The sequence below is a fragment of the Sphingomonas dokdonensis genome, from assembly GCF_002197685.1.
Lineage (GTDB): Bacteria > Pseudomonadota > Alphaproteobacteria > Sphingomonadales > Sphingomonadaceae > Sphingomonas > Sphingomonas dokdonensis.
The window spans coordinates 1-55,497 of the sequence record NZ_NBBI01000006.1 but is presented as its reverse complement, the minus strand read 5'-3'; the positions used below and the strand labels follow the sequence as shown (position 1 = coordinate 55,497).

The following is a 55,497-nucleotide window of genomic DNA, read 5'->3' as shown; positions in this document are numbered from 1 at the left end:
CTTGGCCGCGACCACATCGAGATGGCCGAGCAGCAGCATCGCGCCCTTGTTGGGGTCCGATCCGGGCAGAGTCGCCACCAGCCCGCCATCGTCGGGATGTTCGGGCGTCGAGAACAGCACCAGGTCCTTGTCGGTATAGCCCGCTGCCTTCATGCGCGTGGCAATCTGCTGCGCCGCGCGGGTGCAACTCCCCTGGTTCACGACCGTGTTGGTCTCCACCAGTTCCTTGTACAGGTCGAAAAACGCCTTCTCGTCCGGCCGGGTCTGTGCCGCTGCGGCCGGCGTCAGGCTGAACCCCGCCAACGCCAAAGAAAACGCACGCAAATATCCCGGCATCCGGCTCTCCCTTTTCCTTATCTCTCAATGCTTGCAGGGAAAGGGTCGTGGGCGCAACGGCGAAAGGGACTGGGCAGCGCGATGGCGCGCATTGCCTGTGGCAGGATCAGGGGACGGTCGTGCCTGCGTCGGGAGCGATAGCCGGCTCGCTCGCGGTCGGCGCCGTCGCAGGCGCCACGCGATTGGCCTGCGCCGCCCCGGTCACCGTGCCGACCAGCGCTGCGGTTTCCAGCACGTCCAGCGCCCGATTGGCCGCCACATAGCGCCGTGCGGCGCTGGTCCAGTTCACCGCCTGCGCGCCCCCCGGCAGCCTGCCGACTTCGTCCAGCGCCGCCTCAACCCGGCCGACGTCGACCAGCCGGCGCGCGCGTGCCATCCGCTCGGACGGGATCGCCGACGGTGCATTCGCGTCACGAAGTACGATCAGGTGGCGCAGCTCGTCGACCAGTCCGTCGAACCAATGTTCGGTGCCGGGATTGAGCAGCAACGGCGCATTCGCCTCGAGCGCCTCGCGCAGCCCCTCCAGCGTGATCGGATCGCGCCCGGTTTGGATCACGGTCGCCACCGCCTGGGGCTGCGTCGCACCGAAGCGCAGGTGCAACTGCTGTTCGAGATAGCCGAGCGGCTTGCCGCGCTCGATTGCGCGCCGCGCGGCGAATGCCACCAGGATCGCCTCGGCGCGCCCGGCGCGGTCCGCGGAGGCGGAAACATCGAGCTCCATGCCCGCCGCGCGCGCCTCCAGCGCGGCAAGCTGGGCAGCAAGCGCGCTCTCGCGGGTGGCAAGCGTTACCGGGTCGATCGCGCCGACCGCGCCGGCGCCGGTCGGCGCGCCAGCCGCTTGCCCGGCAGCGCCGACGGTGGAAGCAGGCGCCGAGCCGGCCGATTGCCACCAGCCGGGCCGATCGCGTGCCGAAAACCACATCAAGCCCAGGCCAACAAGCAACGCCAGCACCACCAATACGGTGATCGGGCCAACGCGCGACCGGCGCGGAGCGGGATCGAGCGGCACGGCTTCATCCATGAGGCGCCTTATCCCCGGCCGCTGGCTAAGGGTCAATCGCGAGCGTGCAGGTGGCCGCGATCAGCGCCGCGTCGCTCGGCTGGTCGGCGATGACGACCGTGTTCCACCCGGTACCGGCTGCGGCGGCGACGCCAACGCTGATGGCAGCGATATCGATCGTCTCCACCCGTGCCCGTTCGCGATCGAGCAACTGGCGAAACAAGGCGGCAGCGCGCGCCGAGTGCAGCAGGGCGACGGTGCCCGCGGCCGCCCGGAGCGATTCGGCGGAAGGCGACAGCGCCCGGCTGGCATACACCTCGACATCGATGACGCCGGCGAGTTCGGTCCGTTCCCGCCCCGCCAGCCGCAGCAGATGCCGCCACCCGTGCCGATGCGCGAGCGCGAGCGCCGCCGTCCCATCGCCGTGTCCCACCGCCGCAACGGTCAGGCCCGCCGCGCGCGCCGCCGCAGCGGTGCCCGCACCAACGGCCACGACCGGTAGGTGCGCCAGCGCCGCCAGCTCCGCCCCGGCATGGCGAACGGCATTGGCGCTGGTCAGCAGCAGGGCGTCATAATTGCCGGCCGGCGGCGTCCACGGCAGTGCAACGACTTCGAACAGCGGCAGCCGTATCACGGCAAGCCCCGCCGCCGCGGCCCGTGCCGCCGTTGCGCTGTTCCCAGGCTCGGGACGCAGGATCAGCGCGGCGCGCGTCACCCGCCGAACAGCTGGCGGATCACCGCCGGCGCGCGCTCCAGCAGGTCCGCCGCCAGCGCCGTCGCCAGCGCATCCTCTGCCGGGCCGATCGTGCTCCCGCCGACATGCGCCGTGCCGTCCTCGTCCAGCAGCTCCGCCGCAAGATGGATCTGGTCACCCTGCCAGGTTGCGATCGCGGCGACCGGCGAGTGGCAGGTGGCGCCCAGCGCGGCGAGCAGCGCACGCTCCATGCGGATGCAGCGGTGCGTGTCGGCGCAGTCGATCACGTCGACCAGCGCGCGCGCCGGCCCGTCCGCCAGCGTCTCGACCCCCACCGCGCCCTGTGCCGGTGCCGGCAAGGTCGTTTCTACGGGCAGCGGCACGCCGGTTTCATGCCGCTCCAGCCGCTCCAGCCCGGCCGCCGCCAGCAAGGTCGCGTCGATCTCCCCCGCCGCCAGCTTGCCCAGCCGCGAATCCACGTTGCCGCGCAGCAGCACGACCTTCAGGTCCGGGCGGCGGCGGAGCATCTGCGCGCGGCGGCGCGGCGAGCTGGTCCCCAGCACCGCGCCATGCGGCAGCGCCTCGATCGATTCCGCGCCAATCAGCCGGTCGCGCGCATCGGCCCGCGGCAGGATTGCGGCGATCGCGATCTCGGCCGGGCGGATCGTCTCCACATCCTTCATCGAGTGGACGCAGGCGTCCACCTCGCCCGCGAGCAGCGCCCGGTCGAGCTCCTTGGTCCACAGCGCCTTGCCGCCGATCTCGGCCAGCGCGCGATCCTGCACCCGGTCGCCGGTGGTGCGAACAACAACAATCTCGACATCGTCCCAGCCGTGCGCCGCGATCAGCGCATCGCGCACCATGCCCGCTTGCGTGAGAGCCAGCGGAGAGCCGCGCGTGCCAAGCCTGAAGGTAGTCGCCATCGTTCGATCGTACTCATGCCGTTGCCAGGGGGGAGGGGGCATGTATCGGTCCTGCGGCGCCCTTCGACAAGCGCCAGCGGACCGGATAAAGGCCGGCGATGCTTATCCTTGGCCTGGAATCATCCTGCGACGAAACCGCGGCGGCGATCGTCAGCGGCGAGCGTCAAGTTTTGGCGCATCGTCTCGCGGGACAGGAAAGCGAGCATCGCCCTTATGGCGGCGTGGTCCCCGAGATCGCCGCGCGCGCGCATGTCGAGGCGCTGGAGCCGCTGGTGGAGGCGGCGCTCGCCGACGCGGGGCTCCGCCTGGCAGACGTCGATGCGGTTGCGGCGACCGCCGGCCCCGGCCTGATCGGCGGTGTGATGGTCGGCCTCGTCACCGGCAAGGCGCTGGCCCACGCGGTGGGGAAGCCGCTGGTGGCGGTGAACCATCTGGAGGGTCACGCGCTCAGCCCACGCCTCTCCGATCCCGACCTTGCCTTTCCCTATCTGCTGCTGCTCGTCTCGGGCGGGCATTGCCAGTTGCTGCTGGTCGAGGGCGTCGGCCGCTATCGCCGGCTCGCAACGACGATCGACGATGCCGCAGGCGAGGCGTTCGACAAGACGGCAAAGCTCCTCGGCCTGGGCTTTCCCGGCGGCCCGGCGGTCGAGCGCGCCGCACTGGCCGGCAACCCGCGCGCCGTTCCGCTGCCGCGCCCGCTGCTGCGCTCGCCCGAGCCGCATTTCTCCTTTGCCGGGCTGAAGGCGGCGGTCGCGCGCGTCGTCGGCGACTATCCGCCAGAGGACATCGCCGCCTCGTTCCAGGCCGCGGTGGTGGACTGCCTGATCGATCGCACGCGCCGTGCGCTGGCGCGAGCGGAGGGCGCAACCGCGCTGGTGGTGGCGGGCGGCGTCGCCGCGAACAGCGCGGTGCGCGGCGCGCTCTCCACGCTGGCGGCCGATCACGGCCTGCGCTTCGTCGCCCCGCCGCTGTGGCTCTGCACCGACAATGCCGCGATGATCGCCTGGGCCGGCGCCGAGCGCTTCGCGGCCGGGCTGACCGATCCACTCGACACGCCGGCGCGCGCTCGCTGGCCGCTTGATCCCGGCGCGGAGGCGGTGCGCGGCGCGGGGGTAAAGGCATGAGGATCGGCGTCATCGGCGGCGGCGCCTGGGGCACGGCATTGGCGCAGGTCGCGGCGCGCGGCGGCGAGGTGTTGCTCTGGGCGCGCGAGCCGGAGGTCGTGGAGGGCATCAACGCCCGCCACGAGAACATGACCTTTCTGCCCGGCGTGCCGCTGTCGCCCAACATCCGCGCGACCGGTCTGCTCGCCGATCTCGCGGGCCGAGACGCGCTGTTGGTCGTGGCACCCGCGCAGCATGTCGGCGCGGTGCTCCGCGACACGCCGGTCGACCGTACGCCGCTTGTCCTGTGCGCCAAGGGGATCGAGGCCGGCACCCGCCGCTTGGTCGGTGAGGTGGCGCAGGCGGTGCACCCCGACGCCCCGATCGCGGTGCTCTCCGGCCCGACCTTTGCGCATGAAGTCGCCGCCGGTCTCCCTACCGCGGTAACGCTCGCCTGCGCCGACGAGGCGCTGCAGGCCAGCCTCGCCAGCCGCCTCGCCAGTCCAAGCTTCCGCCCTTACGCCTCCACCGACGTGATCGGCGCGGAGATCGGCGGGGCGGTGAAGAACGTGCTGGCGATCGCCTGCGGCGTCGTGGAGGGTGCGGCGCTCGGCCAGAACGCCCGCGCCGCCCTGATTGCGCGCGGCTTTGCCGAGATGACCCGCTTCGGGATGGCGCGCGGTGCACGACCCGAGACGCTCGCCGGATTGTCGGGGCTTGGCGATCTGGTGCTCACCTGTTCGTCCACCAGCAGCCGCAATTTCTCGCTTGGCTTGGGACTGGGTCAGGGCGCGAAGGCAGCCGACCTGCTGGCCGATCGCCGCACCGTGGCAGAGGGCGCCTTTACCGCACCGGTCCTCGCCGAGGCAGCGGCGCAGGCCGATATAGACATGCCGATCACCGACGCGGTCTGCCGCTTGCTGGAAGGCGTCCCGGCCCGCGCCGTTATCGACGACCTGCTCGCCCGCCCGCTCCGCGACGAGGCTTAGGGCGCGCAGGCAACCATCGGCGCGATCGTCAGCGCAGCACCTGCCGCGCCAGCGCGCCGCAATCGGCATCCTGCGCCACCGGCCCCTGCTTGCCGGTTATCGCCCGGCCCAGCGCCTTCAGCAAGTTGCCGACCGATTTCACCTCGCGAGGCACCACGATATCGGGCTCGCTGATCGTGCCCGACATCGTGGCCGACCCCGGCAGCCGCAGTACGGCATCGTGTTTCGGCGCGCCCGTCAGGCGGATCGCCAGCCGCTCGTCGGGAAAGGTGATCGTGCCTTGCCCATCCAGGCGGCTTTGCGAGGTATCCACCACAAACGGCCCCACCTGGCCGCGCCCCCCGCGCAGGTCGGCCCCGACAATCACGCAGCGCAGCACCGCGCGATCGTCGCTGCCGGAAAGCAGCGCACCGCCCGCGTCGAAGCCAAGCGCCTCGGCGATCTCCTTGGGCAGCGCACCGCGGCGCGCGGCAAGCCCGATACGCCCGTTGGCGTTGCCCACCGCCTGACGGATCGTGCCCCCGCGTCCGGCCAACTGCGCGCGCGCATCCACCTGCCCGGTCACCGATCCCCCACCGCCCGCCAGCGCCGGAATATCGCTATCGCTCAGCCGCAGATCCAGCCGCAGCAGCGGCACCGGACCATTGTCCGCCTGGTCCACGACGGCGCGACCGGTAATCCGCCCCTTGGGCAGGCCAATGGTGAGCGGCGATACCGTCAGCACGCGATGATCGAGCGCCACAGTGCCCGACAGGCTGGTGATCGACGACGGCCCATGCCGGCTGACGACGCGCGCAACCTTAAAGCTGATGCGTCCGTCCGTGTTGCCGATCTTGGCAAGGTTGATGCGCGTATCGGGCACGATGCGTGGGCCGATCGCCGCCTTCTTCGCCGCCGCCTTTCGCAGCCCCTCGTTCGACGACAGATCATCGAGATCGAGCTGACGCGACTCGAACGAGCCATCGAGCTTCGTACGCTCGCCTTCCTTGTTCAAGACCAGCTTCCCCGACAGGTCCGAGCGGCCGATGCGACCGGACAGGCGGTCGATCAGCCACTTGTCGGGCTCGCGGCGCACGCTGGCGGACAGGGTTACGGGTTGGGTGCGAAACAGCCCCGCCTCGATGATCGCATCGACGAGCTTCAGGTCGCTGGCCTCCGCCGTCACCTCCAGCGACATATGCCCGGTGTCGAGCGGGGCCGCCATGATGCCTTTGGCATGCATGGTGAGTGCGCGCCCGGTCAGGCGCACGTCGAACGGCCATTTGCCTTCGTTCACGCTGGAGATCGCCGGCGCCTGTGCGGCAACCTGCACCGGCGTGCCGCGGATCGTCCCGTCGCCGCGCAGCCGCAATCCGGCCTTCGGATCGGATGCGACCTGCAAGGTGAACCGGCGATCCTGCTTTTGGTCAACGTAGGTCAGCCGCGACTGGCGCACGACGAGATCCTGCAGCCCGCCGCCACCCTTGCCGCCACGCCCCGTAGTGCCGTGCCAGCTTTCCCGCCCATCCGCAGCGCGGAACAGATAAAGCTGGGCGCCGTCGATCGTGACATCGTGCAGCGCGAGGTGCCCGGTCAGCAATGACAGCGAGTTGAACCCGATCTCCATCCGCGCCACGCGGGCGAGATCCGGATCGCCCGCCCACGCCGGTCCGGGCAGGGTCACGTCACGCAGCCGCACAACCGTGGCAAAGCCGAAATGATCGACCCGCTCCATCGCCCCGATCGTAACCGGCCGGCCGAACCGCGCCGTCATGCGATTTTCGAGCGTTCCCTTCAGGACGCCCCAGGGAAAAGCGGCGAGCGTCAATGCCACCAGAGCCAGCAACGCGGTAATCAGCGCAGCGGCCATTCTGAGACGTGAACCGAAGAGCCAGCGGACCATCGGCGTGAGACGCGCGACAGCTATATTCGTTCCGGCATCGAAAGGAGACGGTGATCGGGCGTCCCGCCCTGATCCAAAATGCCGTCCCTAGCTGCGCCGAGGCGGCAACACGCGCGCCTCAGAAATCGATCGCGATGCCCTTCTTTTCCCAGTCGCCATACCGCACCGGATCGCGTCCCAGCGGGTCTTCGGCCGGGCGCTGAAGCGGGGCAGGCTCGGGCACCGGCTTGTTGGGCGACAGATATTTCGGCGGCTTCACATGGGGTGGACGGTTCGACATCAGCTCTTCCGATTGCAGCCTCGACGGTCCACATGGGGCCGATGTTGCCTCCCGCCAAGACCCCGAATAATCGCCCGCGCCGTCCGGCCGATCCGCCGGGTACCGCCGCCCGCCGCGCCGCGATGCGCCTTCTCGATGCGGTGCTGCGGCGTGGTGATCCGCTTGAGGCGGCGTTGCCCGCGGCGACGCGCGGGCTGGAAGGGCCCGATCGCGGCCTTGCCCATGCCATTGCGGCGGAGGCGCTGCGCCGCTTGCCGGATCTCGATGCGCTGATCGACTCGGCAACGCGCCAGCCTTTGCCTGCGAACGCCAAGGCGCGCACGGCGCTGCGCATCGCCCTGGTGCAGACGCTATCGCTCGGCACGCCGCCGCATGCGGCCATCGCCACTGTCCTGCCGCTCGTCGACGGCGGTCCACGCAAACTGGTTCATGGCGTGTTCGGTGCGTTGACCCGCGGCGGAGCGGCGTTGCCGGAGCTGCCGTCGCTGCCCGCGGAGGTCGCGGCGCGCTGGGGCGCGAACTGGGGCAACGCGGTGGTTGATGCCGCTGCCGCTGCGATCGCCGCACCACCCCCGCTCGATCTGACGCTGGCCGACCCTGATGCCCTCGCGCCGGAGGGAACCAGCCTGGCCCCTGATCACCGGCGGCTGGTCGATCCGGCGCCCGTGACCAATCTCGCCGGATATGCGGAGGGCACATGGTGGGTGCAGGATATCGCGGCCTCGTTGCCTGCGCGCCTCCTTGGTCGAGGCCCGGGCAAGGCGCTCGATCTGTGCGCCGCACCCGGCGGCAAGACGATGCAGCTCGCCGCCGCGGGCTGGGACGTCACCGCACTGGAGATTGCACCTTCACGCGCGGCGCGGCTGCACGAGAATTTGTCGCGCACGCATCTGCCCGCCAAGGTCGTGATCGCCGACGCGCTCGACTGGGAACCGGCCGAGCCGATGGACGCGCTGCTGCTCGACGCGCCATGCAGTGCCACCGGCATCTTCCGCCGCCACCCCGACGTCCTCTACCGCGCGCATCCCGCGATCATCGCCGAAATGGCGGCGCTGCAGGCGCGCTTGCTCGATCGCGCCGCCGGATGGGTCCGCCCCGGCGGACGGCTCGTGTTCGCGACCTGCTCGCTCGAACCGGAGGAGGGCGAGGCGCAGATCGAGCGCTTTCTCGCGACCCGGGCCGACTATGCGCTGGAACCGGCCACGGCAGGTGAATTGCCGGCTAAATTGATCCGGGATGCGGCCGGATTTCTCCGTCTGCTACCCGGCACATTGGCCGATGTCGGGGGCTGCGACGGCTTTTTCATCGCCCGCCTCAAGCGTGCTTCCGCCTGACGTGATCGGGCGTTAAGGCTCTCTGATCGTCCCCACCGTTCGGCATCGCGCGCAGACAAAGGTCGGCAAAGCAAGGCGAGCGGATTTCAAGCGAGTGAAACGTTGAAGCCCGTTCGTATTGCCCCATCAATCCTTTCTGCCGACTTCGCGAAGCTGGGTGAAGAAGTTCGCGCAATTGACGCGGCTGGTGCCGACTGGATTCATATCGATGTGATGGACGGACATTTTGTCCCTAACATCACGATAGGTCCCGCAATCGTTAAGGCACTGCGTCCGCACACGACGAAACCTTTCGATGTCCACCTGATGATTTCACCTGTGGACGCGTATCTCGACGCTTTTGCCGAGGCCGGCGCGGACACGATCACCGTTCACCCGGAGGCGGGGCCGCATATCCACCGCTCGCTCCAGCACATCAAGTCGCTCGGCAAGCGCGCCGGCGTGGTGCTGAACCCGGCGACACCGGCCAAGATGCTCGACTATATTCTCGAAATGGTCGATCTCGTGCTGGTGATGAGCGTCAATCCCGGCTTCGGTGGGCAAAGCTTTATCGACAGCCAATTGCGTAAGATTGCCGCCATTCGCAAGATGATCGATGCCAGCGGGCGTGATATTGATCTTGAGGTGGATGGCGGCATCGATGCGCGTACAGCGAAACTGGCGATCGAAGCCGGCGCCGATGCTTTGGTAGCGGGCACGGCAACTTTCCGCGGCGGGCCCGATGCTTATGCCGATAACATTCGCGCTTTAAGAGGCGCATGAGCGACGGCGCGGGCGATCTTCCCCCGGCCGACGGGATCGACGAGGGCAAGCGGCTGGTGCGCGTCGGCGGCGACAAGGGATTGTCGCTCGCCGAACGCCTGACCGACCGCTTCCATCGCCTGACCTGGCGCACACCGATCCACGGATTCCGGCTGAAGGGCCGCTATCCGCTGAAGCTCATCGCCGTTCCGGACGATCCGATTTTCGGCGATGTAGGGCGCGGGCAGGCGCTGCTGGCAGGGGAGATCCTGTTCCGCGGCGAGCGCCATCCGGTCGCCGGGCTCGACCTGCGCAGCTTTTCGCCCTCGCCGGCCTTTGCCGAATTTCTCCAAAGTTTTGCGTGGCTTCGCGATCTGTCGAGCGTGGCGACACGGGCGCAGGGGGCGCCGGTTGCCGAGGATCTGATGGAGCGGTGGCTCGCCGCGCATGCCGAGAAGGTGACGCCACTGGCATGGCGGCCGGATCTGTGGGGGCGGCGCATTCTGTTCTGGACGGCGCATGCGCCGCTGATCCTGTCCTCCACCGATTTGGTCTATCGTTCCAAGGTGTTGAACGCTTTGGCGCGCGGCGCACGGCATCTGGATAGCAGCGCTGACAAGGCGCCGCCGGGGCATCAAAGGGTAGCGGCGTGGTGCGGGGTGATCGCGGCGGGGCTGCTGATCCCGGGCGGCGATCCGCGTAAAACTTTCGGTGAAGCTGGCCTTTCCCGAGCATTGGACGGCGCACTTTGGCCTGATGGCGGCCTTGTCAGCCGGTCGCCCGGCCGCCTTTTGGAGATAATTGGCCTGATCACCACGCTGCGTGAAAGCTACGCCGCGCGGCGTCAGGATTTGCCCGATTTCGCCCAAGCCGCGCTGGCCAGAATGGTGCCAGCGCTGCTCGGCACCTGCCATGCGGATCGCGGGTTGGCGAGCTGGCAGGGCAGCGGGCCGGTGCCCGCCGACCAGGTGGCGCAGATCATCGAGGCGAGCGGCGTGCGCGCACGCCCACTGCGGCAGGCGCGCGACTGGGGCTATCAGCGGCTGACCGCGGGCACCACCGTGCTGCTGGTCGATGCCGCGCCGCCGCCGATCGCGCGGGTGGTGGAAGGGGGCTGTGCCTCGACACTGGCGTTCGAGCTGTCCGACGGGCCGGCGCGCCTCGTCGTGAATTGTGGCGGCGCGCGTGCGGCGCTGCCGACGCTGCCGCGCGCGCTGGTGGAAGGGCTGCGCACCACGGCGGCGCATTCCACGCTGACGCTGGCCGACACGAACTCCACGGCGGTGCATGCTGACGGCACGCTGGGCCGCGGGGTGGGCGAGGTGGAGCTGAGCCGGCAGGAATCGGAAAACGCCAGCCGGATTGAGGCGAGCCATGACGGCTATGTGCGCCGCCACGGCTTCGTCCATCGCCGCCAGCTGATCCTGACCGGCGACGGCAAGGAGCTGCGCGGCGAGGACGTGCTGCTGCCCAAGGGGCGTGGCAATCGCCGGCCGGGGCCGACCAGCTTCGCGATCCGCTTTCACCTCGGCCGGGGCGTCGAAGCGTCGCCGACCGCGGACGGGCTGGGCGCGGTGCTGCGGGTGCCGGGCGGGGCGATGTGGCAGTTCCGCACCCGCGGCGCCTCGCTGGCGATCGATGACAGTCTGTGGATCGATGGCGAGGGACGGCCGATCGCCACGCAGCAATTGGTGATCAGCGGCGCGACCGAGCCGGGCGGCACCAATGTCGGCTGGGTGCTGAAGCGCGCGCGCTGATTAAGGCTCCCCTCGGCGCGAGCGAGGGGCTAGGGGAGCGGCGTGCCCCGTGACATGCCCGGCCAGCCGATGGTGTGTCACCTGATCTTCACCCACCAGCCCTCGCGTCGCCGCATGCGACGGGCAGCAGGAACGTCATGACCGCCATCACCATCCGCCGCGCCCTTCTGTCCGTTTCCGACAAGACGGGGATCGTCGACCTTGCCACCACGCTGGCCGCGAAGGGCGTGGAGCTGGTTTCCACCGGCGGCACGGCCAAGGCGCTGCGCGAGGCAGGGCTGGAGGTGCGCGACGTGTCGGACCTGACCGGCTTTCCCGAGATGATGGACGGGCGGGTCAAGACGCTGCACCCGATGGTGCACGGCGGGCTGCTCGCGGTGCGCGACGATGCCGCGCATGCCGCCGCAATGGAGGAGCATGGGATCGGCGCGATCGATCTGGTGGTCGTCAACCTTTACCCCTTCGCGCAGACGGTGGCGAAGGGCGCGGACCGACCCGAGGTGATCGAGAATATCGACATCGGCGGCCCGAGCATGGTGCGCTCCGCCGCCAAGAACCATGCCTATGTCGCGATCGTCACCGATCCGGCCGATTACGAAATCGTCGCGCGCGGCGAGACGAACCTCGTTGAGCGCAAGCGGCTGGCCGCCAAGGCGTTTGCCGCGACCGCGACCTATGACGGCATGATCGCCAGCTGGTTCGGGCTTTCGGACCAGGACGAGCAGTTCCCGGCGACGCTCCCCTTCACGCTCGAGGCGCCCACCGTGCTGCGTTATGGCGAGAACCCGCATCAGCAGGCGGCCTTTTATCGCCATGCCGGTCCGTCGACGCCGGGGATCGGCCAGGCGCGGCAGGTGCAGGGCAAGGAACTGAGCTACAACAACCTGAACGATGCCGACGCGGCGCTGGAGCTGGTGAGCGAGTTTCGCGATGCCGAACCGACTTGCGTCATCGTGAAGCATGCCAACCCGTGCGGAGTCGCGACCGGCGCGACGCTGGCCGAGGCGTATGAGGCGGCGTTCGCGTGCGACACGGTGTCGGCGTTCGGCGGGATCATCGCGCTCAATCGCACCCTGGACGCGGCGACGGCCAAGGCGATCACCGGCATCTTCACCGAAGTGGTGGTGGCGCCCGACGCCGACGAGGAGGCGATCGCGCTGTTCGCGGCGAAGAAGAATTTGCGCCTGCTGCTGACCGGCAGCCTGCCCGATGCGGCGCGCGGCGGGCTGACCGCGAAGACGATCGCCGGCGGCTGGCTGGTGCAGTCGCGCGATAACGGCGTGCTGACCGACGACATGCTGAAGGTGGTGACCAAGCGCCAGCCGACGCCGCAGGAACTGGCCGACTGCCGCTTCGCCTGGACGGTGGCGAAGCACGTCAAGTCGAATGCGATCGTTTATGCCAAGGACGGCAGCACGGCGGGCGTCGGTGCGGGGCAGATGAACCGGCTGGAATCGGCGCGCATCGCGGCGTGGAAGGCGAAGGATGCGGCCGACAAGGCGGGCTGGGGTACGCCGCGCACGATCGGTTCGGCAGTGGCGTCGGATGCGTTCTTCCCGTTCGCCGACGGCCTGCTGGCGGCGGTCGAGGCGGGTGCGACGGCGGTGATCCAGCCGGGCGGCTCGATCCGCGATGCCGAAGTGATCGCGGCGGCCGATGAGGCGGGGCTGGCGATGGTGTTCACGGGGATGCGGCACTTCCGGCATTGAGGGGCGCAGCGAGCCGCCGACTGCTTGGGCGGGCGGCGGCTCGCTGCGAAAGCGGTGAAGTGATGCGCCATGCAACCTGCAGCACAGACCTTCGGATAAGAGAACACGGGGCGCAGCTCTATACCGGAGCGGCCACTGGCGATCTGAATGCCGTGCGGAAGGCACTTGCTCACCTTCCCGAAGATCATGCGGGAATACGGATCAGCGGTATCGCGGACCTGCGGCCTTTTCTTTCTGCAGCAGGGTCGGTTGGTTCGATCGCAGCCGATGTTCTCGGTCCTGAATGTCGGCCGGTTCGCGCGATATTATTCGACAAGACCGCCGAGACGAACTGGTCGCTAAACTGGCATCAAGATCGAACGATCTGCGTGCAGCAGCGGATTGATGTAACCGGGTACGGCCCTTGGACGGTGAAGCGTGGAATGCAACACGTCGAGCCGCCCTTTGATCTTCTGACCCGAATGCTCACGCTGCGGGTTCACCTGGACGATGTACCGCCAAACAATTCGCCACTGTTGATCGCCCCCGGATCGCATGACGAAGGGCGCATTCCGGTCACTCGTGTGCAAGAGGTTGTAGAGCGTCGCGGCGTACGAGCATGTCTCGCGAACGAAGGAGATGTGTGGTTATACAAAACCACGATCCTTCATGCGTCTGAGGCGGCGAGCGAACCACGGCACAGGCGGGTGTTGCAAGTGGACTTTGCAGCCGAAAATCTTCCCGGCGAGTTGCGTTGGCTTGGTGTCTGAAGCTTTGGTGTGACGATGAGCCTGCGGAAGAGCAGGCATCTAAGAAATACGTTTGCCAACCCAATACACCTCATTTTCGCGTGGACGGGAGGTGCAGGTTCCATCTGGCAAGTGGATCGAGACGCCGCGGACGGTGGCAGGAACGACATCTCCTATCCTGCAATCCAGTTGATCCACGCGAACAGCTTTCCTGACGGTCAACCCATTGTCCGCTCGCCCGTGGATAGTGACGCGGTCTGCGAGATAAAAGGACACGCTCGGGGTGATGGCGAAGATCTTAACTGAAGTTGATCGAGACGGCGATCTGGAGCAACCCGCAACTACGGCAAGGCAAGCTATTAAGGCGAATGCGGCCTGGACATTAACAAGGCGCATCCGGTCCATCTTCGATCCTGTGTGAGTCCACTAACCCCGCGCGAACCACCAGACGCCGTCCTTTACCTCGCGCGCGGCGCGGCCCTCGACCTCCAGCCGGCGCAGGTGGGCGAGCGATTCGCCCGTCGCCATGCCGATCACGTCGGGGCCGATCGGACGGCGGAAGAGGACCTTGAAGCAATCGACCGCGCGGACGGGACCACTCGCCATCAGGTCGACGATCGCGTCGAGCCGGTCGAGATGCTCGTCGCGCAGCGCGTCGAGGCGGGTGTGGAGGCCGTAGAAGGGATCGCCGTGGCCCGGGAGGACCAGGAGGTCGTCGGGCAATTGGCGGAATTTTTCGATCGAGCGGAGCCAGTCGCCGAGCGGATCGTCGTTGACCTGGCTGACGTGGACCGAGATGTTGGAGCTGATCCGCGGCAGCACCTGATCGCCCGCCACCAGCACGCGGCGGTCGTAGTCGACGAGGCAGGCGTGTTCGGGGCTGTGGCCGCTGCCGGTGACGACATGCCAGTCGCTGCCGCCGATGCGCATCACCTCGCCATCCTGGATGCGGGTGTACATCAGCGGCATGCGCGCGATCGCCTTGCCGAAATTGGACCAGCCCTTGCCCGCGCCGCGCGCGACCTGCTCCTCGTCCCAGCCGGCGCCGCGCCAGAAGGCGAGCTGTTCCTCGGGCACTTCGGGACGCGAATCGGCGGCGAGCATGCGCACCATCAGCCATTCGGTGCGCGTCATCACGATCGCGGCATCGTCGAACTTGCGCGACAGCCAGCCGGCGAGGCCGACGTGGTCGGGATGCATGTGGGTGCACAGGATGCGGCCGATGCGCTGGCCGTCGAGCGGGCCCTCAAGGATCGCGCGCCACGCCTCGGTCGAGCGCGGGCTGGCGGTGCCGGTGTCGATCGCGAGCAGATCCGGCCCGTCGTCGAGGATCAGGCCGTTGACGTGCTTGAGCGGACCCGACATCGGCACGCGCCACCAGCGGATGCCCGGCATGACGGTGAGAAGCTCGCCCGGTTGCGGCCCGCGATCGCCGAAGGGGAAGGTCAGACCGGCGGAGTTGGTGGGCGTCAGCCCCTCATCCCCGATCAGCGTGCGTAGATGTGCCGTCGCCATGGGCCGACGCTATCAGCATAACAATCGTTACGTCGAGCGATAATCGGTACGGTGGTGTTGCGGCGGCGCGTTGGAATCGCTTCGATGTGCGATTTTGCCCGCGCTTGATCGGCAAGGCTTGCGGTCGCGGGGGCGTGCATGCCGACCCCGCGATGCCGACCCCGTGATGCCGACAGGGCGCCGGCATGACGGGGTTATTTTATGGCGTGGCCCGCGCGGGCGTCAGCGGCGGAACGGATCCTCGAAGAACGGCTTGGGGGCGGTGCCTTCGTCGCCGGCCAATTCCGCGTCGCGCGATGCCTGCTCACGCTCGGCGCGCAGCTGCTCGATCAGCGCCGCACGATCGCCATCGAGGCGATTGTCGGTCGGCTGCGGCTCGGCGCCGGCGGACTTGGCTGCCTTGTTCACCGCGGCGTCCAGCTCGCGCTGGGTGGTGAGGCCGAGCGTCACCGGATCCTTGGGCGTGATGTTGCCGATGTTCCAGTGCGTCCGGTCACGGATCGCGGCGATCGTGGTGCGGGTGGTGCCGATCAGGCTGGAGATCGCGCCGTCCGAGATTTCCGGGTGGTTGCGGATGATCCAGGCGATGCCGTCGGGCTTGTCCTGCCGCTTCGACACCGGCGTGTAGCGCGGGCCCTTGGTGCGGCGGACCTGCTCGGGCCCCTTGGTCATCTTCAGGCGGTACTCGGGATCGGCCTGGCCCTTGTCGATCTCGTCCTGCGTCACCTCGTGCGCGCGCACCGGATCGCGGCCGGTCAGCTTGGTCGCGGCGGTATCATCCGCGATCGCCTGCACCTCGAGCACGTGAAGGCCGCAGAATTCGGCGATCTGCTCAAAGGTGAGCGCAGTGTTGTCGACCAGCCAGGAAGCGGTCGCGTGGGGCATGAGCGGCTGGGCCATGCGGGAATGCCTTTCGGTATAAACAAATAGGGCCGCCCCTTACCGGAGCGGCCGCTTAACCTGAGACGACTTAATGTGCCCGGGCGTCTAGGGCAAGCACTGTCCGCCGGACAGGCGAACGGCGGGGGCAAACCCGCCCTTGCGTTAGCGCGCCTGCTCGATCGGTGCGCCGGTGACCGGATCGGTCGCGGGCACCAATGTGAACAGCCCGACCGCACCCAGCAGGAAACCGCCGGTGAACTGCCACAGGAAGCTGGACTTGAGGAGGCGGGTCATAAAAAGCTCTGTATCTCGTTTCTGGTTGAAGCGGGTTTAACCGCCTCGGGCTGAACGACGGCTTGGCCGCCCGTTCATCGACTGTTCGGGATATAGGGTCGGGCGAGCGGGCTTGTATGGCCAAGGTGGAAAGCGATCGTTTCCACCTTGGAACCAATGATGCCGATCGGCGTTCGGCCGCCCGCCGCTGACTATTTCAGCGCAAGGCACGCCTGCTGGATGCGGGTGCATGCCTCCTGCAGGATCTCGTCGCTGGTGGCGTAGCTGATGCGCATCGCGGGCGAGAGGCCGAAGGCGACGCCCTGAACGGCCGCGACGCGGGCGTCCTCCAGCAGATAGCCGACGAAATCGCTGTCGGTGTCGATCCGCTTGCCGCCGGGCGTGGTCTTGCCGATCAGCCCGGAGATTTCTGGATAAACGTAGAACGCGCCCTCGGGCGTCGGGCAGGTGATGCCGGGCGTGTCGTTCAACATGCCGACGACAAGGTCGCGGCGCGTCTTGAAGGCGGCGTTGCGCTCGGCGAGGAAAGACTGGTCGCCGTTCAGCGCCGCGGTCGCCGCCGCCTGCGCGATCGAGCAGGGGTTGCTCGTCGATTGCGACTGGAGCTTGGCCATCGCCTTGATCAGCCATTGGGCGCCGCCGGCAAAGCCGATGCGCCAGCCGGTCATCGCATACGCCTTGGAACAGCCGTTCACCGTCAGCGTCCGCTCGTACAGCGCGGGGCAGACCTCCGCGATGGTGGCAAAGCGGAAGTCGTCGTAGACGATATGCTCGTACATATCGTCGGCGAAGATCCAGACGTGCGGGTGGCGTTCCAGCACCTTGCCTAGCGCCTTCAGCTCGGCCACCGTATAGGCCGCGCCGGTCGGGTTCGACGGCGAATTGAGGATCAGCCACTTGGTGCGCGGCGTGATCGCGGCCTCAAGCATCGCGGGCGTGAGCTTGTAGCCATGCTCCGGCCCGGCGGCGACGACGACCGGGGTGCCGCCGGCGAACTGTACCACGTCCGGGTAGCTCACCCAGTAAGGCGCGGGGACGATCACCTCGTCGCCGGCCTCCACCGTCGCGACCAGCGCGTTGAACAGCGTGTGCTTGCCGCCGACGTTCACGCTGATCTGCGCCGGGGTGTAGTCGAGGCTGTTGTCGCGCTTGAACTTGGCGACGATCGCGTCCTTCAGCTCGGGCGTGCCATCGACGTTGGTATATTTGGTCTGATTGCGGCGGATCGCCTCGATCGCGGCTTCCTTCACGAAATCGGGCGTGTCGAAATCGGGCTCGCCCGCGCCGAGGCCGATGACGTCAATACCGGCGCGCTTCAGCTCCTGCACCTTGGTGGTGATCGCCAGCGTGGGCGACGGGCTGATGCGATCGAGCGCGGCAGAGGTCTTCATGGAGCGGTTCCTTTCGGCGCCGCGGCCTATAGCGGCGCGGCTTCGTCTTTCGCAACCGCAACAACGGCGGGAAACAGGCCGCGCAGGGCATTTCCGAGCAGAAAACCGCCGGTGAGATCGGCCGGCGACAGATCGCGTTCGATCGCGCGCCCGCTGTCGATCAGCTCCGCGCGCAGCACGCCGGGGAGCAGCCCGCGGGCGAGCGGCGGGGTGAGCAGACGGCCGTCCCGTTCCACGAAGACGTTGGTGAAGCTGCCTTCGGTGAGGCAGCCGTCGGCATCGACGAACACGACCTCATCCGCGCCGCCTAACTTTCGCGCGTCATCGTAAAAGGCGCGATCGCTGGTCTTGTGCTGGAGGCGGAAGTCGGACGAAGCCACCGGCAGCGGCGCGAGCGCCACGCGGAACGGCTGGGTAGCCGCGACGGGCGCAGGCGCGCTCTCGATCGCGAGCCGGCCGTTGCGGCTGGCGAGCAGGCGAATGCGCGCTGGCTTGCGCAGGCGAAAGGTCGCCGCCTGCAATTCGTTGCGCGCGCCGTGCCGATCGAAGGAATAGCCAAAGGCGGCGGCGCTGGCCTTCATGCGCGCGAGATGCCGCTCGATCAGCAGGATGCCCGCCTCGGGATCGAAGCGCATCGTTTCGATCAGGTCGGGATCGCGCTGGCCGTGGGTGAGAAACGCACCCTTGGCGAGCGCTTCGTCCCATTCGCTGTCTGCACGGCTGTCCGCGACGATGCCGCCGCCAAGGCCCAGCGTTGCCGTGTCGCTACCCGCCGCAATGTGCAGCGTGCGGATCGCCACGTTGAACTGCGCGTCGCCGCCGGGCGCGAGATGGCCGATCGCGCCGGTGTAGATGCCGCGCGGCGCCTGCTCCACCGTGCCGATCACCTGCATGGCGCGGACCTTTGGCGCGCCGGTGATCGAGCCGCAGGGGAACAGCGCGGCGAGCACGTCGAGCGCCTCCGCGTCGGGGCGCAGCGTCGCCGTGACGGTGGAGGTCATCTGATGCACGGTGGGGTACGCCTCCACCGCGAACAGCTCGGGCACCTTGACGCTGCCGGGCGTGGCGACGCGCGACAGGTCGTTGCGCATCAGATCCACGATCATGAGGTTTTCGGCGCGCTGTTTCTCATCGGTGGCGAGCGCGCCGGCGCTGGCGGCATCGCGCGCCGGATCGGCATCGCGGCGGGCGGTGCCCTTCATCGGGCGGCAGCGCAGCGCGTCGCCCTGGAGGCTGAAGAACAATTCGGGTGAAAAGGACAGAAACGTGTCCGCACCCGTGGCGACGATCGCACCCCAGCCGGCGCCGGCGCGCTGCCGAACCGCGGCGTAGAGCGCCAGCGGATCGCCAAGGAACCGCGCCGTTGCACGAAAGGTCAGATTGGCCTGATAGATGTCTCCGGCCGCGATCAGATCGAGCACCTGGTGCAGCGTCGCGTCGTAATGCTCGCGTGATACGCCAGGCTCCGGCGCGCCGACCCAGGCGCCGGCGGGATCGGGAAGCAGCGCAGGAACGGCGGGCACGTGGTGGCACCTGTCGAACAGGCCGAACCAGAGCAGCGGCGTCGGGGAAGTGTTATGCGCGCGGGCCTGCGGCTCGAAGGCGGCACCCGCCTCATAGGCGAGGAAGCCGGCGGCATGACAGCCATCCGCCACGGCGGCGCGAAGGCGGGCCAGCGCGGGCGGCACCTCTGCCAGGCAGCTTGCCGAAATGATGGCGCTTGGATGCTGGTACAACCGGGCGGGCGCACCATCGGCGCGGGCATCGTCAAGCAGCACGAAAGGCCCGGCAAGCGGCATGCGAACGGCCATGCCTGCCGATCCGCGCCGGGGCAAGCCCGTGCGGCGCCTTGCCGAGCAGGCAGCACGCACGCTAGCGTACCGGGATGAGCCACGGTGATCGCGCCGCGGCGTTGCGCCCGACCGCTGACATCAAGGAAACGCATTGTGACCGACACCGCGACCGAACCCGCCCTGCGCGCGATGATCGTGCCGGTGACGCCGATCGAGCAGAATTGCACGCTGATCTGGTGCACCAAGACCAAAAAGGGCGCGGTGATCGATCCGGGCGGCGATCTGCCGCGGATCAAGGCGGCGATCGCGCAGGCCGGCATCACCGTGGAGAAGATCCTGCTGACCCACGGCCATATCGATCATGCGGGCGAGGCGAAGCCGCTGGCGGACGAGCTGGGCGTTAAGATCGAAGGCCCGCAGGAAGAGGATCGCTTCTGGCTGGCGCGGCTGGGCGACGACGGGCGCAACTGGGGCATTCGCGGCGTGCCGTTCGAGCCTGACCGGTGGCTGGAGGACGGCGACACGGTGACGGTCGGCGAGCTGACGCTGGACGTCTATCACACGCCCGGCCACACCGCGGGGCACGTGATCTTCCACCATGCGCCGTCGAAATTCGCGCAGGTCGGTGACGTGCTGTTCCAGGGCTCGGTCGGGCGCACCGACCTGCCGCAGGGCAATCACCAGACGCTGATCAACTCGATCGTCACCAAGCTATGGCCGCTCGGCAACGAGACGTCGTTCATTCCGGGGCATGGCAAGCCGTCGACCTTTGCGCACGAACGGCAGTGGAACATGTTCGTGAGCGACGACGCGCTGGCGGACTGACGCGGCATTATCCGCAGACAAGACCAGACAAGACAAGGTATGGCGCGACAGACGCCGGTCCGAACAGGGGAGCTGACCGATGAAACTCTACAGCGCGCCGATGCCGGCGCCCAATCCGCGCCGCGTGCGCATGGCGGCGGCCGAAAAGGGGATCGCGCTGGACGAGGTGATGCTCGACCTGCGGCAGCGCGAGCACAAGGCGGCAGAGCATCTGGTGCGCAATCCGCTAGGGCAGGTGCCGGTGCTCGAGCTCGATGACGGGACGATTATTTCCGAGACGGTGTCGATCTGCCGGTATCTCGATGCGATCGCGGGCGAGCCGGTGCTGTTCGGACGAGACGCGCGCGAACAGGCGCTGATCGACATGTGGGTGCGGCGGGTCGAGCTTCAGATCGGCGAGCCGGTGAAGATGTTCTGGCGCCATGCCCATCCCGCCACCGCCGCGCTGCTGATGCAGTTCAAGGATTACGGCGCCTCCAACCGCGCGTTGCTGGATCATGCCATGCGGTGGCTTGATCGCGAGATTGCCGAAGGACGCGGCTTTATCGCGGGTGACGCATTCACCATGGCGGACATTGCGGCGGTGACGATCGTCGACTTCGGGACGCTAATCGGGATGACGCCGCTCGAGGGACGCGAGCATGCGCAGGCGTGGCATGGCCGGGTGGCCGAACGGCCGAGCTACCGTGCGTAGGCGTCGGTTGCCGTCCGCGCCGTCGCCATGCGGTGTGAAGACATCGTGACCGAGGCCGAATTCATCGCTGCCTTGCGCCGCCTGCCGCTGCACCCCGGTGCTTTGGGGTTGGGCGACGATGCCGCGCGGCTGGGCGGCTTCGTGGTGACGACCGACACGTTGGTGGAGGGCGTGCATTTCCTGCCCGACGATCCCGCGGGCGATGTGGCGTGGAAGGCGGTGGCGGTGAACCTGTCCGACCTGGCGGCGAAGGGCGCGGTGCCGGAGGGTATCCTGCTCAACTATCCGCTGTCGGACGACGGGTGGGACCGGGCGTTCGTGGCGGGGCTGGAGGCGTGTCTGGCGGTGCTCGACTGCCCGCTGCTGGGCGGCGACACGGTGTCGCTGCCGGCGGGCGCGTCGCGGGTGGTGACCGTCACGGCGTTCGGGCGCGATGCCACCGCACCGGCACGGTCGGGCGCACAGGCGGGCGATCATCTGTGGGTGACCGGGTGCATCGGCGATGCGGGCGCGGGGCTCGCGTTGGCGCAGGCGGGGGAGGGGCCCGCTGCGCTGCTCGCCGCCTATCGCCGACCGCGGCCGCGCCTCGCCGAAGGGCGGGCGCTGGCGCCGGTCGCGCATGCGATGATGGATGTGTCCGACGGGCTGCTGATCGATGCGTGGCGCATGGCCGCGGCGAGCGGGCTGGCGGTGACGATCGCGCTGGACCGGGTGCCCTTGTCGGCGGCCTATCGCGCCTACGCCGGTGACGATCCGCTGCGCGCGGCGACCGCCGGCGACGATTACCAGTTGCTGTGCGCACTGCCGCCGGAGGAGCGGCCGACGGGGATGGCGACGTGTGTGGGGTCGTTCGCCGAGGGGCGCGGGCTATCGCTGACGCGGCATGGCGCGCCGGTCGCGGTTCCCGAGCGGCTGGGGTTCGAGCACCGGGCCTGAGGGTGTCCCGGTTGTGGCCTCGACAGGCTTCGTCATCCCGGACCTGATCCGGGATCCATGGTGCAGCGAGCGTTGAGACCGGAAGGCGAGCAACGGCGCCTGCGGATCGTTGGATCCCGGATCAAGTCCGGGATGACGTGATGGAGAGGGCCCCGCCTTGCACCATCAACCCAGCTTGCGCTTTCCCTTCATCCGGTTACGCTCGCCCTCCTTAGGAGAACGGCGGCCACCATCCATGAAGGGCGGGGCTGACCGGTGGATGTTTCAGGGAAGGAAAGCGCGATGACCACGGTCACTATCGCCATCCTCTGCGGCCTGCTGGCCGTGGTCTATGGCATCGTCACAAGCCAGCAAGTTCTTCGAGCGTCGCCCGGCAACGAGCGGATGCAGGACATCGCCGCCGCCATCCAGGAGGGCGCCAAGGCGTATCTCGGCCGGCAATATACCACCATCGCCATCGTCGGCGTGATCGTCGCGGTGATCCTGTTCGTGACGCTGGGCACGCTGTCCACCGCCGGTTTCCTGATCGGTGCGATCCTGTCGGGGGTCGCGGGGTATGTCGGCATGAACATCTCGGTGCGCGCCAACGTGCGCACGGCGGAGGCCGCGCGCGGCAGCTTGCAGGGCGGGCTGACCATGGCGTTCCGATCGGGCGCCGTCACGGGCATGCTGGTGGCGGGGCTGGGGCTGCTCGCGATCGCGGGGTTCTTCTGGTACCTGACCGGGCCGGCTGGCTATGCACCCAATGCGCGCGCGATCATCGAGGCGCTGACCGCGCTGGCGTTTGGCGCGTCGCTGATCTCCATCTTCGCGCGGCTCGGCGGCGGCATCTTTACCAAGGCGGCGGACGTGGGCGCGGATCTGGTCGGCAAGGTCGAGGCGGGCATTCCGGAGGACGACCCGCGCAATCCGGCGGTCATCGCGGACAATGTGGGCGACAACGTCGGCGATTGCGCCGGCATGGCGGCCGACCTGTTCGAGACGTACGTGGTGACGCTGGGCGTGACGATGATCTCGATCGCGCTGCTGATCACCGCGTCGCCGGCCGAACTGATGAACCTGATGAGCCTGCCGCTGATCGTCGGGGGCGTGTGCATCATTACCTCGATCATCGGCACCTATATGGTGCGGCTGGGATCGAGCGGGTCGATCATGGGCGCGCTGTACAAGGGGTTCTGGACCTCCGCGATCCTGGCCATTCCGGCGATCTATGTTGCGACGCAGATGACGTTGGGCGACCTCAACGTGCCGATCGGCGCGGCGGGGTTCCTCGATGCACCGACCGACTCCGTGACGAGCGGCGTCGGTGACCTGGCCGCAACGGCGGTCACCGGTGCGCCGGGGGCGGACGCCTTTACCGGCATGGACCTGTTCTGGTGCATGCTGATCGGCCTCGCGGTCACCGGGCTGATCGTGTGGATCACCGAATATTATACCGGCACCAATTATCGCCCGGTGCGATCGATCGCTGCCGCCAGCCAGACCGGGCACGGCACCAACGTGATCCAGGGCCTCGCGATCAGCCTGGAGGCGACGGCGCTGCCGACGCTGGTGATCGTCGTGGCGGTCGTGGCGGCGTACAAGCTGGCCGGGATCATCGGCATTGCCTTTGCCGCGACATCGATGCTGGCGCTCGCCGGCATGGTGGTGGCGCTGGACGCATACGGGCCGGTCACCGACAACGCCGGGGGCATTGCCGAGATGGCGGGGCTGGAAGACGAGGTGCGGCACAAGACCGATGCGCTGGACGCGGTCGGGAACACGACCAAGGCGGTGACCAAGGGCTATGCCATCGGGTCCGCGGGGCTTGCCGCGCTGGTGCTGTTCGGCGCGTACACCACCGACCTCCAGACCTATTTTCCCGACATCCAGGTCGATTTCAGCCTGAGCAATCCGTACGTCATCGTCGGATTGCTGCTCGGCGCGCTGCTGCCGTACCTGTTCGGCGCGTTCGGCATGACCGCGGTGGGCCGCGCGGCGGGCGCCGTGGTGGAGGAAGTGCGCGACCAGTTCCGCAACAATCCCGGCATCATGGAAGGGACGAGCCGGCCCAATTACGGGCGAACCGTCGACCTGGTCACCCGCGCGGCGATCAAGGAGATGATCGTGCCCTCGCTGTTGCCGGTGCTCTCGCCGATCGCGCTCTATTTCATCGTCACGGCGGTGGACGGGCAGGCATCTGGCTTCGCCGCGCTGGGCGCGATGCTGCTGGGCGTCATCGTCTCCGGCCTGTTCGTCGCGTTGTCGATGACGAGCGGCGGCGGCGCGTGGGACAATGCCAAGAAATATATCGAGGACGGCAATTACGGCGGCAAGGGATCGGAGGCGCACAAGGCGGCGGTAACGGGCGACACGGTGGGCGACCCGTACAAGGACACGGCCGGCCCGGCGGTGAACCCGATGATCAAGATAACCAACATCGTCGCGCTGCTGCTGCTTGCCGCGCTGGCGGGGGGCGGGGCAGGGTAAAGCCGCGCTTATATTGCGTCGGGCGGCTGCGCTGCCTATTCCCAAGCCGAACAGGAGCAGTGCAGCAGCCATGACGACCTTTGACGATCGCGAGCGTGCGTTTGAAACCAAATTCGCGCGGGACGAAGAAATGGCGTTCCGCGTTGTCGCTCGGCGCAACCGCCTGCTCGGCCAATGGGCCGCCGAGCTGATGAAGCTGACGCCCGAGGAGGCAGACGCCTACGCCAAGACGGTGGTCCACGCCGATCTGGAAGAAGCGGGCGACGCCGATGTGGTGCGCAAGCTGGTCGGCGATCTGACCGCGGCGGGCGTCGAGATGAACGAAGCGGAAGTCCGCAAGGCGCTGGATGCGCAGACGATCGAGGCGCGTCGCCAGTTGATGGAAGCGCAATAACATGCCGATGGCGGCGGACGAGATTGCGGACCTGATCCGCGCCGGCATTCCCGATGCGGAGGTCGAGATCACCGACCTTGCCGGTGACGGCGACCATTATGCGGCCAAGGTGACGGCGGCATCATTCGCCGGCATGCCGCGCGTAAAGCAGCACCAAGCGGTCTATGCCGCGCTGGGCGGGCGCATGGGCGGCGTGCTGCACGCCTTGCAGTTGACGACAGGCGTGCCGAAATAACCGTCAGCCTGTTTTCAGACGCGTGAAGGACCAAAAATGACCGACGATACCAACGCCCGCATCGACGCGGTGGTGAAGAACAATCCCGTGGTCCTGTTCATGAAGGGCACGCCGCTGTTCCCGCAGTGCGGCTTTTCCAGTCGCGCGGTGGCGATCCTGCAACATCTCGAAACCGAGTTCGAAAGCGTCGACGTGCTTCAGGACCAGGGCATCCGTCAGGGCATCAAGGCCTATTCCGACTGGCCGACCATTCCGCAGCTGTACGTCGGCGGCGAATTCGTCGGCGGGTCGGACATCATGATGGAAATGTACGAGAGCGGCGAACTCGCGACGCTGATCAAGGAAAACGCCGCGGCGGCGTGAAGTCGGGTGCGGGCGGGGCGTCGCGAGATCGAAGAAAGCGACGCACCCGCCCGACTGAAGCGCTAATCTGCGCGATAACCCTTCAGTAGCAGACCTTGTGCCAGTTTGGCTAAGTCGCGCATTTGCTGGGCCTAAAGGGTTAACGAGGCTGCGAGAGCGCGCCGATCTGTAAAGCCGCCCGACACTTATTAGCGAGGTGAGGTCAGGGGACGGGGGCAGCGGCAAGCGCGGCTAGGTCCGCGTGCGTGTCGATGTCGACCAGTGTTGCTGCCGGCGCTTCGACAAGCCGGCCTGCACGGATAAGGTCGCGGGCACCGTGATCGCCGCTGAGCGACAATAGTTCATCGAAACGAGCGCTGCCGAACAGCGCCGGGGGCTTTGGCGCACTGCCGGCGCTTGCCGAGGCGACGACGCTATGCGCGCCGTCAGCGGCTGCCAGCAGCCGCTGGACGTGATGTGCCGAAAGACGCGGCATATCGGCCAGCGCGATCAGCACCGCTGCCGCCCCGTGCCGCTGCGCCGAGCGGATGCCGAGACGGATCGACGAGGCCATGTCGCCGACCGGATCCTCGTTTCTGACCATCTCGAAACCGTGCGCGGCATAATCGATCCGGCACCGCCGCACGATCGCGACCCGTGCCTTGAACGTCAGGCCCGACAAGGTGTGTGCGGCATGGAGGCCCAGCGGCGCGCCATTCACCGACGCATCGAGTTTGCTTTCCGCACCGGCGAAGCGCGCCGACTTGCCGGCGGCGAGAAGGACGAGGATCGTGTCCTCAGCCGCGATCATGGAATGCCTTCACCATCGCCGCGGCGACGGAGAGGGCGATCTCGGCCGGGCCGATCGCGCCGATCGGCAGGCCGACGGGGCCGTCGATCCGGTCGAGGTCGGCCGGCGCGATGCCGGCCGCAGCGAGTCGTTCGAGACGGGCGGCGTGGCTCTTGCGGCTGCCGAGCGCGCCGACATAGGCGGTGTTCGCCGCCAGCGCGGCGATCAGTGCGGGATCGTCGATCTTGGTATCGTGGCTGAGCGTCACCACCGCGGTCGCGGGACCGGGCTTGTAGGTGGCGACCGCTTCGTCCGGCCAGCGATCGTCGAGCGTGGTGTCGGGGAACCGCTCCTCGGTGAGGAAGCGGCCGCGCGGGTCGACCACCACCGTTTCGATGCCGAGCGTGCGGGCGAGGCCGACCAGCGACTGCGCGATCTGCACCGCGCCGACGACGATCAGCCGGCGCGGCGGATCGTAGCGGTTGGCGAAGATCTCGCCCGTTTCCACCGGACGCAGATCTGAGTGGCCGGTTTCGAGATCCGTGGTGACGGTGATCGCCTGTCCATCACCGCGCGCTTCGGCGATGCGGTCGAACAGCTCGGGGTCGAAGCCGTCGGCGCCGACCGGCTGGACCATGACGCTGATCTCGCCGCCGCAGGGCAGGCCGACCTCCCAGGCGCTCGCGTCGGCGACGCCGTATTTCTTCACGGCAAAGGGAGCGCCGGCGATCACCTGCGCCGCGGTGTCGAGGATGTCGCCTTCGACGCAGCCGCCCGAGACCGAGCCTTCGAAGCGGCCGTCCTCGTGCACCAGCATGTGGCTGCCGCGCGGGCGCGGGGCCGAACCCCAGGTGGAGACGACGGTGGCGAGCGCCATGCGGGCACCCTTCCACGACCGGGCCGCGGAAAGGACGGAATCATTGTCGGCCATGGGATTACACCGGGGGAAGCGAGGAGAGCAGTTTGTCGAGTGTAACGGGCATGTCGTAGATGCGCACACCTGTGGCATTGTGGATCGCGTTGACCACCGCCGCGCCCGAGCCGGCGATGCCAAGCTCGCCGACGCCCTTGGCGCCGGCCGGATTGGCGGAATCGTCGATCTCTTCGATGAAATGCGCCTCGATCCGCGGCACGTCGGCGCTCACCGCAACGTGATATTCGCCGAAGTCCGGATTCACGAAGCGGCCATTGCGGGGGTCGACCACGGCATCTTCGGTGAGCGCATAAGCGAGGCCCCAGACCATGCCGCCGACGATCTGGTTGCGGGCGGTCTTCTCGTTCAGCACGCGGCCGATGTCGAACACGCCGAGCATGCGACGCACGCGCACCTCGCCGGTGATCGCGCTGACGGCGACTTCGGCGAATTGCGCGCCGTGGCTCGCCTGGCTGGTGGCCTGCGATTCCTTGCCGGGCGAGGTCTTGCCGCGGGCGGTGATCGGACGATCGCGGACGAGATCGGCAAGCGGGCTGGTGCGGCCGCCGGCGGTGACCGCGCCGTCCTTCAGCCGCAGGTCGTCGGCGGCGGCGTTCATGCGCAGCGCGAGCTCGGTCAGGATATCCTCACAGGCGAGCGCTGCGGCGGCGCAGGCGCTGCCAGCGCCGAACGAGCCGCCCGAGCCGGCACTGGGCGGCAGGTCGGTATCGCCGATCACCACGTCGATGGCGGAGATGGGGAGGCCGAGCATCTCGCCCACGGTCTGCGCCAGAATGGTATAGGTGCCGGTGCCGATATCGGTCATGTCGGTCTTCACCGTGGCGCGGCCGTCGGCGCCGAGGATCACCTCCGCTTCGGCATTCACCGTGAAATTGCCGCGCAAGGCGGCGGCCATGCCCATGCCGATCAGCCACTCACCTTCGCGGCGGCTGCCGGGCGTGGACTCGCGCTTGTCCCAGCCGAAGCGGCGTGCGCCCTCGTCGTAGCAGTCGAGCAGGCGGCGCGTGGTGAAGCGCTTGCCGCTGGTCGGGTCGCGCGTGGGCTCGTTGCGGCGGCGCAGCTCGATGGGATCGAGGCCGAGCTGTTCGGCGAGTTCGTCCATCGCGCATTCGACCGCAAAGGTGCCGATCGCTTCACCCGGCGCACGCACGGCGCCGGTGGCAGGCAGGTCGATGCGGGCGAGATCGGTGCGGAAGCGGCGCGCCTCGCCGGCGTAGAGCGGGAGCGTGCCGAAGGGGACCGGCTCGAGGAAGGCGCTGTCGTCGTTCTGATAAGCGACGCTTTCGTGGCCCATCGCGCCGATCCGACCATCCCGGTCGCAGCCGATGCGCAGCCGCTGCGTCGTGGGGGAGCGGTGGTGGACCATGTACGCGGTCTGGCGACGGGTGAGCGCGACCTTGACCGGCCGGCCGACGCGTTCCGCGGCGATGGCGGCGAACACCGCTTCCTGCCCGACGCCGGTCTTGCCGCCGAAGCCGCCGCCCACATAGGGGGCGAGGACGCGGACGCGATCCTTGTCGATGCCGAGTGCGGTGGCGATCGTGCCCTTGGCGCCGCCGATCACCTGGTTGCTGGAGCGCACCGTCAGCTGCTCGCCCTCCCACCAGGCGAGCGTGGCGTGCGGTTCGAGCGCGGCGGGGAAGTGGATCGGGGTGGTGAAGGTGCGGTCGAGCACGACCTCGGCCTGGGCGAGCGCGGCGTCGAGATCGCCCCTGTTCACCGGGGGCAGGAAGCCGAGCTTGTGATCCTGCTGGACCTCGACTTCGGCGGCGTCGAAGCGACCCGGCTGTTCGTCATAGTGGACGGTGACGCGGCGGGCGGCTTCGCGGGCGACCTCCTGTGTCTCGGCCACGACCAGCGCGATGCCCTGGCCGTAGTGGAATATCTCGTCGCCGCCCATGGTGGGCATGGCGCGCGAATTGCCCTCGCCCGCAGGCATGCGCGGATCGCCGTGAATTACCTTGAGGACGCCGGGCATCGCTTCCGCGGCGGCGGCGTCGATCCCGGTGACGCGGCCGCGGCCGATCGCGGCGGTGACGATCGCCAGATAGGCGGTGCCCTCCGGCGCCTGTTCGAAGGCATAAGGTGCGGCGCCGCTGACCTTCAGCGGGCCCTCGTAGCGGTCGATCGGCTTGCCCAGCAGGCCCTGTTCGGCGCGATCGAGCGCGGCGGGGCGGTAGGGCGCGTCCATCGCGACGTCGCTCATGCGGGCTCTCCGGTCAGATCGCGCAGCACGGTGACGAGCACGCGCCGGGCGAGCGGTATCTTGAAATCGTTGTGGCCGTGGCCGCGCGCGCCGGACAGCAGCGCGTCGGCGGCCGCATCGAAGGCGGCCTGCGTCGGCGCCTGGCCGATCAGCGCGGCCTCGACCGCCGCGTCGCGCCACGGCTGCGGCGCGAGGCCGCCGAAGGCGAGCGCGGCGTGGGTGATCGTGCCCTGTGTCATCGCGACGACGCCGGCGACGGAGACGAGCGCAAAGGCATAGGACGCGCGGTCGCGCACCTTGCGATAGATCTGACGCGCGCCGGTGGGCGGCGCGGGCAGCGCGACATGGGTGACGAGCTCGCCGGGCTCAAGCACCGTTTCGATGTGCGGCGTGTCGCCGGGGAGGCGGTAGAAGTCGGCAAGCGGGATGCGGCGGCGGTCGCCATCCGGCTTCAGCGTCACCACCGCCGCGTCGAGCGCGCGCATCGCGACCGGCATGTCGCCGGGGTGGGTGGCGATGCACTGGTCGCTGCCACCGAGGATCGCGTGGATGCGATTGAAACCGCCCAGCGCGTCGCAGCCGCTGCCGGGCACGCGCTTGTTGCAGCGTGCATGGGTGTCGTAGAAGAAATAGCAGCGGGTGCGTTGGAGCAGATTGCCGCCGGTGGTCGCCTTGTTGCGGAGCTGCCCCGAGGCGCCGGCGAGCAGCGCGCGGCTCAGCACCGGATAATTCGCGATGACACGCGGGTCGGCGGCAAGATCGCTGTTCGGGACGAGCGCGCCGATCAGCAGACCGCCGTCCTTTTCCTCCACCGTGTTCAGATCGAGCCGGCTGATGTCGACCAGCCGTTCGGGCGTCTCCACCTCCAGCTTCATGAGGTCGAGGAGGTTGGTGCCGCCGGCGATGAAGCGGCCGCCCGCCGCAACCGCGGCTTCGGGGCTGTCGGCGCGGCTGTAATCGAATGTCTTCATGCCTCATGCACCTCGCGAATCGCGTCGACGATCGTGGGATAGGCCGAGCAGCGGCACAGATTGCCGCTCATCCGCTCGCTGATCTCGGCATCGTTCAGCACCGGCGCCGACAGGTCATCCGTCACGTGGCTGGGCCAGCCCTTTGCCACTTCGTCAAGCATGCCGACCGCGGAGCAGATCTGCCCCGGGGTGCAATAGCCGCACTGATACCCGTCGTGCCGCACGAACGCCTGTTGCATCGGGTGCAGAGTGTCGGACGATCCGAGCCCTTCGATCGTCAGGATGTCATCATCCTGGTGCATGACCGCCAGAGTGAGACACGCATTGATCCGCCGCCCGTTGACCAGCACCGTACAGGCACCGCACTGGCCATGATCGCAGCCTTTTTTGGTGCCCGTCAGGGCGAACTCCTCACGGAGGACGTCGAGGAGCGAGGCGCGGATATCGGGATCGGCCTCGCGCTTGCTGCCGTTGATGGTGAAGCGCATGGTCGCAGTATGCGTTGCGAACCGAAACGTTCCAAGCCCTATCGCTTAATTTGTCTGGCTGCGCTGGCGAGCGGCTGCTCTTCCCCACAGGTGCCCCGAATGAAGGCCGCTCCCTCGCTTTCCGATCCGATCGTCATTGCGCATCGCGGCGCGTCGGGCGAGCGGCCCGAACATACGATCGCAGCCTATGAACTGGCGATCGCGCAAGGGGCGGACGTGATCGAACCCGATCTGGTGCCGACCAAGGACGGCCATCTGGTGGCGCGGCACGAAAACGAGATCAGCGAGACGACCGACGTTGCCGATCATCCCGAGTTCGCTGCCCGACGCGCGACCAAGACGATCGACGGCAAGACGCTGACGGGGTGGTTCACCGAGGATTTCACGCTGGCCGAGCTGAAGACGCTGCGCGCCAGGGAGCGGCTGCCGCTGATGCGACCTGACAATGCCAAGTTCGACGGGCAGGAGGCGATCCCGACGCTGGAGGAGGTTATCGCACTGGCCAAGCAGCACGAAGTGGCGATCTATCCCGAGACCAAGCACCCGAGCTATTTCGCGTCGATCGGCAAGGGTACGGACGCGCCGCTGCTCGCCGCGCTGCGCAAGGCGGGGTGGGACAGCGCCGAGGCGCCGGTGTTCATCCAGTCGTTCGAGGTGGAGAATCTGCGCCGGCTGAAGCAGGCGACGCGGATCCGGCTGATCCAGCTGGTCGATGGCGAGGGCGCGCCGGCGGACGGTGCCGCGCCGAGCTATGCCGCGATGGTGACGCCGGAGGGCTTGCGCGACGTGGCGACCTACGCCTGGGGGATCGGGCCCAACAAGGCGATGCTGTGGAACGGCAGCCTTGCGACGAGCCTCGTCGCGGACGCGCACGAGGCGGGGCTGCGGGTGCATCCCTGGACCTATCGCGCCGAGAATTATTTTCTGCCGAGTCGCTTTCGCGACGGGATCAACCCGCGGGGGCATGGCGCGCTCGCAGACGAAATTTCGTCGGCGCTTCACCTTGGTATCGACGGATTCTTCACCGATTTTCCTGCAACAGGCGTACAGGCGCGTGATCGGGCGCGGGGAGTGAAGTGATGCGTAAGGGTGCAATGATTGCGGCGGTGGCCGCCATTCCGTTGATGACGGGCGGCTGCGTGCGGACCGCGGCGAGCGTGGTGACGGCGCCGTTCAAGGCCGCCGGCCAGGTGGTCGACTGGACCACGACGAGCCAGGACGAGGCCGATCGCAACTACGGCCGCAAGATGCGCAACAAAGAAGCGCAGGAAGGCCGCGAGCGACGCGAGTGGGAAAAGCGGTGCCGCAAGGATCCGGAAAATTGCGGATCGTATGACGGCTATGTCGCCAGTCACCACAATTGATCGTGGACCGGTGTAGCTGATCCGGCGGGTGCGCCGGATCAGCGGCGGCCGTTCAGGCTGCGCGCCGCTGATTGGTGGCGAGAATGTCGCGCGCCGCGCGCTGTGCCGCCGCAATCTCGCGTGCCGACATGTCGTCAGCGATTTCCGCACGCGCTGCTTGCGCTAATGCGTTGCCGGCGACCGCCGCGAGGTTGAACCACTTGTGCGCCTCGACGAGGTCGTAATCGGCGCCGTCGGTGCCGGTGGAATAGGCGACGCCCAGATCGTAGCAGGCATTTCCGTCGCCGTGCATTGCAGCAGGCAGTCGGCTGTCGAGCAGCAACTGCGCGTTTTTCAGGCTAGTTCCCATGGTGATGGCCCCTGGTTGAAGTTCCCCAGGCGCGTTGTGCGACGAATCGCCTCTCCAAATGGTTAACGGCTAATCCAGCACGATTGCGACGTTGTCGATCAGCCGCGTCTGCCCCATGCGGGCGGCGGCGAGCAGCCGGAGCGGACGATCGGGTGCCGGGGCCTCGGCCAGTGTCTCGGCGTCCACCACGGCGACATAGTCGACCATGAAGCCCGCGGCGGCGAGACTGTTCTGCGCCTCCGTGATCGCATCTTCGGCCGGGACGCCGCGGGCGATCGCACGCGCCGCAACGCCCAAGGCGCGCGGCAGAGCGATCGCCTTCGCGCGCTCTTCTTCGTCGAGGTAGATATTGCGGGAGGAGAGGGCGAGCCCATCGTCGTCCCGCTGGGTCGGCACGCCGACGATCTCGATCGGGAAATCGAGATCGGCGACCAGCCGGCGGATCACCTGCAATTGCTGATAGTCCTTTTCGCCGAAATACGCGGCGTCCGGCCCAACCTGGTTGAACAGCTTGGCAACCACAGTGGCGACCCCATCGAAATGGCCGGGCCGCGCGGCGCCATCCAGCCCCTCCGTCACGCCATTGACGCTGATGTTGGTCGCGAAGCCGTCGGGATACATGACCTCGACCGGCGGCAGCCAGAGCAGGTCGCATCCCGCCTCGACCAGCAGCCGCGAGTCCGCCGCCTCGCGCCGCGGATAGCGCGCGAGATCCTCTTTGGGGCCGAACTGCTTGGGATTGACGAAGATCGACACGACAACCTTCGTGCCGGCGCGCTTTGCGGCATCGACCAGCGCGAGGTGGCCGGCGTGCAGCGCGCCCATGGTGGGCACAAAGGCAACGCGCGCACCCTCCGCACGGAACGCTGCCACAGCCGCGCGCAGATCGCTGAGAGTACGGACGGTTTGCACGCGGGCGAAACTCCACTCGAAACGTAACCGGCGGGCATCTATGGGGATCGTTGCACGCGATCAACAAAGGATGCGATGATTTGCCGACCGGTCCCGACAATACTCATGTGATCGTCTTCGCCAATGAAAAGGGTGGAACGGGCAAGTCGACAACGGCGGTGCACGTCGCGATTGCCCTTGCCGTGCGCGGTGCGCGGGTGGCCTGCCTCGACCTCGACCACCGGCAGCGGACCATGGGGCGCTACCTCGACAATCGTACCGAATCGGTACGCCGATTGGGTTCGGACCTCGCAATCCCGCGCTATCGCACGGCGCATGAGGATTTCGAGCAGGCCTATGAGGAGATGCTGGGCGACGCCGATTTTCTGGTGATCGACACGCCCGGCCGCGACGATCCCTATGCGCGCGCGGCGGCGACGCGGGCGGATACATTGGTCACGCCGATGAACGACAGCTTCGTCGATTTCGACCTGATCGGGCAGGTGCACCCCGAAACGTTCAAGGTCACCCGCCCGAGCTTCTATTCCGAGCTGATCTGGGATGCGCGCAAGGCGCGCGCGAAGGCGGACGGATCGACCATCGACTGGGTGGTGCTGCGCAACCGCCTGCAACATATCGAGGCGCGCAACATGCGCCGCGTGTCCGACGCGCTGGACCAATTGTCGAAGCGCGTGGGCTTTCGCGTGATTCCGGGTTTGGGCGAGCGCGTGATCTATCGCGAGCTGTTTCCCAGCGGCCTGACCATGCTGGACGCCAAGGAATTCGGCGCGATGGGGCTGGGGCATGTCGCGGCGCGGCAGGAATTGCGCGAGATGATGGCCGGGCTGCAACTGCCCGAGCCGGCGATGACGAGCGCGGCATGATCTTCAAGCTGCTGATCGCGCTGTTGGTCGCCTACGCTGGCTGGCGGGTGTGGAAGCACGGGCTTGGCCCGGCAAAGCCCCGGCGGCGCGCGGTGGCGCAAGCTCCGGGCGGCGATGCCGGGGCTGCGCGCCGCCTGCTGGGGGTGGACAGCGCCGCCGACGAGGCGACGATTCGTGCGGCCCACCGGCGCCTGATGGCGGACGCGCATCCCGATCGCGGCGGATCGGCGGAGCAGGCGCGCGCGCTGAATGCGGCGCGCGACACCTTGCTCGGACGCGCAGGGTAGCGCCGGGGGCGACCCGGCGCTTGCAGCAGGATCAGGCGGTGGCGCCCGGCTCCTGCCGCTCGCGATCCTGGTAGAATTTCTGCACCACGGCCCAACCCTCCGCCGCACTCTCGACATAGGTGAAGATGCCGAGGTCGCGTTCGGAGATCACGCCTTCCTCGACCAGCGCCTCGAAATTGACGACGCGCTCCCAGAATTCGCGGCCGAACAGCAGCACCGGGATCGGCGCGACCTTGCCGGTCTGGATCAGCGTCAGCAGTTCGAACAGCTCGTCGAAGGTGCCGAACCCGCCCGGGAAGGCGGCGAGCGCCCGCGCGCGCAGCAGGAAGTGCATCTTGCGCAGCGCGAAATAGTGGAACTGCATCGACAGCGACGGGGTCACATACGGGTTCGGCGCCTGTTCGTGCGGCAGCACGATGTTGAGCCCGATCGATTCGGCATGGACGTCCGCCGCACCGCGGTTCGCCGCTTCCATGATCGACGGGCCGCCGCCCGAGCACACGACGAAATGGCGCATGCCCTGCTCGTCGCGCGGGAAGTTGCTGGCCAAGCGGGCGAGTTCGCGCGCCATGTCGTAATATTTCGACTTGGCGACCAGCCGCTCGGCGATGTGGCGGTGTTCCGGATCGGCAAGCTCCAGCGCGGCCTTCGCCTTTTCCGGCTCCGGGATGCGAGCCGAGCCGTACATCACGAAAGTGGAGCCGATGTGCGCTTCCTCCAGCAGCAGCTCTGGCTTTAGCAGCTCAAGCTGGAAGCGGACGGGGCGCAGGTCCTCGCGAAGCAGGAAGTCCATGTCCTGGAACGCGAGCTTGTAGGCCGGGTTCTCGGTCTGCGGGGTGGAGATGTTGCCCTTCGCCGATTCGGCATCCTGGCGGGCCCGCGGGAAGGTGCGGCTCGGTACGCGTGTTTCTGTCATTTTGGGGGCCATTAGCGGAGTTTCGTGGCCGGATCGATCGGCTTTTTTTCGGCCGGTGACACTGCGCGGTCAGCGGCAGAATTTCGCCTTGTCGTCCTCTAGGTGGAAGTGGTTGCGGTGCGCGCTGTTATAATCGGGGCTCAGCACGGTGCCGAAACGCTTGCAGGCCGAAGCGTGGATCACCCGCATGAAGCGCCGCACGTCCGGATCCGGCGAGTTCCAGTCGTTGAGCACGGATAGGCGGCGGCCGTCCTTCAACTGAAAGCCGCCGATGTCGATGGCGTTGGCGATCGAATGGCCCGAGCGGCGCGCCGTGCCGGCAACGTTGCGGCAATTGTAGCTGCCCATGCTTTCCACCTTGGCAAGCTCGCTGCCCAGGATCTGATAGGCGGCGGGCGCCACAGCGTTGCGCGCCCACTGCGCATAGGTGCGCGCCTGGCCGCAGCGCACGGCGCCGAGGTTCGTCGTCGGCACGCCGATGTCGAGCAGCTTCACCGTCCCGACGATGCCGCAGCCGGGCCCAAAGGTGCGGTCGGGCAGTGGATCAAAGACGACACCAAGCTCGCGCAGGTCGCGGTGGCATTGCGCCGTTTCGCGCGCCGAGGGCCCGTCGATCGTACGGGCAGGCGCCCGCGAGTCGCGACGCGCTGGCGGCTCCGATCGGCCGCATGCCGCCAGCATCATCGCCGTCGCGAGAAAAAGAACCGAACGCACTTCTACCCCCACCCGCGCATCGTCGGATCGCGCCAGCCTGTCTTTTTACAGCTGTTCTCAGAAAGAAAGCGGCTCCCCGCGTGGCGCGGGGCGAACGGAGCATGTGAAGGGGCGAGCCGAAACCCGGGCACCGTTGGGCGGTTGCCACGTTACCCTGCCGAGACTAGAGCCGTCGGCGGGCCACGCGGTCCCAACGCCGCGCGTGCTCTCTGTAAGGAGAGTCTATATGACTGATACGACGCTCGCCGACGCCACCAATGCGCCTGCGAAACCCGCCACCAAACCGGCGCGACCCTATTTCTCCTCCGGCCCCTGCGCCAAGCCGCCGGGCTGGGATGCCGCCAAGCTGTCCGACGCCTCGCTGGGGCGCTCGCACCGATCGAAGATCGGCAAGCAGCGGCTGCAATATTGCATCGATCTGATGCGCGAGCTGCTGAAGCTCCCTGACACACACCGTATCGGCATCGTGCCGGGTTCCGACACGGGCGCCTATGAAATGGCGATGTGGACGATGCTGGGCGCGCGCCCGGTGACGGCGCTCGCGTGGGAAAGCTTCGGCGAAGGCTGGGTGACCGATGCGGTCAAGCAGCTGAAGATCGATCCGACGGTGATCCGCGCCGATTACGGCCAGCTGCCGGATCTGGCGCAAGTCGATTGGTCGAACGACGTGCTGTTCACCTGGAACGGCACCACCAGCGGCGTGCGCGTGCCGGACGGCGACTGGATCGCCAACGATCGCGAGGGGCTGAGCTTCGCTGACGCGACCAGCGGCGTGTTCGCCTACGACCTGCCGTGGGACAAGATCGATGTCGCGACCTTCTCGTGGCAGAAGGTGCTGGGCGGTGAAGGCGCGCACGGCGTGCTGATCCTCGGCCCGCGCGCGGTCGAGCGGCTGGAAAGCTACACGCCGGCCTGGCCGCTGCCCAAGGTGTTCCGCCTCACGTCGAAGGGCAAGCTCGCCGAGGGCGTGTTCAAGGGCGAGACGATCAACACCCCGTCGATGCTGGCGGTCGAGGATGCGATCTTCAGCCTCGAATGGGCCAAGTCGCTGGGCGAGCGCGGGTTGATCGCGCGGTCCGACGCGAATGCGGCGGCGCTGGACGAGATCGTCCAGACGCGCGACTGGCTGGGCCATCTCGCGACCGATCCGGCGTCGCGATCGACCACCAGCGTGTGCCTGACGGTGGATGCCGACGAGGCGGTGATCAAGAAGATGGTCTCGCTGCTGGAGGCTGAGGGCGCCGCCTATGACATTGGCGGGTATCGCGATGCGCCGCCGGGGCTGCGCATCTGGTGCGGTGCGACGGTCGACACGGCGGATATCGTCGCGCTCGGCCCGTGGCTCGACTGGGCCTACGCGACGGCCAAGAACGGCTGACCTTCCTGTGCCTCGGCGAAGGCCGGGGTCGAGTATCGGCGCGTGCATGATGATTCGCAGCGCCCCTTTGCTTCAACTTTCCCAACTGGGCCCCGGCCGTCGCCGGGGAACGGAGTTTCGAACATGGCTAAAGTGCTTATCAGCGACAAAATGGACCCCAAGGCCGCGCAGATCTTTCGCGAGCGCGGCGTGGAGGTGGACGAGATCACCGGCAAGACGCCGGACGAGCTGAAGGCGATCATCGGCCAATATGACGGCCTCGCGATCCGCAGCTCGACCAAGGTGACCAAGGAGATTCTCGAGGCGGCGACCAACCTGAAGGTCGTCGGGCGCGCCGGCATCGGCGTCGACAATGTCGACATCCCCGCGGCCAGCGCGAAGGGCGTGGTCGTGATGAACACGCCGTTCGGCAATTCGATCACGACCGCAGAGCACGCCATTGCCCTCATGTTCGCGCTGGCGCGCGACCTGCCGGAGGCGGACCGGTCGACGCAGGCCGGCAAGTGGGAAAAGAACCGCTTCATGGGCGTCGAGGTCACCGGCAAGACGCTGGGCCTGATCGGCGCCGGCAACATCGGCTCGATCGTCGCCGATCGCGCGCTCGGGCTGAAGATGAAGGTCGTCGCTTACGATCCGTTCCTGACCGAGGAGCGTGCGCTGGAGCTGGGCGTGCAGAAGGTGACGCTGGACGAACTGCTCGCCCGTGCCGACTTCATCACGCTGCACACGCCGCTGACCGACCAGACGCGCAACATCCTGTCGGCCGAAAACCTCGCCAAGACCAAGAAGGGCGTTCGGATCGTCAACTGCGCGCGCGGCGGGCTGATCGATGAGGCGGCGCTGAAGGAAGGGCTGGACAGCGGTCATATCGGCGGTGCGGCGCTCGACGTGTTCGTGACCGAGCCGGCGAAGGAAAGCCCGCTGTTCGGCACGCCGAACTTCATTTCGACGCCGCACCTCGGCGCCTCGACGACCGAGGCTCAGGTCAATGTGGCGATCCAAGTCGCCGAGCAGATGGCAGACTATCTTGTGTCGGGCGGCGTCACCAACGCGCTCAACATGCCGAGCCTGACCGCGGAGGAGGCGCCCAAGCTGAAGCCGTACATGGGCCTGGCCGAAAAGCTCGGCAGCCTGGTGGGGCAGCTTGCGCATGGCGCGATCGACCGCGTGTCGATCCACATGGAGGGCGCCGCGGCGGAGCTGAACCCCAAGCCGCTGACCAGTGCGGTGCTGAAGGGCTTCTTAGGCACGCAGACCGATACGGTGAACATGGTCAACGCGCCGGTGCTGGCGCGCGAGCGCGGCACGGAGGTGCGCGAGATCCGCACCGAGCGTGAAGGCGATTACCAGACGCTGCTGCGCGTGTCGGTGCGTACCGCGGACGGTGAGCGCTCGGTCTCCGGCACGCTGTTCGGTGACCAGGCGCCGCGCCTGGTGGAGCTGTTCGGCATCAAGGTCGAGGCCGATCTGACGGGCTCGATGCTGTATGTCGTGAACGAGGACGCACCGGGTTTCATCGGCCGGCTCGGCACGACGCTGGGCGAGGCGGGGGTCAACATCGGCACCTTCCACCTCGGCCGGCGCCAGGCGGGTGGCGAGGCGGTGCTGCTGCTCTCGGTGGACGAGCCGGTGACGGCGGACCTGCTGGCAAAGGTCAAGACGCTGCCGGGCGTGAAGACCGCGATGGGGCTGCGGTTCTGAGGTAGCGCCGAATAGCCCTCTCCCCTCTGGGGAGAGGGTTGGGAGAGGGGCAGTGCCGAAGACAGACGAGCTGTTGCTTGCCCGTGCCCGAGCCATGCGCAGCGCAATGACCCAGCCCGAACGCGAGCTGTGGACTGCGCTGCGCAGCAAGCGGTTCGCGGGTGTGAAGTTCAGCAGGCAGGTCGTGATCGGCCGCTACATCGTCGACTTTGTCGCTCGGTTCCGTTGCTTGATCATAGAGGTTGACGGCGACACCCACGCCGGCGACGAGGCACGCGATGCTGTGCGAAGCCGATGGCTCGAGCAGCGAGGCTATCGTGTCATCCGCTTCACGAACGCCGATGTGATGACGAACTTGGACGGGGTGCTTCAGATGATTGCCGTCGCGTTGACGACTATCCCTCTCCCAGACCCTCTCCCCGAGGGGGAGAGGGCTTAATGATGACCATGCTGCTTCCTGAGGGATTTCGCGATCGCTTGCCGCCGCATGCCGATGCCGCCGCGGCGGTGGAGTCGCGCGTGCTGGGCGTGGCACATGCCTATGGCTATGAGCGGGTCGATCCGCCGCTGGCCGAATTCGCCGAAGGGCTGGGGTCTCGGCTGAAGGATGGGGCGCTGTCGGACGCGGTGCGCTTCGTCGACCCGGTGAGCCAGCGCACCATGGCGATCCGCCCCGACATCACCGCGCAGGTGGCGCGGATCGCCGCGACGCGCATGGCGCATCACCCGCGCCCCGTGCGGCTGAGCTATGCCGGATCGGTGCTGAAGCTGCGCGGCGGGGCGTTGCAGCCCGAGCGCGAGGCGCGGCAGATCGGCTGCGAGCTGATCGGGCTGGATACGGTGGCCGCCGCGCGCGAGGTGGTGACGGTGGCGGTCGAGGCACTGGGCGCCGCCGGGGCGAGCGGTGTGTCGGTCGATTTCACGTTGCCCGATCTCGTCGATACGCTGGCTGCCGGCGCCTTGCCGGTGGGCGACGTGGAGCGGCTGCGCGATCGGCTGGACGCCAAGGATGCGGGCGCGGTGGCGGCGCTGGCGCCCGATTACCTGCCGCTGATCGAGGCGGCGGGGCCGTTCGATGCGGCGATCGCGCGGCTGCGGTCGTTCGATGCGAGCGGCGTTCTGACTTCGCGCCTCGACGCGCTGGAGGCGATCGCGGCGGCGATCGGTGACCGCGCCACGCTGACGCTCGACCCGACAGAGCGGCATGGCTTCGAATATCAGACGTGGCTCGGCTTTTCGCTGTTTGCCGCAGGCGCGACGCGCGAAGTGGGGCGCGGCGGTACCTATACGCTGATGCATGAGGGCGATGCAGAGGAAGCGGCGACCGGCTTTTCGCTGTTCGCGGCGGCTATCGCGGGCGACGGCGCGGGTGAGCGGCGGCGACTGTTCCTGCCGGTCGGCACCCCGGCGGCAGACGGCGCGCGGATGCGGGCGGCAGGCTGGGTGACGGTGGCGGCGCTGGAGCCGGGCGACACGCCCGAGGCGCAATTGTGCACGCACCTGTACGCCGATGGGGAGGCGCGCGCCCTGTAGCGTGCACCCCCCAAAGGTTGACACCGGGCGCGTCGCCCCGCTACCGGCGCGGCGCATTTCTGGACCCTTCCCATCGCCGAGTCCTGTCGAAGGGCGGTGGGGATCTCCCGGCAGGGGGAGCAGTGTATCCATGGCGAACGTAGCGGTGATCGGCGCCCAATGGGGCGACGAGGGCAAGGGCAAGATCGTCGACTGGCTGGCCGAACGCGCCGACATGGTGGTGCGTTTCCAGGGCGGGCATAACGCGGGCCATACGCTGGTCGTCGGCGAGAATGTGTACAAGCTGTCGCTGCTGCCGTCGGGCATCGTGCGCGGTACGCCGTCGGTGATCGGCAATGGCGTGGTGCTCGATCCCTGGGCGCTGCGCGACGAGGTGAATAAGCTGGCGGGGCAGGGGATCACCATCACCCCTGATACGCTGCGTATCGCCGATACCTGCGCGCTGATCCTGCCGTTCCACCGCGATCTCGACGGGCTGCGCGAGGATGCGAGCGGGGCGGGCAAGATCGGCACCACCCGGCGCGGCATCGGCCCGGCATACGAGGACAAGGTCGGCCGCCGCGCGATCCGCGTGTGCGACCTGGCGCATCTCGACCAGTTGGAGCCGCAGCTCGACCGGCTGACCGCGCATCACGACGCGCTGCGCGCCGGCTTCGGCGAGCCGCCGATCGACCGGGCGCGGCTGATCGCCGACCTGGCGGAGATCGCCGAGTTCGTCCTGTCCTTCGCCAAGCCGGTTTGGCGCGACCTGAACGAGGCGCGCGCCGCCGGCCGCCGCATCCTGTTCGAAGGCGCACAGGGCGTGCTGCTCGATATCGATCACGGCACCTATCCGTTCGTGACCTCGTCCAACACGATCGCGGGCGCCGCGGCGGGTGGATCGGGCATGGGGCCGGGCGCGGTCGGGTTTGTCCTCGGCATCGCCAAGGCGTACACGACGCGCGTCGGATCGGGGCCGTTCCCGACTGAGCTGGAAGATGCCACGGGCGAGCGGCTCGGCACGCGCGGGCGCGAGTTCGGCACGGTGACGGGCCGCAAGCGGCGCTGCGGCTGGTTCGACGCGGTGCTGGTGCGCAAGTCGGCGGCAGTAAGCGGGATCACCGGCATCGCGCTGACCAAACTCGACGTGCTCGACGGGTTCGAGCAGATTGCGATCTGCACCGGCTATCGCCTCCGCGGCGAGACGCTGGACTATTTCCCGTCGCACGCCGCCGATCAGGCGGCGGTGGAGCCGGTGTACGAGACGATGGAAGGCTGGTCCGAATCGACCGCCGGCGCGCGCAGCTGGGCCGACCTGCCGGCACAGGCGATCAAGTACATCCGCCGGATCGAGGAGCTGATCCAGTGCCCGGTGGCATTGGTGTCGACCAGCCCGGAGCGCGAGGACACGATCCTGGTGCGCGACCCGTTCGCGGATTGAGGTGATAGGCGGCTTCTCCTCGCGCTTGGCGGGGAGAAGCTTTGCCTTGCGGTGCCTTTCCGTTACGTCTCCCGGCAAAAGATCGGGAGAGAATGATGGGCAAGGTGGTCCGCATCGGGGGCGCAGGCGGCTTTCTGGGGGATAGCTCGGTCGCGGCGCCGCAGCTGCTGGCAAGCGGCATGCTCGATTACATGATCCTCGATTATCTTGCCGAAGCGACCATGGCGCCGCTCGGCCAGCTGAAGCAGGTGCGCCCCGAGCAGGGCTATGCGCGCGATTTCACCGAATGGGTGTGGAAGGACAATCTCCACGCATTCAAGGAACAGGGCGTGCGCGTCGTCACCAATGCGGGCGGCGTGAACCCGGCGGCGTGCCGCGCGCGCATGGAGGCGCTTGCCGCAGAGGCGGGGCTGTCGTTCAAAATCGCGATCGTGACCGGTGACGACCTGATCGATCGCGTGCCGGATTTTGCCACCGCGGGCGTGACCGAGATGTTCAACGACGCGCCGTTCCCCGAGCCGACAAAGGTGTGGACCGCCAACGCCTATCTCGGCGGCGGGCCAATCGCGGCGGCACTGGCGGCGGGCGCGGATGTCGTGATCACCGGCCGGGTGGTGGACAGCGCGCTGACGCTGGGGCCGCTGATGCATGAGTTCGGCTGGGGGGCGGACGATCACGACCGGCTGTCGGCGGGGTCGCTCGCCGGCCATGTCATCGAATGCGGCGCGCAGGCGACCGGCGGCCTCTTCACCGATTGGGAAAAGGTGCCCGATTGGGCGCACATCGGCTATCCCATCATCGAGTGCCACGCTGACGGCGACTTCATCGTGACCAAGCCGGATGGGACCGGTGGCCTCGTCTCTCCGGCTGCCGTCTCCGAGCAGATCCTCTACGAGGTTGGCGATCCGCAAGCCTATGCGCTGCCCGACGTGGTATGCGACTTTTCGCAGCTCAACGTGACCGCTGAGGGCGAAGGGCGGGTGCGCGTGTCGAACGCGAAGGGATATCCGCCGACCGGCAAGCTCAAGACCTGCGTGACGTTCGAGAACGGGCACCGGTTCATCGGCATCATGCCGGTGGTGGGCCGCGACGCCGCCAAGAAGGCGCAGGCACAGGCGGACGCCGTGCTGACGCGCGTGGGCGAGATGCTGCGCGGGCGCAACCTGCCGCCGCTGCGCGACACCCGCGTCGAGCTGCTCGGCATCGAGGCGAGCTATGGCGCGCAGGCGAACCCGGCGCTCGCCGCCACGCGCGAGGTGATCGCCCGGATCGGCGCCGAGCATGAAGACGCGGACGCGCTGGGCATCATGATGCGCGAGTTCGATTCGCCGACCACCTCGATGAGCGTAGGTTCGACCGGCTGGTTCGGCGCGCGGCCGACGATCTCTCCGGTGTCGCAGGTATTCTCGTTTCTCGTCGATGGCAGCTCGGTGGCGGCAACGGTGTCGCTGGGCGACGAGACGATCGCGGTTGCCAACCCGGCGCCTGCAACGCCGTTCGAGGAGGCGATGATCGTCAGGCCGGACGCCGCCAGCAAGCCTGCTGGTGACGAGGATCTGGTCGAGGTGCCGCTGATCGAGGTTGCCTGGGCGCGATCGGGGGACAAGGGCAACGCCTTCAACGTCGGCGTGATCGCGCGCCGGCCCGACTTCCTGCCTTGGATCCGGGCGGGGCTGACCGAGGATGCGGTGCAGGCGTTCTTCGCGCATGAGTTCGAGGGGGCGAGCCATCCGGAGGTGCGTCGCTACGACCTGCCGGGCATGAACGCGATCAACCTGCACTGCATCCAGTCGCTGGGCGGCGGGCAGTTCGCCAGCCTGCGGCTCGATGCGCTCGCCAAGGGCAAGGGGCAGCAACTGCTGGACATGAAGGTGAAGGTGCCGCGGCGGCTGCTCGGCTGACATCCGATGTGCGCTTCGGCGGGCGGCGATCAGCCCCCGCCGAGCGCGCGTTGACGGCGGCGCTGCACCGAGCTGCCGATCCCCATCGCTTCGCGATATTTCGCCACCGTACGCCGCGCGATGTCGAAGCCCTTGGCATTGAGCAGCTCGACCAAGGTATCGTCGCTCAGGATCTTGGCGCCTTCATTGGCGATCAGCGCCTTGATCGCGCTCTTCACCGCTTCGGCCGACACGGCATCGCCGCCATCGGCCGACTGGATCGCCGAGGTGAAGAAATATTTCAGCTCGAACAGCCCGCGCGCGCAGCTGAGATATTTGTTCGACGTGACGCGGCTGACCGTCGATTCGTGCATCTCGATCGCATCGGCGACCTGCCGCAGCGTGAGCGGGCGGAGGTGCGAGACGCCGTGAACGAAGAACGCCTCCTGCTGGCGCACGATCTCGGTTGCGACCCGGATGATCGTCTTTTGTCGCTGATCGAGCGCCTTCACCAGCCAGTTGGCACTGGCGAGCATGTCGCCCAGCCATGCCTTCGACGCCTTGTCCTGCGACCCGGCGGCGAGCTCGGCATGGTAGCGCCGATCGACCAGCACGCGCGGCAGGGTGGAGCTGTCCAGCTCCACCACCCAGCCAGCGGGGCTGCGCCGGACGTGAAGGTCGGGCGTCACCGCCTGCATCGGCTCCCCGCCGAAGCGAACGCCGGGCTTGGGATCGTAGCTGCGCAGCTCGCGGATCATGTCCGCCATGTCCTCGTCATCGACCTGGCAGATGCGCTTCAACCGGGCGAGATCGCCGCGCGCGACGAGATCGAGATGATCGATCAACCGTGCCATGGCCGGATCGTAGCGGTCTGCTTCCTTGGCCTGGAGCGCGATACATTCCGCCAGATCGCGCGCACCGACGCCGGTGGGATCAAAGGTCTGGATCACGGCAAGGACGCGCTCCACCTGGACCAGCGGCACGCCGAGCCGTGTCGCGACATCGAGCAGCGCGCTGGTCAGATAGCCGGCCTCGTCGATCAGATCGATCAGGTGCTGTGCAACGAACAGGTCCACGCCGGTCAGCACCGCACCGGCCTGCTGGAGGAGGTGATCGGCCAGCGAGGCACCGGCGGCGGCAAAGGCATCGAGGTCTGGCCCGTCCTGGCTGGCGCTGCTCGAGGCGCCATTTAGCCCCAAGCCGTCGCCCGCGGTGCCGAGACTGTCGGACGGGCTGTCGTCGAAGCGCTCACTGGCGACGTCGACATCGAGCGATTCGCCGGCTGCCTCGCCCGCCATGACCAATTCGTCGGCAGGTGCCGGCTCGTCACGCGCCACTTCGCGCTCGCGCTCCGCGACCGGCGCATCGTCGCTCGACGGCACGGCTTCGAGCAGCGGGTTCTTTTCCAGCTCCTCCGCGATCACGCCTTCGATCTCGAGGTTCGACAACGCCAGCAGCTTGATCGCCTGCTGCAGTTGCGGCGTCATCACCAGCGATTGCGATTGGCGCAGATCGAGGCGGGGCGCGAGGCTCATGCCGCGATCACCAGCCCATCTGCCAACGGCGCGCCGATGAGAAGAAGCATGTCCATCCGATCAGAGCGAAAACTCTTCGCCCAGGTACAGCCGTCGCACGTTCGGATCGGCAACGAGATCGGCGGGCGCGCCGGTGAACAGCACGCGGCCGTCGTAGATGATGTAGCCGCGGTCCACGATGTCGAGCGTTTCGCGAACATTGTGATCGGTGATCAACACGCCGATGCCGCGCCGCTTCAGATCCTTCACCAGCCCGCGAATGTCGGCGATCGACAGCGGATCGATGCCGGCGAACGGCTCGTCCAGCAGGATGATCGACGGGTCGGCGGCGAGGGCGCGGGCGATTTCGGCACGGCGCCGTTCGCCGCCCGACAGGGCCATGGCCGGCGCGTCGCGCAGCCGCGTGAGGCCGAATTCCTCCAGCAACGTATCGAGCTTGCGCTGCCGGGCTGCCGCATCGGGCTCGGCCAGTTCCAGCACGGTCAGAATGTTCTTCTCGATCGTCAGACCGCGAAAGATCGAGGTCTCCTGCGGCAGATAGCCGAGCCCCAGGATCGCGCGGCGGTACATCGGCAGGCCGGTGATATCCTCGCCGTCCAGCATGATGCGGCCGGCGTCGGGCTTCACCAGTCCCATTACCGAATAGAAGCACGTCGTCTTGCCGGCGCCGTTCGGCCCCAGCAGCCCCACCACCTCGCCGCGCGCGACCGACACGGACACGTCGCTCAGCACAACGCGCTTGTCATAGGATTTCGCAATGGAAACGACCTGCAGGCCGCTCGCAATCGGGGCTTCCTGGATCGGTTCTGGCGAGGTCAGGGTGGTGGTATCGTCCATGATCGGTTTGCAGCCTTGCGCTCACGCCTGCCAACCCGCCGGGGCGGGTCGGCTTGGCAGGATTCATGCATGAGGTTGCGGCGCGACGGAACCCCTCTTGCGATCAGTTGCGGTTCGGAACGGAGAAGGTGCCTGTGACGCGGCCAGATGGCGCTGTGGTCACATTGCCGGCGCCGCTGCCGCCGCCGCGGACGGAGGAGCCGTCGATCACCGCGCGCCCGGTGTCGAGATTGATCGTCAGCCGCCCGCCGTTCACCGTGTTCGACCCTTGGGTGAGGGTAACGGCGCCAACCATGGTGATGATCCGCTTATTGAGATCGTATACCGCATATTGGCTGCGCGCCGTTTGATCGGGCCGGCGCACCACGACGCCGCCAGCCGCATCGAGCCGCGACACCTGCGGATTACCGCCAACCACCTGGCCGGTGTAGTTCACCGTCATGCGTGCCGAGTTCAGCGACATTTCCGCCTGGCGCACCGCGACATTGCCCGAGAGGACCGCGCGATTGGCGCGATCCTGCAGCTCGATCGTATCCGCACCGAAGTCGATCGGCGCGTTTGTGTTGTGGCGCGTTTGCGCCTGGGCGCTGGAGGCGATCAATAGCGCAAGAAGGGCCGCTCGTTTCATGACGCGCTATCTCGTGCCTCGCGGGTTCACACGCAAGCGGGCATTGCCACGCAATGTCACCGTTCTTGCCTCCAAGTCCGCATCGAGCCGGTCCGCTGCAAACGTGCCCTGCGAAACGGTGCCGGTGACGCCGTTGCGCGACTGCAGCGTGCGCGTCTTGAGGTCGACCGTCGCATCCTGCGTATCGAGCGTGTAATTGTTGGGGCCGCGGAAGGCGATCGGTCCATCGACCTTCACCCGCTCGCTTTCCATGTCGTAGCGGCCGGTCGGGGCCGTCAGCGTCGCCGGCCCGTCCTGCAATCCGATCTCTGCCGCAAGCTTGTTGATCTCCACCACCGGTTCGGCGGAACTGCGCTGCACGGCAGAACCGGCGTTGAGCGCGAAAGGCTGACCCTTGGCGTCCGTGCCGCGATATTGCGCGCGCTGGATCTTGAGGCGCTCCTTGGCGACCTCGACCTTGTTCTTGTCGAGCACGAACGACACGTCGCCCGCGCTGGTCAGTGGCGCCATCACCAGAAAGGCGGCAAGCACGCCAATCAGCACCGGTAGGAGCCAGTGGGTGGTCGCAACGATCTTGTCGTGCCGGCTGCCCGGCGCCGCCCATCGTTGGCGACGCGTGCGTTCCCGGACAGCAATGTCAGACATGCGCGCGCTTCTCCGCCATGGATCGTTCCGCCGGATCGGTGCTTGTCAAACGCAGCCAGCGACGAAAGTTTCGTCCGCGATCCTGCGGATGCCCCACATCTACTGCCGCCGGATCACACATGGGCGAAGATGTCAGCCTCCGGCCAACCGGCAAGATCCAGCTCGGCACGATGCGGGAGGAAGTCGAAGCAGGCTTGCGCCAGTGCGGTCCGCCCTTCGCGGGCCAGCCGGCGATCAAGCTCGTCGCGCAGGCGATGCAGGTAGCGCACGTCGGATGCGGCATATTCGCGCTGCGCCTCGCTCAGCTCCGGGCCGCCCCAATCGGATGATTGCTGCTGCTTGGAAATATCCTGCCCGAGCAGCTCGCGCACCAGCTCCTTCAATCCGTGACGATCGGTGTAGGTGCGCACCAGGCGGGACGCGATCTTGGTGCAATACACCGGCGCGGCAACGATGCCCATATAGTGGCGGATCGCCGCGATATCGAACCGGCCGAAGTGGTACAGCTTCAACCGGGCGGGATCCGCAAGCGCGGCGCGCAAATTGGGCGCCTCGTACGTCGAGCCCGGATTGAAGCGCACGAGATGCTCGTCGCCCATGCCGTCGGAAATCTGCACCAGGCAGAGCCGATCGCGCGGGGTGATGAGGCCCATCGTCTCCGTGTCCACCGCAAGCGGCGCACCGGGGGCGAATACATCGCCAGGAAGATCTTCTTCGTGAAAATAAACGGTCATGGCGCAGCCGTAGCGCGGCGAGGGGCCAGGCTCAACAATCGCTGAAGAACCGGCATGTTTATGAACTTGGACGCGATAAGCTGTGCTTTGGGCGCGACAGTTGCGCAATGATCGGTGAGGGATGCTTGCTTTTGGAGACGAATCTGTTCGCAGCGCGCGCATCGATGCGCTATGGGGAGTCGTGTGGCGCATCAGCTTTCGCGTCACGAAGCCCTGCGTCGGCCGTCCATCGCGTGGGTCTTGAAACTGATTTGCGGGCGGAGCGGGAAGACGAACAGGGTTTATGGGTTACGAAAAAGGTGGCCGCGGCAATCGTGGCGGACGCGGGCGCGACAAGCGTGACGGCTTTGGCGGCGACGATTTCGGCGGCGGCAGCGATTTCGGCGGCGGTGGTGGCTTTAGCGGCGGCGGCTTCGGTGGTGATCGCGGCGGCTTCGGCGGCGGCGGCTTCCGCAGCGGTGGCGGCGGCTTCGGCGGCGGTGGTGGCGGCTTCGGCGGCGGCGGCGGCGGCGGTGGTTTCCGCGGCGGCGGCGGTGGTGGTGGCGGCTTTGGCGGTGGCAACCGCATGCCCCCGCAGGTCGTCGGCGAAGGCACGGGCGTTGTAAAGTTCTTCAACGGCCAGAAGGGCTTCGGCTTCATCGTACGCGATGACGGCGGCGAAGACGTGTTTGTGCACATCTCGGCCGTTGAGCAGGCGGGTCTGTCTGGCCTGGCCGAAGGTCAGCCGCTCGGCTTCACGCTGGTCGATCGCGGCGGCCGCATTTCGGCAACCGAGCTGAAGATCGATGGCGAGCCGATGCCGGTAACTGACCGTGCGCCCCCGCGCGACGGTGGCTTCGGTGGCGGCGATCGCGCGCCGCGCGGTCCCGCAGCCGGTGGCACGCAGCGTCAGCTAACGGGCGAAAAGGCGACCGGCACGGTTAAGTTCTTCAACGCCATGAAGGGCTTCGGCTTCATCCAGCGCGATGATGGCCAGCCTGATGCATTCGTGCACATCTCTGCCGTCGAGCGCGCCGGCATGGTGAGCCTGAACGAGGGCGACCGCCTGTCGTTCGAGATCGAAGTCGATCGTCGCGGCAAGTACGCTGCGGTGAACCTGTCTTCGTCCAGCTGATTACCCCCGCTTCGTAGATAGGAGAGGGAGGGCCGTCCGGGGTAACCGGGCGGCCCATTCTTTTTGAGGTCGTCGCGCCGGCGAGGGGTCGAGGCAAACTGTCTGATTTGTCGCTCGGTATCATCGGCTCTAAAAATCTGAGGCCGCGTCAAATACCGAATATTTTCGAGTCGGTGCGCGGTTTGCGACGCGAAGCATTTAAATGTGCGGCCTGTGCTGGCAAAGATGGGATGGCTCGTTCCTCGGGCACGATCTGATCGAAAGGCCTATTCTTGCGCGTTTTTCTCCCGCTGCTGCTTTCTGTCGCCCTTCCTGCCCTTGCCTCGGCACAGGCCGCGGCTCCTGCGACCGGTGCCGCCGTGCCCGCTGGCGACACGGCGACCGAGGACGCGAAGCTGCGACAGATCTTTCATGAAAGTGACGAAGCGCGCCTGCGGCGTAATCCGGTCGAGGCGATCTTCCGCGGAGATCTGCGCTATGCCGATCGGCTGGGCGAGTATCTGACCCCGGCCTTTGAAGCGGCAGAACGGCAGGCGCTGGTCGACGATCTGAAGGCACTGGGCCGTGTCGATCGCGCGCGGCTCTCGCCGGTCGATCAGATCGCCTATGACGTGTTCAAATCCGATCGGGAGCGCGACCTGAAGGGCTATGCGCCTGGCTTGCTGCGGATCAGCGAGGTTCTGCCGATCAACCACTTCGGCGGGCTGCAGACCTTTTATCCCGAATTCGCTTCCAGCCAGGGCGCGGCGCCGTTCAAGACGGTGGCCGATTACGAGAACAACCTGAAGCGTAACGCGCAATATGCCGCCGTCGTGGATCGCATGATTGCCCGTGCACGCGAGGGCATGGCGCGCGGCATCATGCCGCCCAAGCTCGTCGTCAAGAATGTCATCGGGCAGCTCGACAATCTGTTGGCAGGCGCGCCAGAGGCGTCGCTTTTCTACCAGCCGGTGACGAAGTTCCCCGATTCGATCGGTGCGGCTGATCGTGCGCGGCTGACCAAGGCTTACGCTCGCCAAGTCAGCGAGGTGGTGAACCCCGCGCATCGCCGCCTGCGCGACTTTCTGCAAACCACCTATCTTCCAAAAGCGCGTGACACCGTCGGGTTGTCGGCGCTGCCGGGTGGCGCAGCCTATTACGAGTATCTGATCGAGAACAGCACCACGCTGCCGCTAAAGGCGGACGCAGTGCATCAACTCGGGCTGTCCGAAGTGGCGCGGATCCTCACGGAAATGGAGACGCAGAAGACGCGTGCCGGCTTCTCCGGGACCTTGCCCGAGTTTTTCCAATATCTTCGTACGGACCCGCGCTTTCAGCCCAAGTCTGCCGAGGAAATCGCCGCCGGCTATGCCGCGATTGGGAAGAAGGTGGATGCGCGCGTGCGCGAGCAGTTCAGCCTGATCCCGAAAACGCCGCTTGAGATCCGGCCGGTGCCGGCGTTCCGTGAAAAGACCGACGCGGCGGGATCGTACCAGTCGGGCACGCCCGACGGCTCGCGTCCGGGTGTATTCTATTACAACACCTATGACCTGCCGAACCGCTATCTGTGGGGCATGGAAACGCTGTACCTCCATGAGGCGGTGCCGGGGCACCACTTCCAGATCAGCCTGGCGCAGGAAAACACGGCCTTGCCGGCGTTCATGCGCTTCGGTGGCAACACGGCCTTTGCCGAAGGCTGGGGGCTGTATGCCGAGACGCTGTACCCCGAGCTGGGGCTGGAGACCGACCCGTATCAGCGAATGGGTGGCCTGAACGACGAGATGCTGCGCGCCATGCGCCTGGTGGTCGATACCGGCATCCATGCAAAGGGCTGGACGCGCGATCAGGCGGTCAAATACATGCTCGACAATTCGCCGATGCCGGCCAGCGATGCTGCGGCAGAGGTGGAACGATACATCGCCATCCCCGGTCAGGCGCTTGCCTATAAGATCGGCCAACTGACGATCCTGCGGCTGAAGGCAGATGCGAAAAAGGCGCTGGGCAAACGCTTCGATCCGCGTGCGTTCCACGCGGTGGTGCTGGATACGGGCGCGCTGCCGATGCCAGTCTTGGAAAAGAAGGTGGCGGACTGGATCGCGAGCCAGCGGTAAGCATCAGGGCATGGCACCGCTGTTTCGCGCGATCATGGCGGGCGGGTCCTTACGCGACCGGCTGATCGCGAGTGTCGGCGGGGTGTTTGGGATCGGCGTCACGGCCGCGGTCAGCTTCCTGCTGCTGCGATCCGCGGCGCCGCTGCCGCTCATCGTTGCGCCGATGGGTGCATCGGCCGTGCTCATCTTCGCGGTGCCGGCGAGCCCACTGGCGCAGCCCTGGCCGGTAGTCGGCGGCAACGTCATCTCGGCACTGGTCGGCATCACCGCTGCCAGACTGGTGCCGGATACCGCACTGGCGGCGGGCGTGGCGGTGGGGGCGGCGATCCTCATCATGTCGCTGCTGCGTTGCCTCCACCCGCCGGGTGGTGCCGCGGCGTTGACGGCGGTGATCGGCGGGCAGCATATCGCAGCCGCGGGCTATTGGTTTGCGCTGCTGCCGGTCGGCATCAATGCGGTGCTGCTCGCGGCCACGGGGTGGCTGTTTCACCGCCTCTCTGGCCATTCCTATCCGCATCGCCCGGCTGTTGGGTCGAGCGCGGCCGAGACCAGTCCCGAGCCGCACCTTGATGATGTTGACCGCGCGCTGGAAGATCTTGGCGAAACTTATGACATCAGCAAAGAGGATCTGGCGTTGCTGGTGGGGCGGGTGACGCACCATGCAAGGGCGAGAACCGGCCGGCGCTAGGCCGGGCCGATTGCGCGTCTCGCGCCGCTCGCTTCAGCCTGCCGTCTGCTCGCCGCGGAGCAAGCGGCCGGGCGTGCGGCCGGTCCATTCGCCCTGTTTGAATGTGGGCACGCCCGATTTCACCGTCCAGCGATAGCCGCGTGGTTGCTGTAGCAGGCGGGTGCCGCCGGCGGGCAGATCCTGCACGATCTCGGGCGGGGCGAGGTGTAGATCGTCGATGGCGATGACGTTCAGGTCGGCCTTCAGCCCGGGCGCGAGGACACCGCGATCATGCCAGCCGACGTGCCGTGCGTTGCGCTGCGTATAGCCATGCACCAGTTGCTCCAGCGGCGCGCTGAGGCCGGACTTGCTGCCGCGGGACCACAATGCGATCGTCGTGGTGGGAAAGCTGCCGTCGCAGATGGTGCCGCAATGCGCGCCGCCGTCGGAGAGGCCGTAGAGCACGTGGCTGCCCGTCATCATGCCGTGAACATCGTCCAGGTTGCCGCGGGCGTAGTTGATCAGCGGCATGTAGAGGAGGCGGTGGCCGCCATCCTCCATCAGGGCGTCATAGACGTAAGCGGCTGGATCCATGTTCGCGCGTGCGGCTTCGGCGGCGATCGACTGGCTTTCGTGCGGCTCGTAATCGACTGGATCGGTCATGCGGAACATGCGGGAAAAACCGCGCGTGATCAGGGCGATAAAGCCTTCGCTAGCGTGAAAGGCGGCGTGTTCCGCAAGGATCGCGGCGCGGATCTCCGGGTCGGCGAGCGCCTTGAGCCGATCGGCGACGGTGGCGCTTTGCGACGCGATCCGGCGATAGGTGGGGGCGACGACGAAGGGGTTGGTGGTGGAGGCGAAGGAGAGGATCGCGCCGATCGGACGGGGGGCGACCTGCGCGCTGACGGGGAGGCCGTCGGCGACCATGGATTCGATTTCGCGATAGATGCTTTTCCAACGATCGGGCGCGTCATCGGTCTGCTGCACGGTGAAGGAGACGCGGCGGCCGCTGGTGGTGGCGAGGCGGCGGATCAGCTGGAGCTCGGCGGCGGCGAAATCGTCGTCGGCGGTGAGATAAGCGTCTGAAATCAACTGGATGACGCCCTTGCCGGTCTTGCGCAGCGCCGCGGCGATGCCGAGCAGTTCGGGATCCTCGGCGGTCAGCGTGCCGATGTTGAGGCCGTCGCGGCTGCGGTGCGCGTGGGTGCGGGAGGTGGAAAAGCCGAGCGCGCCGGCCTCCATCGCCTCGGCGGTGAGGGTGGCCATGCGGGCGACCTCCGCCTCGGTGGGGCGCTCCATATGGTCGCCGCCGCGGTCGCCCATGACATAGGCGCGCAATGCCGCGTGGGGCATGTGGGCGCCGAGATCCATGGTATATTCGCGCTGGCTCAAGGCATTGAGATAATCGGGAAAACTTTCCCAATTCCACGTCAGCCCCTCGGCCAGCGCGGTGCCGGGAATGTCCTCGACGCCCTCCAGAAGCTGGATCAGCCAGTCGTGTTTGTCGGCTCTGGCCGGGGCGAACCCTACGCCGCAATTGCCCATGGCGGCGGAGGTGACGCCGTTGATCGAGGAGGGGGCGAGGATCTGGTCCCAGGAGACCTGGCCATCGTAATGGGTGTGGATATCGACGAAGCCAGGGGTGACGATGCATCCGTCTGCGTCGATGGTTTCGCGGGCCGTTCCAGACACTTGGCCGACGGCCACGATCTTGTCGCCTTCAACGGCGAGGTCGCCGCGGTAGCGGGGGGCGCCGGTGCCGTCGACGAGGGTGCCGTTCTTCACCAAGAGATCGAACATGTGGCCTCTCCTTAGGTCGTCATGGGGTCAGTCCGGCCTGGTGCCGGCGAAGATTGGCCTGCTTCCGGAGAAGATCGGCCACGTCTGGCGTACCCGCGGCCTCATCGTGGCAGACCGAGAATTTTTGCTGCTTGCTCGGGTGTCGCAATCGGGCGGCCGGCCTCTTTGGCGAGGGCAACAACCTCGGCGATCAGCTCCAGATTGCCTGGGCGACGCTCGCCGCCGAAATCCTCCAGCCCGACGCGGACGTGGCCGCCGCGTTCGATCGCTAGGCGGGCGAGGCCGGTGTCGACCACGCAATCGCCGATCGCGGCGACCGCCCAGGGGAGCGTGGAGCCTTCGAGCATTTCGAGATAGGCGTCGAGCGCCTTCTCGGTCGGCGGCAGGCCGAAGGTGACGTTGCTGCGCTTGCCGTCGAGGAAATTGTAGCGGCCACCGAAATAGAGCTTCACGAAGGTGCCGGCGGGGAGCCGCCCGGCCTGTTCATAGGCCAGCGCGGTGCGCAGCCAGCCGGGTTCGTAGATCGCGATGGCGGGGCCGAGCTTCTCTGCCTCGTGGAGGTCGGCGAGCCAGGCGATGTCGCGATAGGTGGTGGCGTAGAGGATTGAGGCGCTGGGGAGGCCATCGGGGCCGTGCGTGCCGAGGTTGACCGAGCCGGGATCGAACGCGCCCATGCGGACGCCGGCGCGGGCGAGGCCGCGGTAGTGGCCGAAGCGCGCCTCGACATCGGGGCCGGTGGCGACGGTGCCCCATAGGATCGCGTCGGGCCGCGCGGCGAGCACGGGGGCGTAGGCCGCCATGTAGCGGTCGACCGCGGCGTCGCCGGTCACGTCCATCCGCTCGATATGCGTGTGGACGATCGCGGCGCCGGCCTCCATTGCGGCGAGCGCCTCGCTCGCGAGTTCGGCCGGGGTGATCGGGGTGTTGGGGTTGCGGGACTTGGGGGTGGCGCCGTTCAGCGCGGCTTCGATGATGAGGGGCTGCATGTCAGGTCGCCGCGGACCGACGAGGCGTTGCTGAAGTGGCATCGCGCCGGGACCCGAGGTGCTGGGCGTGTTGTCGCTGCAACAATGGGCGACAGTGCGCGCGGACGGATGGATCCCGGCTCAAGGCCGGGATGACGGGGGAAGTGAGGGGCTGCTTTGCCCCACGCGACGTCCTGATGGGAGGACGCGACTGAAGGTCGGGCGTTATCCCCGCCGTTGTGCCGGGGTGGGTCCGGCACCCAGAGTGCCGCACTTCATCGGCGTGGGGATGTGCGGCACGGTGGACCCCGGCACGGGGCCGGGGTGACGTGGTGGTTTGAGGAAGGGCGCGCTGCCATTCGTGTAGATGGGCAGCGTGGCCCGGTGGCGAGAGACGCGTCCAAAATAGTGCTGTCGCCCACGCCGTCATGCCGGGCGTGTCCCGGCATCCACTGCGCCGCACGCCGTGAGCCTGAGGGTGTGCGGCACGGTGGACCCCGGCACGGGGCCGGGGTGACGGGGTCCACCGT

The 55,497-nt window shown here is 67.6% G+C and carries 54 protein-coding genes (1 of these 54 only partly in view); 27 read left to right on the top strand and 27 right to left on the bottom strand.

All coding sequences use genetic code 11. The features are described from left to right. From SPDO_RS13915 to hemC, 4 genes are all read right to left on the bottom strand, one after another. A protein-coding gene (locus SPDO_RS13915) for a M20/M25/M40 family metallo-hydrolase (protein WP_088368117.1) crosses the window boundary here: on the bottom strand, positions 1–336 show its 5' portion. 1,068 nt of this gene lie to the left of the window's left edge; 336 of the gene's 1,404 nt are visible here — the first part of the coding sequence; the start codon lies at positions 334–336; the stop codon falls past the left edge of the window. Positions 337–442: 106 nt separating this feature from the next. After that, positions 443–1,357 (bottom strand): hypothetical protein, encoded by a 915-nt coding sequence (locus SPDO_RS13910; protein WP_088368116.1) that lies wholly within the window; start codon positions 1,355–1,357, stop codon positions 443–445. Between the two features lie 25 nt (positions 1,358–1,382). Beyond that, entirely contained in the window at positions 1,383–2,051 is a 669-nt protein-coding gene (locus SPDO_RS13905) for a uroporphyrinogen-III synthase (RefSeq protein ID WP_088368115.1), read from the bottom strand. After that, a complete protein-coding gene (gene hemC / locus SPDO_RS13900) occupies positions 2,048–2,953 on the bottom strand; it encodes a hydroxymethylbilane synthase (RefSeq protein WP_088368114.1) in 906 nt (301 codons plus the stop codon). Before hemC ends, SPDO_RS13905 begins: the two co-directional genes overlap by 4 nt. 98 nt (positions 2,954–3,051) lie before the next feature. On the opposite strand from hemC, the gene tsaD reads away from it, so the two are divergent. After that, a complete protein-coding gene (gene tsaD / locus SPDO_RS13895; protein ID WP_088368113.1) occupies positions 3,052–4,077 on the top strand; it encodes a tRNA (adenosine(37)-N6)-threonylcarbamoyltransferase complex transferase subunit TsaD in 1,026 nt (341 codons plus the stop codon). Continuing rightward, on the top strand, positions 4,074–5,045 hold the full coding sequence (locus SPDO_RS13890) for an NAD(P)H-dependent glycerol-3-phosphate dehydrogenase (protein WP_088368112.1): 972 nt from the start codon (positions 4,074–4,076) through the stop codon (positions 5,043–5,045). Before tsaD ends, SPDO_RS13890 begins: the two co-directional genes overlap by 4 nt. 28 nt (positions 5,046–5,073) lie before the next feature. Here SPDO_RS13890 and SPDO_RS13885 read toward each other — a convergent pair whose 3' ends face one another. Together SPDO_RS13885 and SPDO_RS13880 are read right to left on the bottom strand one after the other, a co-directional pair. Further along, positions 5,074–6,894: an AsmA family protein gene (locus SPDO_RS13885; protein ID WP_088368111.1), complete on the bottom strand. Its 1,821-nt coding sequence runs from the start codon at positions 6,892–6,894 to the stop codon at positions 5,074–5,076. Between the two features lie 151 nt (positions 6,895–7,045). Continuing rightward, the gene (locus SPDO_RS13880) at positions 7,046–7,207 is read right to left on the bottom strand and encodes a DUF1674 domain-containing protein (protein WP_088368110.1); all 162 of its coding nucleotides are present in this window, start codon (positions 7,205–7,207) and stop codon (positions 7,046–7,048) included. Positions 7,208–7,248: 41 nt separating this feature from the next. On the opposite strand from SPDO_RS13880, the gene SPDO_RS13875 reads away from it, so the two are divergent. The 5 genes from SPDO_RS13875 to SPDO_RS13855 all read left to right on the top strand — a co-directional run bounded on the left by SPDO_RS13875 (position 7,249) and on the right by SPDO_RS13855 (position 13,497). Beyond that, positions 7,249–8,541 carry an RsmB/NOP family class I SAM-dependent RNA methyltransferase gene (locus SPDO_RS13875; protein WP_088368186.1) on the top strand — a complete coding sequence of 431 codons (1,293 nt, stop codon included), beginning with the start codon at positions 7,249–7,251 and terminating at the stop codon, positions 8,539–8,541. A 102-nt stretch (positions 8,542–8,643) separates the two neighbouring features. Then, complete coding sequence (gene rpe, locus SPDO_RS13870) at positions 8,644–9,303, top strand: ribulose-phosphate 3-epimerase (RefSeq protein WP_088368109.1); 660 nt, start codon at positions 8,644–8,646, stop codon at positions 9,301–9,303. Continuing rightward, positions 9,300–11,039 carry a heparinase II/III family protein gene (locus SPDO_RS13865; RefSeq protein WP_088368108.1) on the top strand — a complete coding sequence of 580 codons (1,740 nt, stop codon included), beginning with the start codon at positions 9,300–9,302 and terminating at the stop codon, positions 11,037–11,039. The genes rpe and SPDO_RS13865 overlap by 4 nt, the downstream gene beginning before the upstream one ends. A gap of 137 nt (positions 11,040–11,176) precedes the next feature. Next, positions 11,177–12,748, top strand: a complete 1,572-nt coding sequence (gene purH, locus SPDO_RS13860; protein ID WP_088368107.1) for a bifunctional phosphoribosylaminoimidazolecarboxamide formyltransferase/IMP cyclohydrolase — start codon at positions 11,177–11,179, stop codon at positions 12,746–12,748. Positions 12,749–12,900: 152 nt separating this feature from the next. Beyond that, complete coding sequence (locus tag SPDO_RS13855; protein WP_245829511.1) at positions 12,901–13,497, top strand: phytanoyl-CoA dioxygenase family protein; 597 nt, start codon at positions 12,901–12,903, stop codon at positions 13,495–13,497. Between the two features lie 405 nt (positions 13,498–13,902). Here SPDO_RS13855 and SPDO_RS13850 read toward each other — a convergent pair whose 3' ends face one another. From SPDO_RS13850 to pabB, 5 genes are all read right to left on the bottom strand, one after another. After that, the gene (locus SPDO_RS13850) at positions 13,903–14,991 is read right to left on the bottom strand and encodes an MBL fold metallo-hydrolase (protein ID WP_088368105.1); all 1,089 of its coding nucleotides are present in this window, start codon (positions 14,989–14,991) and stop codon (positions 13,903–13,905) included. Between the two features lie 222 nt (positions 14,992–15,213). Further along, positions 15,214–15,891 carry a DUF1013 domain-containing protein gene (locus SPDO_RS13845; protein ID WP_088368104.1) on the bottom strand — a complete coding sequence of 226 codons (678 nt, stop codon included), beginning with the start codon at positions 15,889–15,891 and terminating at the stop codon, positions 15,214–15,216. Between the two features lie 144 nt (positions 15,892–16,035). Then, positions 16,036–16,167 (bottom strand): hypothetical protein, encoded by a 132-nt coding sequence (locus tag SPDO_RS17270; RefSeq protein WP_281252599.1) that lies wholly within the window; start codon positions 16,165–16,167, stop codon positions 16,036–16,038. 191 nt (positions 16,168–16,358) lie between these two features. Next, positions 16,359–17,558: a pyridoxal phosphate-dependent aminotransferase gene (locus SPDO_RS13840; RefSeq protein WP_088368103.1), complete on the bottom strand. Its 1,200-nt coding sequence runs from the start codon at positions 17,556–17,558 to the stop codon at positions 16,359–16,361. A gap of 26 nt (positions 17,559–17,584) precedes the next feature. Next, positions 17,585–19,369 carry an aminodeoxychorismate synthase component I gene (gene pabB / locus SPDO_RS13835; RefSeq protein WP_245829509.1) on the bottom strand — a complete coding sequence of 595 codons (1,785 nt, stop codon included), beginning with the start codon at positions 19,367–19,369 and terminating at the stop codon, positions 17,585–17,587. Between the two features lie 171 nt (positions 19,370–19,540). Here pabB and SPDO_RS13830 point away from each other — a divergent pair, with 171 nt between their 5' ends. From SPDO_RS13830 to grxD, 7 genes are all read left to right on the top strand, one after another. Then, positions 19,541–20,176 carry an MBL fold metallo-hydrolase gene (locus tag SPDO_RS13830; protein ID WP_088368184.1) on the top strand — a complete coding sequence of 212 codons (636 nt, stop codon included), beginning with the start codon at positions 19,541–19,543 and terminating at the stop codon, positions 20,174–20,176. 79 nt (positions 20,177–20,255) lie between these two features. Then, positions 20,256–20,870: a glutathione S-transferase family protein gene (locus tag SPDO_RS13825; protein ID WP_088368102.1), complete on the top strand. Its 615-nt coding sequence runs from the start codon at positions 20,256–20,258 to the stop codon at positions 20,868–20,870. A 45-nt stretch (positions 20,871–20,915) separates the two neighbouring features. Further along, entirely contained in the window at positions 20,916–21,806 is an 891-nt protein-coding gene (thiL, locus tag SPDO_RS13820; protein WP_088368183.1) for a thiamine-phosphate kinase, read from the top strand. 282 nt (positions 21,807–22,088) lie between these two features. Beyond that, the gene (locus SPDO_RS13815) at positions 22,089–24,275 is read left to right on the top strand and encodes a sodium-translocating pyrophosphatase (protein ID WP_088368101.1); all 2,187 of its coding nucleotides are present in this window, start codon (positions 22,089–22,091) and stop codon (positions 24,273–24,275) included. A 70-nt stretch (positions 24,276–24,345) separates the two neighbouring features. After that, on the top strand, positions 24,346–24,669 hold the full coding sequence (locus tag SPDO_RS13810; protein ID WP_088368100.1) for a DUF1476 domain-containing protein: 324 nt from the start codon (positions 24,346–24,348) through the stop codon (positions 24,667–24,669). Between the two features lies 1 nt (position 24,670). Further along, complete coding sequence (locus SPDO_RS13805; RefSeq protein WP_088368099.1) at positions 24,671–24,904, top strand: BolA/IbaG family iron-sulfur metabolism protein; 234 nt, start codon at positions 24,671–24,673, stop codon at positions 24,902–24,904. A 36-nt stretch (positions 24,905–24,940) separates the two neighbouring features. Then, positions 24,941–25,267 (top strand): Grx4 family monothiol glutaredoxin, encoded by a 327-nt coding sequence (gene grxD / locus SPDO_RS13800; RefSeq protein ID WP_088368098.1) that lies wholly within the window; start codon positions 24,941–24,943, stop codon positions 25,265–25,267. A gap of 202 nt (positions 25,268–25,469) precedes the next feature. On the opposite strand, the gene SPDO_RS13795 is transcribed toward grxD, so the two are convergent. The 5 genes from SPDO_RS13795 to SPDO_RS13775 are packed head-to-tail and all read right to left on the bottom strand — an operon-like array spanning position 25,470 to position 30,635. Beyond that, the gene (locus SPDO_RS13795; protein WP_088368097.1) at positions 25,470–26,057 is read right to left on the bottom strand and encodes a nucleotidyltransferase family protein; all 588 of its coding nucleotides are present in this window, start codon (positions 26,055–26,057) and stop codon (positions 25,470–25,472) included. Beyond that, on the bottom strand, positions 26,044–26,967 hold the full coding sequence (locus SPDO_RS13790) for an XdhC family protein (protein WP_088368096.1): 924 nt from the start codon (positions 26,965–26,967) through the stop codon (positions 26,044–26,046). Before SPDO_RS13790 ends, SPDO_RS13795 begins: the two co-directional genes overlap by 14 nt. Before the next feature lie 4 nt (positions 26,968–26,971). Beyond that, entirely contained in the window at positions 26,972–29,176 is a 2,205-nt protein-coding gene (locus tag SPDO_RS13785; protein WP_088368095.1) for a xanthine dehydrogenase family protein molybdopterin-binding subunit, read from the bottom strand. After that, positions 29,173–30,147 (bottom strand): FAD binding domain-containing protein, encoded by a 975-nt coding sequence (locus SPDO_RS13780; RefSeq protein ID WP_088368094.1) that lies wholly within the window; start codon positions 30,145–30,147, stop codon positions 29,173–29,175. The genes SPDO_RS13785 and SPDO_RS13780 overlap by 4 nt, the downstream gene beginning before the upstream one ends. Then, on the bottom strand, positions 30,144–30,635 hold the full coding sequence (locus SPDO_RS13775) for a 2Fe-2S iron-sulfur cluster-binding protein (protein ID WP_088368093.1): 492 nt from the start codon (positions 30,633–30,635) through the stop codon (positions 30,144–30,146). Before SPDO_RS13775 ends, SPDO_RS13780 begins: the two co-directional genes overlap by 4 nt. Positions 30,636–30,734: 99 nt before the next feature. Between SPDO_RS13775 and SPDO_RS13770 the strand changes: the two genes are divergently transcribed. Continuing rightward, the gene (locus SPDO_RS13770; RefSeq protein ID WP_088368092.1) at positions 30,735–31,715 is read left to right on the top strand and encodes a glycerophosphodiester phosphodiesterase; all 981 of its coding nucleotides are present in this window, start codon (positions 30,735–30,737) and stop codon (positions 31,713–31,715) included. Then, positions 31,715–31,999: a hypothetical protein gene (locus SPDO_RS13765; protein WP_088368091.1), complete on the top strand. Its 285-nt coding sequence runs from the start codon at positions 31,715–31,717 to the stop codon at positions 31,997–31,999. Before SPDO_RS13770 ends, SPDO_RS13765 begins: the two co-directional genes overlap by 1 nt. Positions 32,000–32,051: 52 nt before the next feature. On the opposite strand, the gene SPDO_RS13760 is transcribed toward SPDO_RS13765, so the two are convergent. Both SPDO_RS13760 and panC read right to left on the bottom strand, forming a co-directional pair. After that, positions 32,052–32,348, bottom strand: a complete 297-nt coding sequence (locus SPDO_RS13760; RefSeq protein WP_088368090.1) for an SEL1-like repeat protein — start codon at positions 32,346–32,348, stop codon at positions 32,052–32,054. Between the two features lie 69 nt (positions 32,349–32,417). Next, positions 32,418–33,260: a pantoate--beta-alanine ligase gene (gene panC / locus SPDO_RS13755; RefSeq protein ID WP_088368089.1), complete on the bottom strand. Its 843-nt coding sequence runs from the start codon at positions 33,258–33,260 to the stop codon at positions 32,418–32,420. Positions 33,261–33,340: 80 nt separating this feature from the next. Here panC and SPDO_RS13750 point away from each other — a divergent pair, with 80 nt between their 5' ends. Both SPDO_RS13750 and SPDO_RS13745 read left to right on the top strand, forming a co-directional pair. Next, the gene (locus tag SPDO_RS13750) at positions 33,341–34,123 is read left to right on the top strand and encodes a division plane positioning ATPase MipZ (RefSeq protein ID WP_088368182.1); all 783 of its coding nucleotides are present in this window, start codon (positions 33,341–33,343) and stop codon (positions 34,121–34,123) included. Next, positions 34,120–34,410, top strand: coding sequence for a J domain-containing protein (locus SPDO_RS13745; RefSeq protein WP_088368088.1), 291 nt, complete (start codon positions 34,120–34,122; stop codon positions 34,408–34,410). The genes SPDO_RS13750 and SPDO_RS13745 overlap by 4 nt, the downstream gene beginning before the upstream one ends. Before the next feature lie 31 nt (positions 34,411–34,441). On the opposite strand, the gene SPDO_RS13740 is transcribed toward SPDO_RS13745, so the two are convergent. Beyond that, on the bottom strand, positions 34,442–35,326 hold the full coding sequence (locus SPDO_RS13740) for an LOG family protein (protein WP_088368087.1): 885 nt from the start codon (positions 35,324–35,326) through the stop codon (positions 34,442–34,444). Positions 35,327–35,395: 69 nt separating this feature from the next. Then, the gene (locus SPDO_RS13735) at positions 35,396–36,010 is read right to left on the bottom strand and encodes an extensin family protein (RefSeq protein ID WP_088368181.1); all 615 of its coding nucleotides are present in this window, start codon (positions 36,008–36,010) and stop codon (positions 35,396–35,398) included. 256 nt (positions 36,011–36,266) lie between these two features. Between SPDO_RS13735 and SPDO_RS13730 the strand changes: the two genes are divergently transcribed. From SPDO_RS13730 to SPDO_RS13705, 6 genes are all read left to right on the top strand, one after another. Continuing rightward, positions 36,267–37,418, top strand: coding sequence for a phosphoserine transaminase (locus SPDO_RS13730; protein WP_088368086.1), 1,152 nt, complete (start codon positions 36,267–36,269; stop codon positions 37,416–37,418). Positions 37,419–37,541: 123 nt separating this feature from the next. Further along, positions 37,542–39,119: a phosphoglycerate dehydrogenase gene (gene serA / locus SPDO_RS13725; RefSeq protein ID WP_088368085.1), complete on the top strand. Its 1,578-nt coding sequence runs from the start codon at positions 37,542–37,544 to the stop codon at positions 39,117–39,119. 52 nt (positions 39,120–39,171) lie between these two features. Then, positions 39,172–39,558, top strand: a complete 387-nt coding sequence (locus SPDO_RS13720; protein ID WP_342746682.1) for an endonuclease domain-containing protein — start codon at positions 39,172–39,174, stop codon at positions 39,556–39,558. 2 nt (positions 39,559–39,560) lie between these two features. Further along, on the top strand, positions 39,561–40,652 hold the full coding sequence (locus SPDO_RS13715) for an ATP phosphoribosyltransferase regulatory subunit (RefSeq protein ID WP_088368084.1): 1,092 nt from the start codon (positions 39,561–39,563) through the stop codon (positions 40,650–40,652). A 130-nt stretch (positions 40,653–40,782) separates the two neighbouring features. Next, entirely contained in the window at positions 40,783–42,072 is a 1,290-nt protein-coding gene (locus tag SPDO_RS13710; protein WP_088368083.1) for an adenylosuccinate synthase, read from the top strand. A gap of 92 nt (positions 42,073–42,164) precedes the next feature. Further along, positions 42,165–43,973, top strand: a complete 1,809-nt coding sequence (locus SPDO_RS13705; protein WP_088368082.1) for an acyclic terpene utilization AtuA family protein — start codon at positions 42,165–42,167, stop codon at positions 43,971–43,973. A 29-nt stretch (positions 43,974–44,002) separates the two neighbouring features. Here SPDO_RS13705 and rpoN read toward each other — a convergent pair whose 3' ends face one another. From rpoN to SPDO_RS13680, 5 genes are all read right to left on the bottom strand, one after another. Next, positions 44,003–45,487 (bottom strand): RNA polymerase factor sigma-54, encoded by a 1,485-nt coding sequence (rpoN, locus tag SPDO_RS13700; RefSeq protein ID WP_088368081.1) that lies wholly within the window; start codon positions 45,485–45,487, stop codon positions 44,003–44,005. Positions 45,488–45,547: 60 nt separating this feature from the next. Further along, complete coding sequence (gene lptB / locus SPDO_RS13695) at positions 45,548–46,324, bottom strand: LPS export ABC transporter ATP-binding protein (protein ID WP_088368080.1); 777 nt, start codon at positions 46,322–46,324, stop codon at positions 45,548–45,550. Between the two features lie 103 nt (positions 46,325–46,427). Beyond that, a complete protein-coding gene (locus tag SPDO_RS13690; RefSeq protein WP_088368079.1) occupies positions 46,428–46,952 on the bottom strand; it encodes an LptA/OstA family protein in 525 nt (174 codons plus the stop codon). A gap of 6 nt (positions 46,953–46,958) precedes the next feature. Then, complete coding sequence (gene lptC, locus SPDO_RS13685) at positions 46,959–47,597, bottom strand: LPS export ABC transporter periplasmic protein LptC (protein ID WP_088368078.1); 639 nt, start codon at positions 47,595–47,597, stop codon at positions 46,959–46,961. A 113-nt stretch (positions 47,598–47,710) separates the two neighbouring features. After that, a complete protein-coding gene (locus SPDO_RS13680) occupies positions 47,711–48,331 on the bottom strand; it encodes a ribonuclease D (protein WP_088368077.1) in 621 nt (206 codons plus the stop codon). A 283-nt stretch (positions 48,332–48,614) separates the two neighbouring features. On the opposite strand from SPDO_RS13680, the gene SPDO_RS17265 reads away from it, so the two are divergent. The 3 genes from SPDO_RS17265 (at position 48,615) to SPDO_RS13665 (ending at position 52,223) form a co-directional block, all read left to right on the top strand. Continuing rightward, on the top strand, positions 48,615–49,445 hold the full coding sequence (locus tag SPDO_RS17265; RefSeq protein ID WP_088368076.1) for a cold-shock protein: 831 nt from the start codon (positions 48,615–48,617) through the stop codon (positions 49,443–49,445). Positions 49,446–49,717: 272 nt separating this feature from the next. Beyond that, positions 49,718–51,535, top strand: coding sequence for a DUF885 domain-containing protein (locus SPDO_RS13670; protein WP_425441959.1), 1,818 nt, complete (start codon positions 49,718–49,720; stop codon positions 51,533–51,535). Between the two features lie 10 nt (positions 51,536–51,545). Beyond that, positions 51,546–52,223, top strand: coding sequence for an HPP family protein (locus SPDO_RS13665; RefSeq protein WP_088368075.1), 678 nt, complete (start codon positions 51,546–51,548; stop codon positions 52,221–52,223). 33 nt (positions 52,224–52,256) lie between these two features. Here the strand turns inward: SPDO_RS13665 and SPDO_RS13660 are convergent, their stop codons facing one another. Next, complete coding sequence (locus SPDO_RS13660) at positions 52,257–54,002, bottom strand: N-acyl-D-amino-acid deacylase family protein (RefSeq protein WP_088368074.1); 1,746 nt, start codon at positions 54,000–54,002, stop codon at positions 52,257–52,259. Positions 54,003–54,103: 101 nt separating this feature from the next. Continuing rightward, the gene (locus SPDO_RS13655; RefSeq protein ID WP_158212199.1) at positions 54,104–54,988 is read right to left on the bottom strand and encodes a beta-keto acid cleavage family enzyme; all 885 of its coding nucleotides are present in this window, start codon (positions 54,986–54,988) and stop codon (positions 54,104–54,106) included. Positions 54,989–55,497 lie beyond the last annotated feature (509 nt).

Excerpts from the sequence above, each read along its gene's own strand:
- SPDO_RS13795 (WP_088368097.1), bottom strand. The coding sequence starts at position 26,057 with ATGATCGCGGCTGAGGACACGATCCTCGTCCTTCTCGCCGCCGGCAAG.
- SPDO_RS13890 (WP_088368112.1), top strand. The coding sequence starts at position 4,074 with ATGAGGATCGGCGTCATCGGCGGCGGCGCCTGGGGCACGGCATTGGCG.
- SPDO_RS13680 (WP_088368077.1), bottom strand. The coding sequence starts at position 48,331 with ATGACCGTTTATTTTCACGAAGAAGATCTTCCTGGCGATGTATTCGCC.
- tsaD (WP_088368113.1), top strand. The coding sequence starts at position 3,052 with ATGCTTATCCTTGGCCTGGAATCATCCTGCGACGAAACCGCGGCGGCG.
- SPDO_RS13805 (WP_088368099.1), top strand. The coding sequence starts at position 24,671 with ATGCCGATGGCGGCGGACGAGATTGCGGACCTGATCCGCGCCGGCATT.
- SPDO_RS13705 (WP_088368082.1), top strand. The coding sequence starts at position 42,165 with ATGATGGGCAAGGTGGTCCGCATCGGGGGCGCAGGCGGCTTTCTGGGG.
- rpoN (WP_088368081.1), bottom strand. The coding sequence starts at position 45,487 with ATGAGCCTCGCGCCCCGCCTCGATCTGCGCCAATCGCAATCGCTGGTG.
- SPDO_RS13770 (WP_088368092.1), top strand. The coding sequence starts at position 30,735 with ATGAAGGCCGCTCCCTCGCTTTCCGATCCGATCGTCATTGCGCATCGC.
- SPDO_RS13780 (WP_088368094.1), bottom strand. The coding sequence starts at position 30,147 with ATGAAGACATTCGATTACAGCCGCGCCGACAGCCCCGAAGCCGCGGTT.
- SPDO_RS13845 (WP_088368104.1), bottom strand. The coding sequence starts at position 15,891 with ATGGCCCAGCCGCTCATGCCCCACGCGACCGCTTCCTGGCTGGTCGAC.
- SPDO_RS13790 (WP_088368096.1), bottom strand. The coding sequence starts at position 26,967 with ATGGCCGACAATGATTCCGTCCTTTCCGCGGCCCGGTCGTGGAAGGGT.
- SPDO_RS13745 (WP_088368088.1), top strand. The coding sequence starts at position 34,120 with ATGATCTTCAAGCTGCTGATCGCGCTGTTGGTCGCCTACGCTGGCTGG.
- SPDO_RS13765 (WP_088368091.1), top strand. The coding sequence starts at position 31,715 with ATGCGTAAGGGTGCAATGATTGCGGCGGTGGCCGCCATTCCGTTGATG.
- SPDO_RS13730 (WP_088368086.1), top strand. The coding sequence starts at position 36,267 with ATGACTGATACGACGCTCGCCGACGCCACCAATGCGCCTGCGAAACCC.
- SPDO_RS13910 (WP_088368116.1), bottom strand. The coding sequence starts at position 1,357 with ATGGATGAAGCCGTGCCGCTCGATCCCGCTCCGCGCCGGTCGCGCGTT.
- SPDO_RS13715 (WP_088368084.1), top strand. The coding sequence starts at position 39,561 with ATGACCATGCTGCTTCCTGAGGGATTTCGCGATCGCTTGCCGCCGCAT.
- hemC (WP_088368114.1), bottom strand. The coding sequence starts at position 2,953 with ATGGCGACTACCTTCAGGCTTGGCACGCGCGGCTCTCCGCTGGCTCTC.
- SPDO_RS13740 (WP_088368087.1), bottom strand. The coding sequence starts at position 35,326 with ATGACAGAAACACGCGTACCGAGCCGCACCTTCCCGCGGGCCCGCCAG.
- SPDO_RS13785 (WP_088368095.1), bottom strand. The coding sequence starts at position 29,176 with ATGAGCGACGTCGCGATGGACGCGCCCTACCGCCCCGCCGCGCTCGAT.
- SPDO_RS13840 (WP_088368103.1), bottom strand. The coding sequence starts at position 17,558 with ATGAAGACCTCTGCCGCGCTCGATCGCATCAGCCCGTCGCCCACGCTG.
- SPDO_RS13875 (WP_088368186.1), top strand. The coding sequence starts at position 7,249 with ATGTTGCCTCCCGCCAAGACCCCGAATAATCGCCCGCGCCGTCCGGCC.
- SPDO_RS13660 (WP_088368074.1), bottom strand. The coding sequence starts at position 54,002 with ATGTTCGATCTCTTGGTGAAGAACGGCACCCTCGTCGACGGCACCGGC.
- SPDO_RS13880 (WP_088368110.1), bottom strand. The coding sequence starts at position 7,207 with ATGTCGAACCGTCCACCCCATGTGAAGCCGCCGAAATATCTGTCGCCC.
- SPDO_RS17265 (WP_088368076.1), top strand. The coding sequence starts at position 48,615 with ATGGGTTACGAAAAAGGTGGCCGCGGCAATCGTGGCGGACGCGGGCGC.
- SPDO_RS13830 (WP_088368184.1), top strand. The coding sequence starts at position 19,541 with ATGATCGTGCCGGTGACGCCGATCGAGCAGAATTGCACGCTGATCTGG.
- SPDO_RS13760 (WP_088368090.1), bottom strand. The coding sequence starts at position 32,348 with ATGGGAACTAGCCTGAAAAACGCGCAGTTGCTGCTCGACAGCCGACTG.
- lptB (WP_088368080.1), bottom strand. The coding sequence starts at position 46,324 with ATGGACGATACCACCACCCTGACCTCGCCAGAACCGATCCAGGAAGCC.
- SPDO_RS13815 (WP_088368101.1), top strand. The coding sequence starts at position 22,089 with ATGACCACGGTCACTATCGCCATCCTCTGCGGCCTGCTGGCCGTGGTC.
- serA (WP_088368085.1), top strand. The coding sequence starts at position 37,542 with ATGGCTAAAGTGCTTATCAGCGACAAAATGGACCCCAAGGCCGCGCAG.
- SPDO_RS13865 (WP_088368108.1), top strand. The coding sequence starts at position 9,300 with ATGAGCGACGGCGCGGGCGATCTTCCCCCGGCCGACGGGATCGACGAG.
- SPDO_RS13885 (WP_088368111.1), bottom strand. The coding sequence starts at position 6,894 with ATGGCCGCTGCGCTGATTACCGCGTTGCTGGCTCTGGTGGCATTGACG.
- SPDO_RS13775 (WP_088368093.1), bottom strand. The coding sequence starts at position 30,635 with ATGCGCTTCACCATCAACGGCAGCAAGCGCGAGGCCGATCCCGATATC.
- SPDO_RS17270 (WP_281252599.1), bottom strand. The coding sequence starts at position 16,167 with ATGACCCGCCTCCTCAAGTCCAGCTTCCTGTGGCAGTTCACCGGCGGT.
- SPDO_RS13665 (WP_088368075.1), top strand. The coding sequence starts at position 51,546 with ATGGCACCGCTGTTTCGCGCGATCATGGCGGGCGGGTCCTTACGCGAC.
- SPDO_RS13735 (WP_088368181.1), bottom strand. The coding sequence starts at position 36,010 with ATGATGCTGGCGGCATGCGGCCGATCGGAGCCGCCAGCGCGTCGCGAC.
- lptC (WP_088368078.1), bottom strand. The coding sequence starts at position 47,597 with ATGTCTGACATTGCTGTCCGGGAACGCACGCGTCGCCAACGATGGGCG.
- SPDO_RS13850 (WP_088368105.1), bottom strand. The coding sequence starts at position 14,991 with ATGGCGACGGCACATCTACGCACGCTGATCGGGGATGAGGGGCTGACG.
- pabB (WP_245829509.1), bottom strand. The coding sequence starts at position 19,369 with ATGGCCGTTCGCATGCCGCTTGCCGGGCCTTTCGTGCTGCTTGACGAT.
- SPDO_RS13710 (WP_088368083.1), top strand. The coding sequence starts at position 40,783 with ATGGCGAACGTAGCGGTGATCGGCGCCCAATGGGGCGACGAGGGCAAG.
- SPDO_RS13690 (WP_088368079.1), bottom strand. The coding sequence starts at position 46,952 with ATGAAACGAGCGGCCCTTCTTGCGCTATTGATCGCCTCCAGCGCCCAG.
- SPDO_RS13655 (WP_158212199.1), bottom strand. The coding sequence starts at position 54,988 with ATGCAGCCCCTCATCATCGAAGCCGCGCTGAACGGCGCCACCCCCAAG.
- grxD (WP_088368098.1), top strand. The coding sequence starts at position 24,941 with ATGACCGACGATACCAACGCCCGCATCGACGCGGTGGTGAAGAACAAT.
- SPDO_RS13825 (WP_088368102.1), top strand. The coding sequence starts at position 20,256 with ATGAAACTCTACAGCGCGCCGATGCCGGCGCCCAATCCGCGCCGCGTG.
- purH (WP_088368107.1), top strand. The coding sequence starts at position 11,177 with ATGACCGCCATCACCATCCGCCGCGCCCTTCTGTCCGTTTCCGACAAG.
- SPDO_RS13810 (WP_088368100.1), top strand. The coding sequence starts at position 24,346 with ATGACGACCTTTGACGATCGCGAGCGTGCGTTTGAAACCAAATTCGCG.